At 69.9% G+C, this 57,007-nt stretch carries 52 protein-coding genes and 1 pseudogene (1 of these 53 cut by a window edge); 35 read left to right on the top strand and 18 right to left on the bottom strand.

All coding sequences use genetic code 11. The features are described from left to right. Positions 1-193: 193 nt before the first annotated feature. The 4 genes from ACWD2L_RS21250 to ACWD2L_RS21265 are packed head-to-tail and all read right to left on the bottom strand — an operon-like array spanning position 194 to position 4,087. Positions 194-961: a succinate dehydrogenase/fumarate reductase iron-sulfur subunit gene (locus ACWD2L_RS21250; protein WP_351333357.1), complete on the bottom strand. Its 768-nt coding sequence runs from the start codon at positions 959-961 to the stop codon at positions 194-196. Further along, positions 958-2,892 carry a fumarate reductase/succinate dehydrogenase flavoprotein subunit gene (locus tag ACWD2L_RS21255; protein ID WP_351333358.1) on the bottom strand — a complete coding sequence of 645 codons (1,935 nt, stop codon included), beginning with the start codon at positions 2,890-2,892 and terminating at the stop codon, positions 958-960. The genes ACWD2L_RS21250 and ACWD2L_RS21255 overlap by 4 nt, the downstream gene beginning before the upstream one ends. Further along, a complete protein-coding gene (locus ACWD2L_RS21260; RefSeq protein WP_351333362.1) occupies positions 2,892-3,734 on the bottom strand; it encodes a hypothetical protein in 843 nt (280 codons plus the stop codon). Before ACWD2L_RS21260 ends, ACWD2L_RS21255 begins: the two co-directional genes overlap by 1 nt. 56 nt (positions 3,735-3,790) lie before the next feature. Further along, positions 3,791-4,087: a hypothetical protein gene (locus ACWD2L_RS21265; protein WP_351333365.1), complete on the bottom strand. Its 297-nt coding sequence runs from the start codon at positions 4,085-4,087 to the stop codon at positions 3,791-3,793. Positions 4,088-4,370: 283 nt separating this feature from the next. Between ACWD2L_RS21265 and ACWD2L_RS21270 the strand changes: the two genes are divergently transcribed. The 12 genes from ACWD2L_RS21270 to ACWD2L_RS21325 all read left to right on the top strand — a co-directional run bounded on the left by ACWD2L_RS21270 (position 4,371) and on the right by ACWD2L_RS21325 (position 21,427). Next, positions 4,371-6,680 (top strand): ABC transporter substrate-binding protein, encoded by a 2,310-nt coding sequence (locus ACWD2L_RS21270; RefSeq protein ID WP_351333367.1) that lies wholly within the window; start codon positions 4,371-4,373, stop codon positions 6,678-6,680. Positions 6,681-6,855: 175 nt separating this feature from the next. Continuing rightward, positions 6,856-8,763 (top strand): translational GTPase TypA, encoded by a 1,908-nt coding sequence (typA, locus tag ACWD2L_RS21275; RefSeq protein WP_351333369.1) that lies wholly within the window; start codon positions 6,856-6,858, stop codon positions 8,761-8,763. A 621-nt stretch (positions 8,764-9,384) separates the two neighbouring features. Further along, positions 9,385-10,416, top strand: a complete 1,032-nt coding sequence (locus ACWD2L_RS21280; protein ID WP_351333372.1) for an ABC transporter permease — start codon at positions 9,385-9,387, stop codon at positions 10,414-10,416. A gap of 106 nt (positions 10,417-10,522) precedes the next feature. After that, on the top strand, positions 10,523-12,319 hold the full coding sequence (locus ACWD2L_RS21285) for an ABC transporter substrate-binding protein (RefSeq protein WP_351333375.1): 1,797 nt from the start codon (positions 10,523-10,525) through the stop codon (positions 12,317-12,319). A gap of 112 nt (positions 12,320-12,431) precedes the next feature. Then, on the top strand, positions 12,432-13,409 hold the full coding sequence (locus tag ACWD2L_RS21290; RefSeq protein ID WP_351333378.1) for an ABC transporter permease: 978 nt from the start codon (positions 12,432-12,434) through the stop codon (positions 13,407-13,409). Positions 13,410-13,419: 10 nt separating this feature from the next. After that, positions 13,420-14,481, top strand: coding sequence for an ABC transporter ATP-binding protein (locus ACWD2L_RS21295; protein WP_351333381.1), 1,062 nt, complete (start codon positions 13,420-13,422; stop codon positions 14,479-14,481). Positions 14,482-14,508: 27 nt separating this feature from the next. Further along, entirely contained in the window at positions 14,509-15,636 is a 1,128-nt protein-coding gene (locus tag ACWD2L_RS21300; RefSeq protein WP_351333384.1) for an ABC transporter ATP-binding protein, read from the top strand. Positions 15,637-15,800: 164 nt separating this feature from the next. Beyond that, entirely contained in the window at positions 15,801-17,417 is a 1,617-nt protein-coding gene (locus tag ACWD2L_RS21305; protein WP_351333387.1) for a peptide ABC transporter substrate-binding protein, read from the top strand. Between the two features lie 36 nt (positions 17,418-17,453). Then, entirely contained in the window at positions 17,454-18,377 is a 924-nt protein-coding gene (locus ACWD2L_RS21310; protein WP_351333390.1) for an ABC transporter permease, read from the top strand. Then, complete coding sequence (locus ACWD2L_RS21315; protein WP_351333393.1) at positions 18,370-19,293, top strand: ABC transporter permease; 924 nt, start codon at positions 18,370-18,372, stop codon at positions 19,291-19,293. Before ACWD2L_RS21310 ends, ACWD2L_RS21315 begins: the two co-directional genes overlap by 8 nt. Before the next feature lie 6 nt (positions 19,294-19,299). Further along, on the top strand, positions 19,300-20,295 hold the full coding sequence (locus tag ACWD2L_RS21320; protein ID WP_451190529.1) for an ABC transporter ATP-binding protein: 996 nt from the start codon (positions 19,300-19,302) through the stop codon (positions 20,293-20,295). Then, positions 20,279-21,427, top strand: a complete 1,149-nt coding sequence (locus ACWD2L_RS21325; RefSeq protein WP_351333396.1) for an ABC transporter ATP-binding protein — start codon at positions 20,279-20,281, stop codon at positions 21,425-21,427. Before ACWD2L_RS21320 ends, ACWD2L_RS21325 begins: the two co-directional genes overlap by 17 nt. Positions 21,428-21,593: 166 nt before the next feature. On the opposite strand, the gene ACWD2L_RS21330 is transcribed toward ACWD2L_RS21325, so the two are convergent. Beyond that, complete coding sequence (locus tag ACWD2L_RS21330) at positions 21,594-23,705, bottom strand: S9 family peptidase (RefSeq protein ID WP_351333399.1); 2,112 nt, start codon at positions 23,703-23,705, stop codon at positions 21,594-21,596. Positions 23,706-24,005: 300 nt separating this feature from the next. On the opposite strand from ACWD2L_RS21330, the gene ACWD2L_RS21335 reads away from it, so the two are divergent. The 8 genes from ACWD2L_RS21335 to ACWD2L_RS21370 all read left to right on the top strand — a co-directional run bounded on the left by ACWD2L_RS21335 (position 24,006) and on the right by ACWD2L_RS21370 (position 31,319). Next, positions 24,006-24,200 carry a hypothetical protein gene (locus tag ACWD2L_RS21335; RefSeq protein ID WP_351333402.1) on the top strand — a complete coding sequence of 65 codons (195 nt, stop codon included), beginning with the start codon at positions 24,006-24,008 and terminating at the stop codon, positions 24,198-24,200. 49 nt (positions 24,201-24,249) lie between these two features. Further along, complete coding sequence (mshB, locus tag ACWD2L_RS21340) at positions 24,250-25,152, top strand: N-acetyl-1-D-myo-inositol-2-amino-2-deoxy-alpha-D-glucopyranoside deacetylase (RefSeq protein ID WP_351333405.1); 903 nt, start codon at positions 24,250-24,252, stop codon at positions 25,150-25,152. Next, a complete protein-coding gene (locus ACWD2L_RS21345) occupies positions 25,149-25,619 on the top strand; it encodes a DUF6113 family protein (RefSeq protein ID WP_351333408.1) in 471 nt (156 codons plus the stop codon). The genes mshB and ACWD2L_RS21345 overlap by 4 nt, the downstream gene beginning before the upstream one ends. A 153-nt stretch (positions 25,620-25,772) precedes the next feature. Beyond that, entirely contained in the window at positions 25,773-27,758 is a 1,986-nt protein-coding gene (locus tag ACWD2L_RS21350; protein ID WP_351333411.1) for a hypothetical protein, read from the top strand. A 136-nt stretch (positions 27,759-27,894) separates the two neighbouring features. Next, positions 27,895-28,803 (top strand): ABC transporter ATP-binding protein, encoded by a 909-nt coding sequence (locus ACWD2L_RS21355; RefSeq protein WP_351333414.1) that lies wholly within the window; start codon positions 27,895-27,897, stop codon positions 28,801-28,803. Positions 28,804-28,808: 5 nt separating this feature from the next. Then, positions 28,809-29,549 carry an ABC transporter permease gene (locus tag ACWD2L_RS21360; RefSeq protein ID WP_351333589.1) on the top strand — a complete coding sequence of 247 codons (741 nt, stop codon included), beginning with the start codon at positions 28,809-28,811 and terminating at the stop codon, positions 29,547-29,549. Then, positions 29,546-30,697 carry a sensor histidine kinase gene (locus ACWD2L_RS21365; protein WP_351333417.1) on the top strand — a complete coding sequence of 384 codons (1,152 nt, stop codon included), beginning with the start codon at positions 29,546-29,548 and terminating at the stop codon, positions 30,695-30,697. The genes ACWD2L_RS21360 and ACWD2L_RS21365 overlap by 4 nt, the downstream gene beginning before the upstream one ends. 10 nt (positions 30,698-30,707) lie before the next feature. After that, complete coding sequence (locus ACWD2L_RS21370; protein ID WP_351333420.1) at positions 30,708-31,319, top strand: response regulator transcription factor; 612 nt, start codon at positions 30,708-30,710, stop codon at positions 31,317-31,319. A gap of 19 nt (positions 31,320-31,338) precedes the next feature. On the opposite strand, the gene ACWD2L_RS21375 is transcribed toward ACWD2L_RS21370, so the two are convergent. Together ACWD2L_RS21375 and ACWD2L_RS21380 are read right to left on the bottom strand one after the other, a co-directional pair. Next, the gene (locus tag ACWD2L_RS21375; protein ID WP_351333422.1) at positions 31,339-32,181 is read right to left on the bottom strand and encodes a transglutaminase-like domain-containing protein; all 843 of its coding nucleotides are present in this window, start codon (positions 32,179-32,181) and stop codon (positions 31,339-31,341) included. Between the two features lie 64 nt (positions 32,182-32,245). After that, positions 32,246-33,250, bottom strand: coding sequence for a GNAT family N-acetyltransferase (locus tag ACWD2L_RS21380; protein WP_351333424.1), 1,005 nt, complete (start codon positions 33,248-33,250; stop codon positions 32,246-32,248). A 140-nt stretch (positions 33,251-33,390) separates the two neighbouring features. Between ACWD2L_RS21380 and fdxA the strand changes: the two genes are divergently transcribed. After that, a complete protein-coding gene (gene fdxA, locus ACWD2L_RS21385) occupies positions 33,391-33,711 on the top strand; it encodes a ferredoxin (RefSeq protein ID WP_266713752.1) in 321 nt (106 codons plus the stop codon). Positions 33,712-33,814: 103 nt separating this feature from the next. Further along, positions 33,815-34,918 carry a bifunctional succinyldiaminopimelate transaminase/glutamate-prephenate aminotransferase gene (locus ACWD2L_RS21390; RefSeq protein ID WP_351333426.1) on the top strand — a complete coding sequence of 368 codons (1,104 nt, stop codon included), beginning with the start codon at positions 33,815-33,817 and terminating at the stop codon, positions 34,916-34,918. A gap of 496 nt (positions 34,919-35,414) precedes the next feature. Here ACWD2L_RS21390 and ACWD2L_RS21395 read toward each other — a convergent pair whose 3' ends face one another. Next, entirely contained in the window at positions 35,415-35,843 is a 429-nt protein-coding gene (locus tag ACWD2L_RS21395; RefSeq protein ID WP_351333428.1) for an ATP-binding protein, read from the bottom strand. A 298-nt stretch (positions 35,844-36,141) separates the two neighbouring features. After that, on the bottom strand, positions 36,142-37,089 hold the full coding sequence (locus ACWD2L_RS21400) for a heavy metal transporter (protein ID WP_351333430.1): 948 nt from the start codon (positions 37,087-37,089) through the stop codon (positions 36,142-36,144). A gap of 62 nt (positions 37,090-37,151) precedes the next feature. On the opposite strand from ACWD2L_RS21400, the gene dapE reads away from it, so the two are divergent. Together dapE and ACWD2L_RS21410 are read left to right on the top strand one after the other, a co-directional pair. Then, on the top strand, positions 37,152-38,234 hold the full coding sequence (gene dapE / locus ACWD2L_RS21405; protein WP_351333432.1) for a succinyl-diaminopimelate desuccinylase: 1,083 nt from the start codon (positions 37,152-37,154) through the stop codon (positions 38,232-38,234). 126 nt (positions 38,235-38,360) lie between these two features. Next, positions 38,361-39,110: an LOG family protein gene (locus ACWD2L_RS21410; protein ID WP_351333434.1), complete on the top strand. Its 750-nt coding sequence runs from the start codon at positions 38,361-38,363 to the stop codon at positions 39,108-39,110. 17 nt (positions 39,111-39,127) lie between these two features. Here ACWD2L_RS21410 and folP read toward each other — a convergent pair whose 3' ends face one another. Beyond that, on the bottom strand, positions 39,128-39,988 hold the full coding sequence (gene folP, locus ACWD2L_RS21415) for a dihydropteroate synthase (RefSeq protein WP_351333436.1): 861 nt from the start codon (positions 39,986-39,988) through the stop codon (positions 39,128-39,130). A gap of 129 nt (positions 39,989-40,117) precedes the next feature. Here folP and ACWD2L_RS21420 point away from each other — a divergent pair, with 129 nt between their 5' ends. Continuing rightward, positions 40,118-40,519, top strand: coding sequence for a DivIVA domain-containing protein (locus ACWD2L_RS21420; protein ID WP_351333438.1), 402 nt, complete (start codon positions 40,118-40,120; stop codon positions 40,517-40,519). Continuing rightward, entirely contained in the window at positions 40,516-41,106 is a 591-nt protein-coding gene (locus ACWD2L_RS21425; protein ID WP_351333440.1) for a DNA-3-methyladenine glycosylase I, read from the top strand. The genes ACWD2L_RS21420 and ACWD2L_RS21425 overlap by 4 nt, the downstream gene beginning before the upstream one ends. Before the next feature lie 49 nt (positions 41,107-41,155). Here ACWD2L_RS21425 and chcB read toward each other — a convergent pair whose 3' ends face one another. Then, complete coding sequence (chcB, locus tag ACWD2L_RS21430; RefSeq protein WP_351333442.1) at positions 41,156-41,959, bottom strand: 2-cyclohexenylcarbonyl CoA isomerase; 804 nt, start codon at positions 41,957-41,959, stop codon at positions 41,156-41,158. 320 nt (positions 41,960-42,279) lie between these two features. Between chcB and ACWD2L_RS21435 the strand changes: the two genes are divergently transcribed. Then, on the top strand, positions 42,280-42,447 hold the full coding sequence (locus ACWD2L_RS21435) for a DUF3117 domain-containing protein (RefSeq protein ID WP_266713770.1): 168 nt from the start codon (positions 42,280-42,282) through the stop codon (positions 42,445-42,447). Between the two features lie 177 nt (positions 42,448-42,624). Here ACWD2L_RS21435 and ACWD2L_RS21440 read toward each other — a convergent pair whose 3' ends face one another. Continuing rightward, positions 42,625-43,323, bottom strand: coding sequence for an O-methyltransferase (locus ACWD2L_RS21440; protein ID WP_351333591.1), 699 nt, complete (start codon positions 43,321-43,323; stop codon positions 42,625-42,627). A gap of 156 nt (positions 43,324-43,479) precedes the next feature. On the opposite strand from ACWD2L_RS21440, the gene sigE reads away from it, so the two are divergent. From sigE to ACWD2L_RS21465, 5 genes and pseudogenes are all read left to right on the top strand, one after another. Next, entirely contained in the window at positions 43,480-44,265 is a 786-nt protein-coding gene (gene sigE / locus ACWD2L_RS21445; protein WP_351333445.1) for an RNA polymerase sigma factor SigE, read from the top strand. Next, the gene (locus ACWD2L_RS21450) at positions 44,262-45,263 is read left to right on the top strand and encodes an anti-sigma factor family protein (RefSeq protein ID WP_351333448.1); all 1,002 of its coding nucleotides are present in this window, start codon (positions 44,262-44,264) and stop codon (positions 45,261-45,263) included. The genes sigE and ACWD2L_RS21450 overlap by 4 nt, the downstream gene beginning before the upstream one ends. 362 nt (positions 45,264-45,625) lie before the next feature. After that, positions 45,626-46,735, top strand: a pseudogene (locus tag ACWD2L_RS21455) (S1C family serine protease); the annotation flags it as partial. Between the two features lie 178 nt (positions 46,736-46,913). After that, complete coding sequence (locus ACWD2L_RS21460) at positions 46,914-47,393, top strand: sec-independent translocase (protein WP_351333450.1); 480 nt, start codon at positions 46,914-46,916, stop codon at positions 47,391-47,393. A 163-nt stretch (positions 47,394-47,556) separates the two neighbouring features. After that, complete coding sequence (locus ACWD2L_RS21465; protein WP_351333452.1) at positions 47,557-48,234, top strand: hypothetical protein; 678 nt, start codon at positions 47,557-47,559, stop codon at positions 48,232-48,234. Between the two features lie 74 nt (positions 48,235-48,308). On the opposite strand, the gene ACWD2L_RS21470 is transcribed toward ACWD2L_RS21465, so the two are convergent. From ACWD2L_RS21470 to ACWD2L_RS21480, 3 genes are read right to left on the bottom strand one after another with little or no spacing between them, the layout of a single operon-like run. Next, a complete protein-coding gene (locus ACWD2L_RS21470; RefSeq protein ID WP_351333454.1) occupies positions 48,309-49,442 on the bottom strand; it encodes an Mrp/NBP35 family ATP-binding protein in 1,134 nt (377 codons plus the stop codon). 44 nt (positions 49,443-49,486) lie between these two features. Continuing rightward, the gene (locus ACWD2L_RS21475; protein ID WP_351333457.1) at positions 49,487-50,056 is read right to left on the bottom strand and encodes a DUF1003 domain-containing protein; all 570 of its coding nucleotides are present in this window, start codon (positions 50,054-50,056) and stop codon (positions 49,487-49,489) included. Continuing rightward, positions 50,046-51,368, bottom strand: coding sequence for a magnesium transporter MgtE N-terminal domain-containing protein (locus ACWD2L_RS21480; protein ID WP_351333459.1), 1,323 nt, complete (start codon positions 51,366-51,368; stop codon positions 50,046-50,048). The genes ACWD2L_RS21475 and ACWD2L_RS21480 overlap by 11 nt, the downstream gene beginning before the upstream one ends. Before the next feature lie 248 nt (positions 51,369-51,616). On the opposite strand from ACWD2L_RS21480, the gene ACWD2L_RS21485 reads away from it, so the two are divergent. Next, positions 51,617-52,315, top strand: a complete 699-nt coding sequence (locus ACWD2L_RS21485; protein WP_351333594.1) for a hypothetical protein — start codon at positions 51,617-51,619, stop codon at positions 52,313-52,315. 181 nt (positions 52,316-52,496) lie between these two features. On the opposite strand, the gene ACWD2L_RS21490 is transcribed toward ACWD2L_RS21485, so the two are convergent. Beyond that, positions 52,497-53,006, bottom strand: coding sequence for a hypothetical protein (locus tag ACWD2L_RS21490; protein WP_351333462.1), 510 nt, complete (start codon positions 53,004-53,006; stop codon positions 52,497-52,499). Positions 53,007-53,044: 38 nt separating this feature from the next. Beyond that, entirely contained in the window at positions 53,045-54,175 is a 1,131-nt protein-coding gene (locus tag ACWD2L_RS21495; protein WP_351333465.1) for a magnesium and cobalt transport protein CorA, read from the bottom strand. A 499-nt stretch (positions 54,176-54,674) separates the two neighbouring features. Between ACWD2L_RS21495 and ACWD2L_RS21500 the strand changes: the two genes are divergently transcribed. Continuing rightward, a complete protein-coding gene (locus ACWD2L_RS21500) occupies positions 54,675-55,265 on the top strand; it encodes a suppressor of fused domain protein (protein WP_351333467.1) in 591 nt (196 codons plus the stop codon). An 11-nt stretch (positions 55,266-55,276) separates the two neighbouring features. On the opposite strand, the gene ACWD2L_RS21505 is transcribed toward ACWD2L_RS21500, so the two are convergent. After that, on the bottom strand, positions 55,277-56,542 hold the full coding sequence (locus tag ACWD2L_RS21505; protein ID WP_351333470.1) for an MFS transporter: 1,266 nt from the start codon (positions 56,540-56,542) through the stop codon (positions 55,277-55,279). Positions 56,543-56,705: 163 nt separating this feature from the next. On the opposite strand from ACWD2L_RS21505, the gene ACWD2L_RS21510 reads away from it, so the two are divergent. Further along, positions 56,706-57,007, top strand: the 5' end (the start) of a protein-coding gene (locus tag ACWD2L_RS21510) for a DUF6758 family protein (protein WP_351333473.1). 337 nt of this gene lie beyond the right edge of the window; only the first 302 of its 639 coding nucleotides appear in the window; it begins with the start codon at positions 56,706-56,708; the stop codon falls past the right edge of the window.

Consider the following 57,007-nt stretch of genomic DNA (forward strand, 5'->3'; position numbering starts at 1 on the left):
GTGTGTGTAGTTCCGCGGTGTGCTCTCCGGGGGGGGGGGGGGGGGGCGGGGCCCCCCCCCCGCGACGTGTGCGGACGGCACCGCCATCACACGCCTCGGGGGCTCCGCCCCGGACCCCGCTGCTCAATCGCCGCAGGGGCTTGAAAATGGCGGCGCCGCCCGCCGGCCCCCGCTGCTCAAGACCCGCAGGGGCTCAAGTGCGGCGGCGGATCTTGTTGCCCAGCCAGACCACCGGGTCGTACTTGCGGTCGGCCGCTCGCTCCTTCAGGGGGATGAGCGCGTTGTCCGTGATGTGGATGCCCTCGGGGCAGACCTCGGTGCAGCACTTGGTGATGTTGCAGTAACCGAGGCCGTGTTCGTCCTGGGCCGTGGTCTTGCGGTCCAGGCCGTCCTCCGCCGCCGCATCCAGAGGGTGCATGTCGAGTTCCGCCACGCGCATCAGGAAGCGGGGCCCCGCGAAGGACGACTTGTTGTCCTCGTGGTCGCGGACGACATGGCAGGTGTCCTGGCACAGGAAGCACTCGATGCACTTGCGGAACTCCTGCGAGCGGTCCACGTCCTCCTGCATCATCCGGTACTCGCCGGGACCCACCCCGGCGGGCGGGACGAAGGCCGGGACCTCGCGGGCCTTCGTGTAGTTGAAGCCGACGTCGGTGACGAGGTCGCGGATGACGGGGAAGGCACGCAGCGGCGTCACCGTGATCACCTCGTCGCGGGTGAAGACGGACATGCGGGTCATGCACATCAGCCGCGGCCGGCCGTTGATCTCCGCCGAGCACGAACCGCACTTGCCCGCCTTGCAGTTCCAGCGGACCGCCAGGTCGGGCGCCTGCGTCGCCTGCACGCGGTGGATGATGTCGAGGACCACCTCGCCGTCGTTCACCTCGACCTTGAAGTCCTCCAGGCCGCCCCCGCCGACGTCGCCCCGCCACACCCGGAAGGCCGCCTCGTAGCTGCTCACTCGAAAAGCTCCTCTTCGGCCAGGTACTTCACCAGCTCCTCCTTCTCGAACAGGGCGAGCAGGTCGGGGCGGATCGGTTCGGTGGTCTCGCGGGTGAGCGTGATCTGGCCACGCACCGGGTCCGTGGCCGCCAACCCGCCGGTGGGGTCCCGGAGTTGGCAGAGCAGATTCGCCCGCCGCCACTCCCGGTCCATCGCCGGATGGTCCTCACGGGTGTGCCCGCCCCGCGACTCCGTGCGCTCAAGGGCGGCCCGCGCCACGCACTCGCTGACCAGCAGCATGTTCCGCAGGTCCAGCGCCAGGTGCCAGCCCGGATTGAACTGGCGGTGCCCCTCGACCCCGGCCCGCCGCGCCCGCACCCGCAGATCCGCGAGCCTGCGCAGCGCCTGCTCCATCTCGGGCCCCCGCCGGATGATGCCGACGAGATCGTTCATCGTCTGCTGGAGCTCCTGGTGCAGGGTGTACGGGTTCTCGGGCGTGACGCCCTCCTCCTGGCCCTCCGCGGAGAAGGGCCGCAGCGCCTCGGCCGCCGCCGTGTCGATCTGCTCGTCGTCCACGGTCGGACGCGCCGTGCGGCGCGAGACGGCGCGCGTCGCCGCGTGCAGCCCCGCCCTGCGCCCGAACACCAGCAGGTCGGAGAGCGAGTTGCCGCCGAGCCGATTGGAGCCGTGCATGCCGCCGGCCACCTCACCGGCCGCGTAGAGCCCCGGCACACCGCGCGCCGCCGCCGTGTCCGAGTCGACCGCGATGCCGCCCATCACGTAGTGGCAGGTCGGCCCGACCTCCATCGCCTCGGCCGTGATGTCGACGTCGGCCAGCTCCTTGAACTGGTGGTACATGGAGGGCAGTCGGCGCCGGATCGTCTCGGCGGGCATGCGCGTCGACACGTCGAGGAACACGCCACCGTGCGGCGATCCGCGGCCCGCCTTCACCTCCGCGTTGATGGCCCGCGCCACCTCGTCGCGCGGCAGCAGCTCGGGGGGCCGGCGGTTGTGGTCCGGGTCCTCGTACCAGCGGTCGCCCTCCTCCTCCGACTGCGCGTACTTCTCCTTGAAGACATCGGGGACGTAGTCGAACATGAACCGCTTGCCCTCGGAGTTGCGCAGCACGCCGCCGTCGCCGCGCACCGACTCCGTGACCAGGATCCCCTTCACCGAGGGCGGCCAGACCATGCCTGTCGGGTGGAACTGGACGAACTCCATGTTCAGGAGAGGCGCTCCGGCGAGCAGCGCGAGCGCGTGTCCGTCGCCCGTGTACTCCCACGAGTTCGACGTCACCTTGAAGGACTTGCCGATGCCGCCGGTCGCCAGGACGACGCTCGGCGCCTCGATGACGAAGAAGCGCCCGCTCTCCCGCTCGTAGCAGAAGGTGCCTGACACCTGGCCGTCCTCGTCCTTCAGGACCCGGGTGACCGTGCACTCCTGGAAGACCTTCAGGCCGGACTCGTAGTCGCCGGTCTCCTTGAAGTCCTGCTGCTGGAGTTGGACGATCTTCTGCTGGAGCGTGCGGATCAGTTCGAGGCCCGTACGGTCGCCGACGTGCGCGAGCCGCGGGTACTCGTGCCCACCGAAGTTGCGCTGCGAGATCCGCCCGTCGCCGGTGCGGTCGAACAGGGCGCCCCAGGTCTCCAACTCCCATACGCGGTCGGGCGCTTCGCGTGCGTGCAGCTCCGCCATCCGCCACTGGTTGAGGAATTTGCCGCCGCGCATCGTGTCGCGGAAGTGCACCTGCCAGCTGTCCCGGGAGTTCACATTGCCCATGGAGGCCGCGATGCCGCCCTCGGCCATCACCGTATGGGCCTTGCCGAACAGGGACTTGCAGATCACGGCCGTACGAGCGCCCTGCTCACGCGCCTCGATCGCGGCCCGCAGCCCCGCGCCACCGGCGCCCACCACGACAACATCCCACTGCTGTCGCTCCACTACAGCCATTAGAACAACCTCGGATCATCGAAAGCACCGGACGCGACCAGATACACGTAGAAGTCGGCGAGCGCGACGCTCACCAACGAGGCCCAGGCAAGCAGCATGTGACGGGCATTCAGCTTCCCCACCCATCCCCAGAGCCGATACCGCACCGGGTGTTTCGAGAAGTGCTTCAGGCGCCCGCCGACGATGTGCCGGCACGAGTGGCAGGAGATCGTGTACGCCCAGATCAGCCCGATGTTGAGCAGGAAGACCAGGGTGCCGAGCCCCATGTGGCCCCACTCGTAGTTCTCGTCGCGGAACGACAGCACGGTGTCGTACGTGAGGATGCAGGCGACGAGGACGGCCGCGTAGAAGAAGTAGCGGTGGATGTTCTGCAGGATCAGCGGGAACCGCGTCTCGCCGCTGTACTTCTTGTGCGGCTCGGCCACCGCGCAGGCGGGCGGTGAGGCCCAGAAGCCGCGGTAGTAGGCCTTGCGGTAGTAGTAGCAGGTCAGCCGGAAGCCGAGCGGGAAGATCAGGATGAGCAGCGCGGGGGACAGGCCCCACCAGCCGCCGAAGATCTCCCAGTTGGGGCCGTGCCGCATCGGTTCGCAGTTGTCCGCGAGGCAGGGCGAGTAGAACGGCGAGACGTACGGGGCCGCGTAGTAGTCGGCGCCTCCGAAGGCCCGCCAGGTCGAGTAGACGATGAAGGCGAACAGGCCACCCGCGGTCGCGGCCGGGGCCAGCCACCAGCGGTCGGTGCGCAGATGGGGCGCGGCGATCGCGGCACGGGTCCGGCCTCGGACGCCGGTGCCGCCTTCGATATGGGGGTCTTCGGTACTGGTGGGTTCCGTGCCGGTGGCCAACGAAGCCTCCGCTCGCAGGGACAGGTGGACGGGGATCGGGGGTGGGCGAGGGCAGGTCAGGGGGCGTGCCGGTCCCGCGCGCCGAGCCCCTCGTCGTCCGAGTCGGTCCACAGGGACCTGTCGTACGGGGCGTCGGGGATCGTCACGAGGTCGGGGCGGTGCGGCACGTCAGGGCTCGCGGCCGACTCGCGCAGCAGGGCGACGCTCTCTCGCAGATGCGCGGTGTCGGCACGCACCCGGCGCAGATCCGGACCTCCCGCGACGCCCGCGAGCTGGGGCTGCAGGCGCCCCACGGCGCGCGCGAGCTCGTCGACGCAGGCCTGAACCGCCGTCAAGTCGTCGTGCAGGGACATGACTTGGCCTCACTTCCGCTGGTGCGGCGGAGTTGCTCATGCGCCTGAGAGTGTCGCGCGTCACATTGCTGTTTGTGAAGGGATTCGTGCGGATTGCCGGTGTGCGCCGTGGTGCGCGCCCCTCGGGTTCGGGCTTCTTTGGGCCGCACGGGTGGCTTCCGGGTGCCTTACGGGCGTGTCGGAGGGTGCCGCACCCCGGATCCACTTCAGTTGGCCGATAGATGTGATCAGCTCCATATACCGCCAAACGTGACAAAACCGGCCAGCCCCGGAGGTACCCGTGATGCCCCATGTCCCAAGGCGCCCAGGAGCCGCCGCACGCTCGGCCGCGTTCCTCGTGAGCGGTGCGCTCGCCGTGACCGCGCTCGCCGGGTGCGGCTCCGACGACGACGCGAGCCGCCCCGCGGCGGGCCCCGACGTCGCCTCGGCAGCCCGTACGCACATCAAGGACGGCGGCACGCTGCGGTGGGCCGTCGACGACGTGCCGCAGACCCTCAACTCCTTCCAGGCCGACGCGGACGCGGCCACGAGCCGGGTCACCGGCGCCGTGCTGCCCTCGATGTTCCGGCTCGACGCGCAGGGCCGCCCGCAGGCCGACCCCGACTACCTGGAGAAGGCCGAGGTCATCAAGACCGAGCCCAAGCAGGTCGTGCTGTACAAGCTGAACCAGCAGGCGGTATGGAGCGACGGCCGGGAGATCGGCGCCGCCGACTTCGCCGCGCAGTGGCGCGCCCTGTCGGGGAAGAACAGCGCGTACTGGACCGCCCACAACGCGGGCTACAACCGCATCGAGAACGTCGAGCGCGGCAAGAACGACCTGGAGGTGCGGGTCACGTTCGCCAAGCCGTACGCGGACTGGCGCTCGCTGTTCTCGCCGCTGTACCCCAAGGACGTCATGGGGAGCCCGGACGCCTTCAACGAGGGCGCGCGCAGCAAGCTCAAGGTGACCGCGGGCCCCTTCGCGCCCGGCAAGGTCGACCGGAGCGGCAAGCAGGTCACGCTGGAGCGCAACCCCCGCTGGTGGGGCCGCCCGGCCAAGCTCGAGAAGCTGGAACTCAAGGCCGTGCCGCGCGACAAGCGGACCGCCGCGCTCGCCGCGGACAAGCTGGACCTCGCCGACGTCGACCCCGAGTCCGCCGAGCGCATCGCGTACGCCGCCCGCGAGAAGGGCGCGTCGGGCCCGCTCGCGCACGGACCCGGCGCCGACGTCACCTCCGGTGACGCGCTGCGCTCCTGGGCGCGGGCGCACAACGAGGACTGGGAGGTCGCCGAGGCGGAGCTCGAGGCCCGCGCGAAGACCCGCAAGGCCGTGGCGAAGTACGCGAAGGAGCAGGCGGGGCTGAACGGCTTCGTCGTCCGCAAGTCGCTCGAACCCGCCTACACGCAGCTCGCCCTGAACGGTTCGAGCGGTCCGCTCGCCGACGAGCGGGTGCGCCAGGCCGTGGCCCGCGCCCTCGACCGCGACAAGCTCGCCCAGAGCGTCCTCAAGCCGCTCGGTCTTCCGGCCACGACCGTCGGCAGCCACCTCGCCCTCTCCGGCCAGGCCGCCTACACCGACAACAGCGACGCGCTCGGCAAGCAGGACGCCGACAAGGCGCAGGCGCTGCTCGCGGAGGCGGGCTGGGTGCGCGGCGGGCCGCTCCAGGAGAAGCAGCAGAAGCCCAAGACCGCGGGCGGCAAGGCGGAGGGCGCCGCGGCCGAGTCCGGCGACGGCACGTACATCATGGGCGAGGACGACCAGAAGTCCGCGGACGACGCCAAGCCCGGCGACGCCGCGCCCCCGCTGCTGGGCCCCGGCGCCCTCGCCGCGGCCCAGCACTCCGCGCTGCTGCACCAGGCCGACGCCGCGAAGGTGCGCTCCGCCGAGCGGGAGGGCAAGCACGCGGGCGACGCCAAGCAGGGCGCGGCCCCCGGCGCGTACGCCCCGAAGGGGACCCCGGCTCCGCAGCAGGCCGCCGCCAAGGACTCGGGCGAGGCCGGTGGCAAGCAGGGCGCCAAGGCAGGGGCCGCCCCGGGGCAGCTCGCCAAGGACGGCAAGCCGCTGACCCTGAACTTCGTACTGCCCTCGGGACCCGACGCCGAGCAGCTGAAGTCCGTCGCCGACCGGATCTCGACCATGCTCCAGAAGATCGGCGTCCGCACGGACATCACGAAGGTCGACGACGAGACCTACTTCAAGGACCACATCGCGGCGGGCGAGTACGACCTGGCGCTGTACTCGTGGCCCGGCTCCGCCTACCCGGCCACCGACGCCCGCCCGATCTACGCCAAGCCGGTCCCGGCCGCCGACGGCGAGCTCACGGTCGAGCAGAACTACACCCGGGTCGGCACCGACCACATCGACCAGCTCTTCGACCAGGCCGTCGGGGAGCTCGACCAGGACAAGGAGCGCTCGCTCGTCCGGCAGGCCGACGAGCGCATCTGGGCCGCCGCAGGATCGATTCCGCTCTACCAGCGGCCCGAATTGGTGGCGACGAAGGCGAACCTGGTGAACGCGGGGGCGTTCGGCTTCCAGGAGCCCTCCTATGAGGACATCGGCTTCCTGAAGCCGGGTGCGAAGGCCGTCGGCTCACCCACGGAGGACGCTGGCTGACCTGCGGTTTTCCCGGACGGCCCGGCGCTTCGGCGGCGGTCCGTCCGGCCCGGCTGGGCCGGGGGCCGCGGGGCCACGTACCATGGGGTGAGGCCGTGGCGTGTCCAGCCCGGCAGGGCGCGTGTACCAAAGAAGTACGCGCAGCCGACCCTTCACTCCGGGAGTACGCCGCAATATGGCCACGCGCCACGACATCCGTAACGTCGCCATCGTCGCCCACGTCGACCACGGCAAGACGACCATCGTCGACGCCATGCTCAAGCAGGCCGGCTCCTTCGCCGCGCACGCAGCAGAGTCGCTCGACGACCGCATGATGGACTCGAACGACCTGGAGCGTGAGAAGGGCATCACGATCCTCGCCAAGAACACGGCGGTGAAGTATCACCCCAAGGACGGCGGCGAGGTCATCACGATCAACATCATCGACACCCCCGGCCACGCCGACTTCGGTGGTGAGGTCGAGCGCGGTCTGTCGATGGTGGACGCGGTGGTGCTCCTCGTGGACGCCTCCGAGGGCCCGCTGCCGCAGACGCGCTTCGTGCTCGGCAAGGCGCTCAAGCAGCGGCTGCCCGTCATCCTGTGCATCAACAAGACGGACCGGCCCGACTCGCGCATCGACGAGGTCGTCAACGAGACGTACGACCTCTTCCTCGACCTGGATGCCGATGAGGACCAGATCGAGTTCCCGATCGTCTACGCCTGTGGTCGTGACGGCGTCGCCTCGCTGACCAAGCCGGACGACGGCACGGTCCCGGCCGACTCCACCAACCTGGAGCCGTTCTTCTCCACGATCCTGGAGTCCGTGCCGGCCCCGACGTACGAGGAGGACGCGCCGCTCCAGGCCCACGTCACCAACCTCGACGCCGACAACTTCCTCGGCCGTATCGCGCTGCTCCGCGTCGAGCACGGCGAGCTGCGCAAGGGCCAGACGGTCGCGTGGATGAAGCGCGACGGCACGGTCCAGAACGTCCGCATCAGCGAGCTGATGATGACGGAGGCGCTGACCCGCAAGCCCGCGGAGGTCGCCGGCCCCGGTGACATCTGCGCCGTCGCGGGCATCCCCGACATCATGATCGGCGAGACCCTTGCCGACCCGGAGAACCCGGTCGCGCTGCCGCTGATCACGGTGGACCAGCCGGCGATCTCCATGACCATCGGTACGAACACCTCGCCGCTGGTCGGCCGCGGTGGCACGGGCAAGGGCGCGGACGCCAAGGCGGCCGTCAAGGACCGCAAGGTCACCGCCCGCCAGGTCAAGGACCGCCTGCAGCGCGAGCTGGTCGGTAACGTCTCGCTGCGCGTCCTGGAGACCGAGCGCCCCGACGCCTGGGAGGTGCAGGGCCGCGGTGAGCTGGCGCTGGCGATCCTGGTCGAGCAGATGCGCCGCGAGGGCTTCGAGCTGACGATCGGCAAGCCGCAGGTCGTCACCAAGCAGGTCGACGGCAAGACGCACGAGCCGGTCGAGCGCATGACCGTCGACGTCCCCGAGGAGCACATGGGCGCCGTCACGCAGCTCATGGGCGTCCGTAAGGGCCGCATGGACAACATGTCGAACCACGGCTCCGGCTGGGTCCGCATGGAGTTCGTCGTGCCGTCCCGTGGCCTCATCGGCTTCCGTACGGAGTTCCTGACGAACACCCGCGGTACGGGCATCGCCCACTCGATCCACGAGGGCCACGAGCCGTGGTTCGGCACGCTGACGACCCGTAACAACGGCTCGCTCGTCGCCGACCGTGCCGGTTCGGTCACCCCCTTCGCGATGATGAACCTCCAGGAGCGCGGTGTGCTGTTCACCGAGCCCGGCACCGAGGTGTACGAGGGCATGATCGTCGGTGAGAACTCGCGCGCCGACGACATGGACGTGAACATCACCAAGGAGAAGAAGCTCACCAACATGCGTGCCGCGGCCGCGGACAACACGGAGAACGTGGTCCCGGCCCGGAAGCTCTCCCTGGAGCAGTCCCTGGAGTTCTGCCGCGACGACGAGTGCGTCGAGGTGACCCCGGAGGCCGTCCGCATCCGCAAGGTCGTCCTGGACCACAAGGAGCGCGGCCGCAGCGCCTCGCGCGCCAAGCACAACTGACCTGACGGCAGTTCGGCCCGGTACCCCCGAAGGGGGTGCCGGGCCTTTTGCGTTCCCGCTACTCTTCACGCGGTCTACGCGCAGTGACACACCCGGCCGTGATGTCTCCCAACAAGGGGTCAAAATCCGGTCGAGCGCAAGTGATTAAGTCCACGCCGGAGTCCGGAATGCGGACGCCGATGGTCGATAGGTATGTAACACGTCCGTTTCGTGTCCCTCTATCTAGGATCTGTTTGTCCGGATTTTGGGAGAAGTACGCATCAGGTGTGATCGAACCGAGACCAAAAGAGTGTGGTCGCGGCAGCGGCTGTGGCTAATAGTGGTCCGCGTAGAGCTCGGGTCAAAGGGTCACGCGCTAATGGGGGGCGGCGACTCGCGAGCACGCTGAGGCAGCGTCAACTTCGCCGTCAGGGGTGTCGGCAGGGTGGCGACCTTCTGCCTCCACTTGCAGTGAACGAAGTGGACTCATGAGGAGGGGCCCATGTTTTTGACACTTCCTCAGGGGTGGGCTCACCCCAGCCGTTAGTCCCTCTCGTGCGCTTCGAGTGACGTACGCCGTGCGACGGCTGCCGGGCCGCTTTCACCTCCGACAGCCTCCAACACCTGTGAAATGGACGAATCATGACAAGTCCAATCGAGATTGAGGGCGCCGAGACCTCTTCCGCCTTGGACAAGGAGAGCGCGCCGCAGGGCGACGCGAAGGAGCCCAAGAAGCTCGAGGGGCGCAGCCCCGGCCAGTTGATGTGGCGGCGCTTCAAGCGGGACAGGACGGGCGTCCTGTCCGCCTGGATCGTCCTGGTGTTCTTCGTGATAGCCGCGCTCGCCCCGGTCATCTGCAAGCTGTACGGCAAGGACCCGTACACCTTCTACGGCCAGGACGACCCCACGCTCCTCAACGAGTTCAACCTGCCGGCGGGTCCCAACGGCGGTATGTCGCCCGAGCACTGGTTCGGCATCGACCCGAACTATGGGCGCGACGTCTTCGCGTATCTGCTCTACGGCATGCGTACGTCGCTCTACACCGCTCTGTGCGCGACGATCGGCATGGTGATCCTGGGTGTCGTGATCGGTCTGGCGGCCGGCTACTTCGGCGGCAAGATCGACTACTGGCTCGGCCGGCTCACCGACTTCATGATGGCGCTGCCCAACCAGCTGTTCATGGTCGCGGCCATGCCCGTCATCGTCACGGTCTTCGTCGCCCCGGACGAGGAGACGCCGGTCTACGTCCGGTTCCTCGCCATCACCGGCATCATGTGGCTGCTCACGTGGATGACCCTGGCCCGCCTGGTGCGCGCGGTGACGCTGTCCCTGCGAGAGCGGGAGTTCGTGGAGGCGGCGAAGGTCGCGGGCGCCTCCCCCTGGCGGATCATCCGCAAGGAGCTGCTGCCCAACCTGGTGACGCCGATCATCGTGCAGGGCACGTACCTGCTTCCCAGCACCATCCTCTCGGTCGCCTTCCTCTCCTTCGTCGGCGTCGGATATCAAGACCCCACGCCCGACTGGGGCTTGATGTTCGCGACCGCGGCGAAGATCTACGAGGTGGACCCGACCTACTTGTACTTCCCGGGTGTCGCCATGGTCGTCTTCTTCGTGGCGTTCAACCTCTTCGGTGACTCGGTCCGGGACGCCTTCGATCCCAAGACCGGACGCTGACCAGGCATCACCGAGGGTCGCTGCCACCCGGGCGCCGGACCGACACAGCCGGATGCGTCAGGCAGCACACAAGGATCACTACTCACAGGCAGGTGGATTCAACTCCATGAGCATCCTTCGTTCGCGTACGGCGCAGGCGACGGTCGTCGCCGCCGCTGTCGGCGCCCTCACGCTGACCGGCTGCAGCAGCGGCAGCAACGACAACGACAAGAGCGTGGGCAAGACCCAGAAGGACGCGAAGGCGCAGTCCCGGCCCGTCGTCATGGGTACCGCCCAGGACTCCCAGGGCCCGGCCGAGCCGGTCCCGGGCGCCAAGAAGGGCGGCGTCGCCCAGGTCTACCAGGAGAGCGACTTCTCGCACCTGGACCCGGGCCAGATATACGTCTCCGACGCCGGCCTGCTCTCCAAGCTCCTCTACCGTGGCCTGACCACGTACACCGAGGACGACAAGGGCACCCAGACGGTCGTCGGTGACCTCGCCAAGGACGCGGGCAAGTCCTCGGACGGCGGCAAGACCTGGACCTTCGAGCTGAAGGACGGCGTCAAGGACCAGAACGGCCACGTCATCACCTCGGCCGACATCCGCCACTCCATCGAGCGCATGTACGACCCGTTCATCACGGACGGTCCGGCGTACATCCAGCAGTGGCTGTCCGGCTCCGGCACCTCGTACCGCAAGGCGTACGGCGGCCCGTTCAAGGGCAAGCACCTGCCGGACTCGGTCCTGGACACGCCGGACGCCAAGACCATCACCTTCCACTTCAAGGAAGCCCACACCGACGTCCCGCAGGCCCTGGCCATGGCGGCGTACTCGGTCGTGCCCGAGAAGACGGACACCAAGCAGAAGTACGACCAGAAGCCGGTCGCCACCGGCCCGTACAAGATCTCCGCGTACAAGCCGGGCAAGAGCCTCAAGCTCGTCCGCAACGACAAGTGGGACGAGAAGACGGACCCGATGCGCCACGCCTACGTGGACGGGTTCAACATCGACTACAACGTCTCCAAGGCCGACCAGACCAAGACGATCCTGGCCGACCGCGGCGAGGCCAAGAACTCCCTGATGTTCACCGGCCAGATCGACGCCACCCAGCTGCAGAAGATCACGACCGACAAGGCCGTGATGAAGCGCACCGTCCAGGGCTACGGCCCGTACGTGTGGCAGCTGAACATGAACATGGACCGGATCAAGGACAAGAAGATCCGTGACGCCATCTCCCTGGCGATGCCGGCCACCGCGGCCGCGCACGCCGACGGCGGTGCCTACGGTGGCGACGCCGCCAACTCGCTGACGGCGCCGACGCTTCCGGGCTACAGCAAGTCGGACGACATCTTCAACCGCGGTAAGAAGGCGAACGGCGACATCGCCAAGGCGAAGAAGCTGATCGACGAGGCGGGCGCCAAGGGCAAGAAGCTCGTCTACGCCTACGCCAACGTTCCCGTCCGTGTCACCCAGGCGAACCTGATCATCAACAACCTGGAGAAGATCGGCCTCGACATCCAGAAGAAGGAAGTCGACAACGCCACCTGGTACGAGCAGATGGGCAAGGTCAAGAACGGCTTTGACCTCTACATGACCGGTTGGGGCCAGGACTGGGCCGACGGCAACACCGTCTTCCCGCCGACGTACGACGGCACCAACATCCAGGACGGCGGCTCCAACTACTCGCACGTGAACGACAAGCACGTGAACGAGGAGAGCGCCCGCATCCAGAAGATCGCGGACGCGGCCGAGCGCGCCAAGGAGTACCGCAAGCTCTCCAACTACATCTCGGAGAAGATCAACCCGGCAGCCCCGATCTACTACACCAAGATCTTCCAGATCGCCGGCTCCAACGTGGGCGGCCTGCGCTACTCGTCGGTCACCAACTACACCGACCCGACGCGCATCTACCTCAAGAAGTAGTCCGCACAAGGCAGTTCCCGGGGGCGGGAGAGCGGCGGAGCTCTCGCCCCCGGGCCGCCGCACAACGCCTCCTGGTCTCCCACCGCCGCCGTCCTGAGAGCAGCTTTCTGCCATGCTTCGATTTCTCATACGCCGGACGTCTGGCGCAGCACTCATCCTCCTGCTGATCAGCGCCTTCACGTTCTTCATGTACTTCGCCATCCCACAGGACCCGGCGACGCTCGCGTGCGGCAAGAACTGCACCCCGGACGCGCTGGAGCTCATTCACAAGAACCTCGGGCTCGACTCCCCGGTGCCGGTTCAGTACTGGAACTTCCTGGTCGGGATCTTCGCGGGACGTGACTTCGGGGTGGGCCACTGTGCCGCGCCGTGCTTCGGTGTCTCGTTCAGGAACAACCAGATGGTCTGGGACACGATGATGGACCGTCTCCCGCTGACCGTCTCGCTCATGATCGGCGGCATGGTCGTCTTCCTCATCGCCGGCCTCGGCGCGGGACTGCTCGCCGCCCGCTTCCGCGGCACCTGGATCGACAAGGCCGTCTCCGGCGCCTCGCTGGTGACCAGCTCGTTCCAGATCTACCTGCTCGGCCCGATCGTGCTGGGCATCTTCGTCTACAGCACCGGCTGGCTGAAGGCGCCCAAGTACGTGCCGTTCACGGAGAACCCGGGCTCCTGGTTCATGGGGCTGCTGATCCCCTGGGTCGTGATGGCGACGATCTTCACCGCCAACTACACCCGAATGTCGCGCTCCTCGATGATCGAGCAGCTCCAGGAGGAACACGTCAGAGCCGCCAAGGCCAAGGGGATGAGCAGTCGCTTCGTCTTCTTCCGGTACGCCTGGCGTGGCTCGCTCATCCCGATCATCACGATCCTCGGCATGGACATCGCGGCACTGCTCAGCGGCGGCATGGTCACCGAACTGACCTTCAACCTCGCGGGACTCGGCCGTCTGGCGATCGACTCGGTCACCAACAAGGACCTGCCGGTCCTCATGGGCGTGATGCTGCTCAGCGCCGCCTTCATCATCATCTGCAATGTCGTCGTGGACGCCCTGTACGCCGTGATCGACCCGCGCGTGCGGCTGTCCTAGGAGAACCCCAGTGACCACACTCACCAAGCCCGAGGACGCTCCGGCCCCGACCGGTTCCGACGCGTTCTTGTCGGTACGCGACCTGCGGGTGCAGTTCTCCACCGAGGACGGCGCCGTCAAGGCGGTGGACGGCCTCTCCTTCGACCTGGAGCGCGGCAAGACGCTCGGCATCGTCGGCGAGTCCGGATCCGGCAAGTCGGTCACCAACCTGACCGTGCTCGGCCTGCACTCCAAGACGAACACCACCATCGACGGTGAGATCCTCCTTGACGGCAAGGAACTTCTCACCGCCACGGAGTCCGAGCTGGAGAAGCTCCGCGGCAACAAGATGGCGATGATCTTCCAGGACTCGCTGACCGCCCTGTCGCCGTACTACACGGTGGGGCGGCAGATCGCCGAGCCGTTCCGCAAGCACACCGGCGCCTCCAAGAAGGAGGCCCGGGACCGCGCCATCGAGATGCTCGGGAAGGTCGGCATCCCGCAGCCCAAGCAGCGCGTCGACGACTACCCGCACCAGTTCTCCGGCGGTATGCGCCAGCGCGCCATGATCGCCATGTCGCTCGCCTGCAACCCCGAACTGCTCATCGCCGACGAGCCGACCACGGCCCTCGACGTGACCGTCCAGGCGCAGATCCTCGACCTGCTCAAGGACCTGCAGCAGGAGTTCGGCTCCGCGATCATCATGATCACGCACGACCTGGGTGTCGTCGCGAACATGGCCGACGACCTGCTCGTGATGTACGCGGGCCGGGCCGTCGAGCGCGGAAGCGTGCGCGAGGTGCTCAAGAACCCTCAGCACCCCTACACCTGGGGCCTGTTGGGTTCGATGCCGCGCCTCACCTCGGACATCGACGAGCCGCTGATGCCGATCCCCGGTTCGCCGCCGTCGCTGCTGAATCCGCCCTCGGGCTGCCCGTTCCACCCGCGCTGCGCCTTCACCGACAAGGTGTCGGGCGAACGCTGCTCGGGCGAGCGGCCGCAGCTTCCGCAGGGTCGTGGCTCCGCCTGTCACCTGACGGCGGACCAGAAGCAGCAGGTGTTCATCGAGACGATTCAGCCCCGGCTGGGCTGAGCTGAAACCGGCGACTGGGGCATGACCATGAGCGAGAACAAGAGCAACACCACCACGGCGGTCGCCGACGCGATCCCCGACCAGCGCGACAGCGGTGCCGAACCGCTGCTCCAGGTCCGGGACCTGCAGAAGCACTTCCCGATCAAGGGCGGCTTCCCGATCCGCCGCACCGTCGGCGCGGTCAAGGCCGTCGACGGCGTGGACCTGGAGGTCTATGCGGGCGAGAGCCTGGGCCTGGTCGGCGAGTCCGGCTGCGGCAAGTCGACCACGGGCCGGCTGCTGACCCGCTTGTACGAGCCCACGCAGGGCACGATCACGTACAAGGGCCAGGACATCAGCCACGCGAAGCGCAAGCAGCTGGCGCCGATCAGGTCCGAGATCCAGATGATCTTCCAGGACCCGTACGCGTCCCTGAACCCGCGGCAGACGGTCGGTTCGATCATCGCGGGACCGATGGAGATCAACGGGATCAATCCGCCCGGTGGCCGCGAGAAGCGGGTGCGTGAGCTCCTGGAGATCGTCGGCCTCAACCCGGAGCACTACAACCGGTTCCCGCACGAGTTCTCCGGCGGTCAGCGCCAGCGCATCGGGGTCGCCCGCGCCGTGGCCCTGGAGCCGAAGCTGATCGTCGCCGACGAGCCGGTCTCGGCGCTCGACGTGTCGATCCAGGCGCAGGTGGTGAACCTCCTCCAGAAGGTTCAGCGGGAGATGGGCATCGCGTTCGTCTTCATCGCCCACGACCTGGCCATCGTGCGGCACTTCTCGCAGCGCGTCGCCGTGATGTACCTCGGCAAGATCATGGAGATCGCGGACCGCGACTCGCTCTACAACCGCCCGCGGCACCCGTACACGCACGCGCTGATGTCGGCCGTGCCGGAGGCGGACCTCGACGTCGAGAAGCGGGAGCGGATCCGGCTCGAGGGCGACGTGCCCTCGCCGATCTCCCCGCCGTCGGGCTGCCGCTTCCGTACGCGCTGCTGGAAGGCGCAGGACAAGTGCGCCACGGACGAGCCCCCGCTGGTCCAGCTCTCCGGCAACAAGGCAGGGCACCTCACGGCCTGTCACTTCCCGGAGGACCCGACCGTCGAGGCACGTGGGCAGGACATCGTCCTCGACCCCGCCCTCGCGGCCCTCGAGGGCGACGACAAGTCCTGACCTCCGCCCGATGCCCGGCCCTGGTGTTCTCACCGGGGCCGGGCATCGGCATGTCCGGACGCGGCACGCCCGCCCCCAGATGGGTGACAAAACAGGCGTAGTGGTCGACCCGCGGGTCCAATGGGCCCAAGGCTCGTCCCCGTAACGCCCTCTGGAGGACCCTGATGCGCCTCGGCCTGCGTACCGGTGCCCTGGCCGCCGCCCTGGTGCTGGCCGTGCCCTGGCTCGCGTCCTGCGGCGCCACCGCCACCGAGTCGGGTGTCGTGCGCGCGAAGTGGGGCGACCCGCAGAACCCGCTGGAACCCGCGAACACCAATGAGGTCAACGGCGGCAAGGTCCTCGACATGATCTTCCGGGGTCTCAAGATCTACGACCCCGTCACCGCCGAGCCCGAGTACGCCGTCGCCAAGTCGATCAAGAGCGACGACGCGCAGAACTTCAAGGTCACGCTGAAGGACGGCTGGAAGTTCGCGGACGGCACGAAGGTCACCTCGCAGTCGTTCGTCGACGCCTGGAACTACGCCGCCTACCTGCCGAACGCGCAGATCGGCGCCGACTTCTTCGGCTATATCGACGGCTACGACAAGGTCCACCCCGTGAAGGGGAAGCCCACGGCGAAGAAGCTGTCGGGGCTCAAGGTCGTCGACGACACGCACTTCACGGTCGAGCTCAACCAGAAGTTCTCGCTCTTCCCCGACATGCTCGGCTACGCCGCGTTCTCCCCGCTGCCGAAGAAGTTCTTCACCGACCACGACGAGTGGCTGGAGAAGCCGTTCGGCAACGGCCCCTACGAGGTGACCAACTACGAGCGCGGCGGCCGCATGAAGCTGCGGCTCAACCACGACTACAACGGTGCCAAGCCCCGCAACAAGGGCGTCGACCTGCTCGTCTACACCGACGACAACACCGCGTACACCGATGTCGTGGCCGGCCAGCTCGACGTGACCGACGCCGTGCCGGCCGAGCAGCTCAGCAATCTCCACAAGGACATCGGCAACCGGTACATCAACACTCCCGCCGGCATCATCCAGACGCTGATGTTCCCCATGTACGACAAGGAGTGGGCCACCGCCGACGCCCTCAAGGTCCGCCGCGGCATCTCGCTCGCCATCAACCGCGAGCAGATCACCGACAAGATCTTCCAGAAGACCCGGATCCCGGCCAAGGACTGGACGTCCCCCGTGCTCCGCAAGGAGGGCGGCTACAACCCCGACATCTGCGGCGACCGCTGCGAGTACGACCCCAAGAAGGCCAAGCAGCTGATCGACGAGGGCGGCGGCTTCCCCGGCGGGAAACTCGTCCTCAGCTACAACGCCGACACCGGCAACCACAAGCAGTGGATCGACGCCATCTGCAACAGCGTCAACCGGGTCATGGGCGACTCGAAGGCCTGCGTCGGCAACCCGGTGGGCACCTTCGCCGACTTCCGTACGCAGATCCAGAGCGGCAAGTTCAGCGGCCCGTTCCGCAGCGGCTGGCAGATGGACTACCCGCTGATCCAGAACTTCCTGCAGCCCGTCTACACCACGGGCGCCCCCAGCAACGACGGCAAGTGGAGCGACAAGCGGTTCGACGCGCTGATCAACAAGGCCAACGCGGACCCGGACCCGAAGAACGCGATCAAGGACTTCCAGGACTCCGAGCGGATCCTCGCCGAGCAGCTCCCGGCGATCCCCCTCTGGTACCAGAACGGCACCGCCGTCTACGGCTCCCGCGTGCACGACGTGAAGCTCAACCCCTTCAGCGTGCCGGTCTTCGAGGAGATGACCGTCAATGACTGAGAACCACGACCGCTCGGCTGACGTGAGGGAGGTGCCATGGGGCGTTATGTGATCCGACGGCTGCTGCAGATGATCCCGGTGTTCATCGGCACCACGCTGCTGATCTTCCTCATGGTCAACGTCATGGGCGACCCGACCGCGGCGCTCTGCGGCGACAAGGCCTGCGACCCGGCCACCCAGGCGGCGCTGCGCGAGCAGTTCCACCTCGACAAGCCGCTGGTGCAGCAGTACCTGATCTACCTCGGCAACATCTTCCAGGGCGACTTCGGCACCGCCTTCAACGGGGACTCCGTCGCCGACCTGATGCTGCGCGCCTACCCCGTCACCATCAAGCTGACGTTCGTGGCGATCGTCTTCGAGATCGTCATCGGCATCGGCCTCGGCGTCATCACGGGCCTGCGCCGCGGCAAGCCCATCGACACGGGCGTCCTCGTCCTGACGCTGGTCGTGATCTCCGTGCCGACGTTCGTGACCGGACTCGTCGCCCAGCTCCTGTTCGGCATGGAGTGGGGGATCGTCAAGCCCTCGGTGGCGTATGAGGCGCCGCTGAGCGAGCTGATCCTGCCGGGCCTCGTCCTCGCGTCCGTGTCGTTGGCGTACGTGACCCGGCTGACCCGGACCTCCGTCGCCGACAACGCCCGCTCCGACTACGTCCGCACCGCCGTCGCCAAGGGCCTGCCGCGGCGCCGCATCATCTGGCGGCACCTGCTGCGCAACTCGCTGATCCCGGTGGTCACGTTCATCGGCACCGACATCGGCGCCCTGATGGGCGGCGCCATCGTGACCGAGCGGATCTTCAACATCCGCGGCGTCGGCTACCAGCTCTACCAGGGCATCCTGCACCAGTCCTCGCCGACCGTGGTCGGCTTCGTGACCGTCCTGGTGATCGTCTTCCTGCTCGCCAACCTCATCGTCGACCTGCTCTACGCCGTCCTTGACCCGAGGATTCGCTATGCCTGAGCCCGTCACTCCGGTCACCGTCGAGGCCCAGCTGACGCCTGGGACGCCCGAGGGCGGCGGCGCCGAGGGGCCCGCGCGCTCCCTGTGGTCGGACGCCTGGCGCTCGCTGCGCCGCAACCCGGTCTTCATCATCTCAGCGCTGATCATCCTGTTCCTGGTCGTCGTCGCGATCTGGCCGCAGCTCCTTGCGAGCGGCGACCCCAACGACTGCGACCTCGCGCACGGCCAGGACACATCCACCTCGGGACACCCCTTCGGCTACGACGCGCAGGGCTGCGACCTGTACACGCGCACGGTCTACGGGGCCCGGGCCTCGATCACCGTCGGCGTCTTCGCCACCCTCGGTGTGGCCCTGCTCGGCGGGATCCTCGGGGCGCTCGCCGGGTTCTACGGGCGCTGGGCGGACGCCGTGATCTCCCGCGGCGCCGACATCTTCTTCGGCATCCCCGTCATCCTCGGCGGCCTCGTCCTGCTGTCGGTGGTGACGTCGACGACCGTGTGGCCGGTGGTCGGATTCATCGTGCTGCTCGGCTGGCCGCAGATCTTCCGTATCGCCCGCGGCTCCGTGATCACGGTCAAGGAGAACGACTACGTGCACGCCGCGCGCACCCTCGGCGCCGCCAACTCCCGGATCCTGCTGCGCCACATCCTGCCGAACGCCGTCGCCCCCGTGATCGTCGTCGCGACCATCGCGCTCGGCACGTTCATCGCCCTGGAGGCGACGCTCTCGTTCCTCGGCGTCGGCCTCAAGCCGCCCGCGGTCTCCTGGGGCATCGACATCTCGAACGCCGCCCCGTACATCCGCAACGCCCCGCACATGCTGCTGTATCCGGCGGGAGCGCTGGCCCTCACGGTGCTCGCGTTCATCATGCTCGGCGACGCGGTGCGCGACGCCCTCGACCCCAAGCTGAGGTAGCCGACCGTGGCGAACACGAACCTGTTGGAAGTACGCGACCTGCACGTCGAGTTCCGTACGCGCGACGGAGTCGCCAAGGCGGTCAACGGCGTCAACTACACCGTCGACGAGGGCGAGACGCTCGCCGTGCTCGGCGAGTCGGGAAGCGGGAAGTCCGTCACGGCGCAGGCCGTCATGGGCATCCTCGACATGCCGCCGGGCCGGATCGCCAGTGGCGAGATCCTCTTCAAGGGCAAGGACCTGCTGAACCTCAAGGAGGAGGAGCGGCGGAAGATCCGCGGCGCCGAGATGGCGATGATCTTCCAGGACGCGCTGTCCTCCCTCAACCCCGTGCTCACTGTGGGGGAGCAGCTCGGCGAGATGTTCGTCGTGCACAAGGGGATGTCCAAGAAGGCCGCGCGGGCCAGGGCCGTCGAGCTGATGGACCGGGTGCGCATCCCGGCCGCGAAGGAGCGGGTGAGCCAGTACCCACACCAGTTCTCCGGCGGTATGCGCCAGCGCATCATGATCGCGATGGCGCTCGCCCTGGAGCCCTCGCTGATCATCGCGGACGAACCGACAACGGCCCTCGACGTCACCGTGCAGGCCCAGGTGATGGACCTCCTCGCCGAGTTGCAGCGCGAGCTCAACATGGGGCTCATCCTCATCACCCACGACCTGGGTGTCGTGGCGGACGTCGCCGACAAGATCGCCGTGATGTACGCGGGCCGGATCGTGGAGACGGCGCCGGTGCACGAGATCTACAAGGCGCCCGCACACCCGTACACCAAGGGCCTCCTCGAGTCGATCCCGCGCCTCGACCAGAAGGGGCAGGAGCTCTTCGCCATCAAGGGGCTCCCGCCGAACCTCATGAACATCCCGCCCGGCTGCGCCTTCAACCCGCGCTGCCCGATGGCCCAGGACGTGTGCCGCACGGACGTCCCGCCGCTCGCCCGCGTCTCCGAGAACCGTCGCAGCGCCTGCCACTTCTGGAAGGAGACGCTCGATGCCGCAACACGGTAAGCACGTGAGCAAGGACGACCTGAAGCGCGAGGGCCGGATCGCCGAGCACCTCCTGCGCAAGGCGCACTCCGAGAACGACTACGCGGCGCACGGCTCGGCCTCCGGACACGAACCGCTCCTCCAGGTACGCGGGTTGACCAAGCACTACCCGCTCACCAGGGGCGTCCTCGTCAAGAAGCAGATCGGCTCGGTGAAGGCCGTCGACGGGGTGGACTTCGACCTCGGGCAGGGCGAGACGCTCGGCATCGTCGGCGAGTCCGGCTGCGGCAAGTCCACCGTCGCGAAGATGCTGGTCAACCTCGAACGCCCCACGGCCGGCGTCATCACGTACAAGGGCGAGGACATCACCACACTGTCCGGCCGCGCCCTGAAGGCCGTCCGCCGCAACATCCAGATGGTGTTCCAGGACCCGTACACGTCCCTGAACCCGCGGATGACGGTCGGCGACATCATCGGGGAGCCGTACGAGATCCATCCCGAGGTGGCCCCGAAGGGCGACCGCAGGAAGAAGGTCCAGGACCTGCTGGACGTCGTCGGCCTCAACCCCGAGTACATCAACCGCTACCCGCACCAGTTCTCCGGCGGCCAGCGCCAGCGCATCGGCATCGCGCGCGGGCTCGCGCTGCGCCCCGAGATCATCGTCGCGGACGAGCCGGTGTCCGCGCTCGACGTGTCGGTGCAGGCGCAGGTGGTCAACCTGATGGACCGGCTCCAGAACGAGTTCGACCTGAGCTACGTCTTCATCGCGCACGACCTGTCCATCGTGCGGCACATCTCGGATCGGGTCGGCGTCATGTACCTGGGCCGGATCGTCGAGATCGGCTCGGACGCCGAGATCTACGACCACCCGACGCACCCCTACACGCAGGCGCTGTTGTCGGCGGTGCCGGTGCCCGACCCGGAAGCGCGCGAGGGGCGCGAGCGCATCCTGCTCTCCGGCGACGTGCCCTCGCCCGCCAACCCGCCCTCCGGCTGCCACTTCCGCACCCGCTGCTGGAAGGCGCAGCAGCGCTGCGTGGACGAGGAGCCGCTGCTCGCCGTGCCCGAGGTCTTCCGGGGCGGCGACACCCCGGCCAGTCACCCGTCGGCCTGCCACTTCGCGGAAGAGAAGCAGATTGTGCCGACGGAGTAGGGGCCTGACGGGTCTTTACACGTCTTTACACGCAGGCAATCCGGCCGAAGCGGCGCCGATATGTCACCGCGTCAGAGTGTCTCGCGTACGGCCGTGCGGGTGCCGTGAGCCGGGCCGGAGCGCATGTCGCTCCGGCCCGGTTGCCGTAGGCCCTGGCCGACACGCCCTACAGCCCCAACGACCGCTTCAGGAAGTCGACCTGGAACAGCAGCAGGTTCTCGGCGACCTGCTCCTGGGGCGTCATGTGGGTCACACCGGACAGCGGGAGCACCTCGTGCGGGCGGCCCGCGGCGAGCAGCGCGGAGGACAGCCGCAGGGAGTGCGCCACGACCACGTTGTCGTCGGCGAGACCGTGGATGATCAGCATCGGCCGGTGCGGCTCGGCCGGGTCCGAGAGCCCGTCGTCCGTCACCAGGGAACTCTTCGCGTACGCCTCCGGGTTCGCCGCCGGATCGCCCAGGTACCGCTCGGTGTAGTGGGTGTCGTAGAGCCGCTGGTCGGTCACCGGGGCGCCCGCGACCGCCGCGTGGAACACGTCCGGCCGGCGCAGCACCGCGAGTCCCGCCAGGAAGCCGCCGTAACTCCAGCCGCGGATCGCCACCTTGGACAGGTCGAGCGGGAAGCGGTCCGCCAGCGCGTGCAGCGCGGTGACCTGGTCGTCGAGGGTGACGGTGTGGTCGCCCGCGATGGCCTTCTCACGGGCGGGCGAGATGCCGGGGGTGCCCCGGCCGTCCGCGACGATCACCGCGAAGCCCTGGTCGGCGAACCACTGCGAGGTCAGATGCGGGTTGTGCGCGGCCACGACGCGCTGCCCGTGCGGGCCGCCGTACGGGTCCATGAGGACCGGCAGCGGGCCGTCCCCCTCCTCGTAAGAGGAGGGCAGGAGAACAGCGCACGGGATGCCCTCGGCCTCCGTGAGCGTCAGGCGCGGGGTGAGCAGCGGGCGGTCGGCGTGCGAGACGACAGTGGCGACGTGCTTGCCCTCGCGCTCCACGCGCGCACGCGCGCCGGGTGAGTCGGGTGTCGCCGAGACGAGCACGCTGACGGAGCCGTCGCCGGAGCGCACCGCGGAGTGCACGCCGGGCTCCTCGGAGACGCGCCGCACCCCGAGCTCGTTGACCCGGTACACGTGCACCTCGCCGGTCTCGGGGGACGCGGCGTCGACCCCGGCAGAGGCGGAGACGAGCACGTCGCTCTCGCCCACGTCGAGCACCGCCCGGACGTGCAACTGAGATGTGGTCAGCAGCCGTTCGCCCACTGCGAGGACCCGCGCGCCGCCCTCGTCGGCGATCCGTACGAGCTGCCCGCTCGGCGACCAGCACGGCACACCGGGCAGCAGCTCCAGCCACACGTCGTCCTCGTCGGCGTGCACCATCCGCGTCGAACCGTCGTCCGTGTTCACCGCGAGGTAGAGCGCGCTGCGCTGGTCGCGGGCCTGGACCAGGAGCAGCGGGGCGCCGTCCGCCGACCAGTGCACGCGGGCCAGGTACGGGTACGCCCTGCGGTCCCAGGTCACCTCGTTGCGGTTGCCTTCGAGGTCGTACGCGAAGAGGCGCACCTCGGCGTTGGGCGTACCGGCGCGCGGGTAGGCGACGCGCGCCGGCTCCCGGTCCGGGTGCGCGGGGTCGGCGATCCACCAGCGCCGCACGTCCGCGTCGTCGGCGCGGGCCACGAGCAGCCGGTCCGAATCGGGCGACCACCAATGGCCGCGGAACCGGGACATCTCCTCGGCCGCGACGAACTCAGCGAGCCCGTATGTCACGGTCTCCGACTCCGGCTCCGCGAGCGCCCGGTCGTTCTCGCCCTCCGCGCCGACGACGCGCAGCGCGCCCCGGGTGACGTACGCGATGTGCCGCCCGTCGGGGGAGGGGCGCGGGTCCAACACGGGGCCCGGCACCCGGAGTTCCCGGGCGGTGCCCACCCGCAGCTCGGCCGTGAACAGGCGCCCCGACAGGGCGAAAGCGGCCAACTCGGCGGCGGCGTCCGTCGCGTAGCCCACGATGCCCGCGCCGCCCTCACGGCTGCGCTCGCGCCGGGCCCGCTCCGCGTCCGACAGCTTCTCCGCCGCCCCGCCGAGCAGGGCCACCGGGTCGGCGGCCACCCGCTCCTGACCACCCGCCACGTCAAGCACCCACAGCGCGTTCGCCCGATCGGTACCCGAGGAGGAACGCAAGAAGACGACACGCTCACCGTCCGGCGCCACCGTGAAGGCACGCGGCGCCCCCAACGTGAAGCGCTGGGTACGCGCGTGCTGACGGGGAAAGGTCTCGATGGTCATCCAGGCAGCCTAGGGCCTGCCGTTCGGATCAGGCCTGGCCCGAACGGCAGACTCCAGGGCTGTTCCGGCGGATCGGGCCGGCCACGGTCGACTGTCGTGTTCGGATCCGGCTGGAGGCGGGCCGCCGTGAACATTCGGTGCCGACGAGCGGGCGATGGTGCGTGCGCGCCCCCCGTGCGCTCCCGGTCGCATCGGGTGCTCCCTGATCGCGACTCGTGCGCGGGTACGGATAGTTATGATCGTTAGCGCTGTGTGGGTACGAGTCCGTCGGCGACCGGATCACTTTGGAGGAGGACCGCTGTGGCACTCTCGATCTCGGCCGTGGTGCTGTTCGCGATCATCGTCTTCATCCTGATCAAGAAGTCGGGACTGAAAGCGGGGCACGCGGTCGTGTGTGTGCTCCTGGGTTTCTACCTGGCGAGTTCGTCCGTCGCTCCCACGATCAAGGAGCTGACGACGAACGTGGCGGACATGGTCGGCGGCATCAAGTTCTAGCGACACCGGCCGTCGGCCCGGTGTCAGTGGGGCGTTCTACGCTATGGGCATGACGGAAATGCCAGGTAGGCGCCTGCTCCTCGTGCATGCGCACCCCGACGACGAGTCGATCAACAATGGCGCCACCATGGCCAAGTACGCCGCCGAAGGCGCCCAGGTCACGCTGGTGACCTGCACGCTCGGCGAGGAGGGCGAGGTCATTCCGGGCGAACTGGCTCATCTCGCCCCTGACCGGGAGGATCTCCTCGGCCCGCACCGGATCGGCGAGTTGACCGTTGCCATGAAGGAGCTCGGCGTCACCGACCACCGCTTCCTGGGCGGCCCCGGACGGTTCCGCGACTCCGGAATGATGGGCGCCCCGCAGAACGGGCGGGAGAGTGCCTTCTGGGCCGCCGACCTCGACGAGGCCGCGGCCCACCTCGTCGCCGTGATCCGCGAGACCCGCCCGCAGGTCCTGATCACGTACGACCCCGACGGGGGGTACGGGCACCCCGACCACATCCAGGCCCACCGCGTCGCGACGCGCGCCGTCGAGCTCGCCGCGGACGCCACCTTCCGGAGCGAGCTCGGGGAGCCGCACGCGATCGCCAAGGTCTACTGGAACCGCGTGCCGCGCACGGTCGCCGAGGAGCGGTTCCGGTGGCTCGCGGGCGTGCTCGACGCCACACCCTTCGACGTCGCCGCCGTGGTGGACGACGTGCCGGGCGTCGTCGCCGACGAGCGGATCACCGCGGCGATCGACGGGCGGCCGTACGCGGAGCGGAAGGCGGCCGCGATGCGCGCGCACGCCACCCAGGTCGACGTGCCGGAGGTACGCGGCGTCTTCGCGCTCTCCAACGATCTCGCGCAGCCGCTGTTCGACATCGAGTACTACGAGTTGGTGCGGGGCGAGCCCGGATCGCCTTACGAGAAAGACCTGTTCGAGGGCCTTGAGGGAGTGACCGAGCGATGAGCGGCGACAGGAACGGGCGGGCCGCGGCGGCCGGCGGCAAGGCGGCTCCCGGCGGGTCGGTGGCGCAGGGGGGCGACCTGCCCTTCAGTTTCGGCGGGTTCGGTGCGGGGCGGACGATCGTCCTGCTTGCCCTTTTCGTCCTCGGCGCGGTCCTCGCGGTCGGCGGGGCGCTCGTCCAAGGGGGCTGGTTCCCGGGCGGGTTGCTGCTCGCGCTCGTCGGGGCGGCCGGGCTGTTCCACGGAGGGGCGCGAATCGCGGGCGGTCGCGCGGGGGCGGTCGCGCCCGCGGCGGGCTGGGTGCTCGCGGTGATCCTGCTCACCGCGAGCCGTCCCGAGGGCGACTTTCTGTTCGGCGCGGGAGCCGGCTCGTACCTCTTCCTCCTCGGAGGGATGGCAGTCGCTGTGATGTGCGCCACCTTCTGGCTGCCCGGGCAACCACCCGCGCCCGCCGCCCGACTTGGGAAGTGACGTAGCACTTTGGGTCGTCGTGCGGCGCGTGCGGTTCCGGATTCGTCATCCGTCGCACAGTGACTTCCGGCGGCGGCCAGTATGGTGGTGCGCGCCGCCGAGCAGCCCGCGAGAGGTCGAGACGGGCGGCGGAGCCAACCGGGAGAACCTGCCTTGAGCCGTGAAACTGACAGTTCGTCCTCCGGGCCCCAGGGGCGCGGCGCTGCCGCCTACCCGTCGGGGACGCCTCCGTACGGATCGCCCGCGCAGGGCGCGGCGTCCGATGACGCCGGTCCGACGCCGCCGGGCGACCAGGATGCCCCGGAGTCACCCAAGACCGAGACGACGCTGACGACCCGGATCCGGATCAACATCCCCGGCTCCCGGCCGATCCCGCCGGTCGTCATGCGCACGCCGATGAGCGATGTCGACGGGGCGCCGAAGGGCGGTGCGGATCCGGTCCCCGGGGCTGCGGGTCCGCCCGCCGGTCCTACGTCGCGGGGCTCTGCCCCGGACCCCGCGCCTCAAGCGCCGGCGGGGCTTGAGGAGCCCACCCCCACTCCCGCGCCTCAGCGCGAGGAGCGGACGAGTGAGTGGTTCGCGCCGCGCAAGCCGCGTGGCGGTGCGGGTGGCGCGCCCACGCCGCCCGCTCCGGGATCCAACGGTGGCGGCCCGCCCGGTACTTCGGGTGGTACTTCGGGTGGCTCGTCCGGAGGGTTTGACGTGTCCGGTGCCGTGGCGGCCGGGCCCCTCGGCGCGGGCGGACCACCGGGACCCCGCGACGACCTGCCGTTCTTCTCCGCCAACGCCAACGCCAACGCCAACGCCAACCAGGACCCGGGCGCGCCCGACCGTGGCGAAGGGCCCACCGGCCCCACCACGGGCCCGGCCGCGGGCGACGGCCCGATGGTGCCGCCCGGCGTCCCCAACCCGCTGGTCCCCGGTGCCGGTCAGTCGCCGCCGCGGATGAGCGACGACACCGCGATCCTCACGCCGCAGAAGCCGGCCCCGGAGCCGCCCGCGGGCGGCAACACCAGGGGCAACAACGTCTCGGGTGACACGCTCACCAGCGGCATGCGCGTCGTCCCCTCGGAGGGTGGCGGCCCCAAGTCCCCCGGCGCCTCCGACCCGTTCCAGCAGGGCCCGGACGGCCCCGCGGTGCACACCCCGCCGAAGCTGCCCGACCCGGTGCCGTCCACCCCCGCGCCCAAGAAGAAGGGCCGCAACAAGCTGGTGCTGCTCGGCGTGGGCGTCGTCGTCGTGGCCACCTGCGCGTACGGCGCGGGCCTGTTGATGAACCACGCCGACGTCCCGAAGGGCACCACCGTCGCGGGCGTCGACATCGGTGGCGGCACCCGCGACGAGGCGACCAGCAAGCTCGAGAACGCCCTCGGCAAGCGCACCCAGCAGGCGCTGAAGCTGCAGGTCGGCGGCAAGACCGTGGCGATGCAGCCGGCCCAGGCGGGCCTCTCCTTCGACACCGCGTCGACCGTGGCCGCTGCCGCGGGAAGCGACTACAACCCGGTCTCGGTGATCGGCTCGCTGTTCGGCAACGAGCGGGTCGTGGCCCCGGTCATGCCCGTCGACGAGGAGAAGCTGGCCGCGTCCCTGCAGCGGGCCGCGGGCGGCGCCGCCGCGTCCGGCGACGGCACGATCAAGTTCGCGCCGGGCAAGGCCGTTCCCGTCTACGGCAAGACCGGCAAGGGGCTCGACCTCGCCCAGTCGGCCGCCGCCGTCAAGGACGCGTACAACGCGCAGGTCGAGACCGGCGCCTCCGGAGCGGTCCCGCTGGCGACGTCGACGCAGAAGCCGACGATCCCGGACGCCGAGGTCGACCGGAAGATGCAGCAGTTCGCCGAGCCCGCGATGTCCGGACTGGTCACGGTCAAGGCGGGTGGCGCCTCGATCCAGTTCGGTCCCGACAAGTCGCTGCCGAAGATCCTGAGCGTCCAGCCGGTCAACGGGAAGCTGGTCGAGAAGTACAACCTCCCGGTGCTCAAGCAGCTCTACGGCAACACCTTCGACGGCGTCCTGGTCACCCGCGGCACCGGCAAGAAGACGCCGGTCCAGCCCACGGACGTGGCCGCCGCCATCGGTAAGGCGCTGCTCGGCAAGACCGCGGCGGAGCGCACCGCGGAGATCCAGACGAACGCCGGATAGCTCGGCCCGCACACCCGCACACCCGCGCACCCGCGCACTCGCACCCGGGTCACGAGTCCCGCATGACATCCGTCATGCGGGACTCACGCTTGACGACACTGCCGCGCACCCCCGCCCAGCGGCGACGCTGAATGCCATGACGACACACGCAGCGGTCACCTTCAGCGGGGTGACGAAGACGTACGGCACCGTGCGGGCGGTCGACGACCTGGGCCTCGAACTGCACGCGGGCGAGACCGTCGCCCTGCTCGGCCCGAACGGGGCGGGCAAGTCCACCACCCTCGACCTGCTCCTCGGCCTGCGCCCCGCCGACACCGGCGAGGTCCGTGTCTTCGGCACGAGCCCGCGCGAGGCGATCACGGCAGGACGGGTCGGCGCCATGCTCCAGAGCGGCGGCCTGATGGACGAGGTGACCGTGCGCGAACTCGTCCGGCTCGGCTGCGCCCTGCACCCGAAGCCGTACCCGGCCGACGAGGTGCTGGCCCGCGCCGGACTCACGCAGATCGCCGACCGCAAGGTCAACAAGCTCTCCGGCGGCCAGGAACAGCGCGTCCGCTTCGCCCTCGCCACGGCGGGCGACAGCGACCTCATCGTCCTCGACGAGCCGACGACCGGCATGGACGTGAGCGCCCGGCAGGCGTTCTGGGCGACCATGCGCGAGCAGGCGGACCAGGGCCGCACCGTGCTGTTCGCCACGCACTACCTGGAGGAGGCGGACGCGATCGCCGACCGTGTCCTCGTGCTGCACCGCGGCCGCCTCCTCGCCGACGGCACGGCCGCCGAGATCAAGGCGAAGGCGGGAGCGCGGCGGGTCTCCTTCGACCTGGAGGGCGCGATCGACGAACCCGCCATCAAGGGCCTCCCGTTCCTGACCGGCGTATCCGTCAGCGGGCAGACCGTCCGCATCCAGTCCACCGACGCCGACGCGACCGTGCACGCGCTCTACGGACTCGGCGTCTACCCGCGCAATCTCGAAGTCGCCGGACTCGGCCTGGAACAGGCCTTCGTGGCGATCACCGAGGCCGAGGAGGCCAAGACCCGATGAACGGCATGAACAGCCTGATCAAGCTCGAACTCACCCGCGCCCTGCGCAACCGGAAGTTCCTGTTCTTTTCCGTGATCTACCCGTCCGTCCTCTTCCTGCTGATCGCGGGCAAGGCGGACAGCACCAGTATGGTCGACGGAACGGGCCTGAACGTGCCCGCGTTCATGATGGTCTCGATGGCCTCCTTCGGGGCGCTCACCGCCGTCCTCATGGGCAACAGCGAGCGCATCGCGAAGGAGCGGGAGAACGGCTGGGTGCGGCAGTTGCGGCTCACCCCGCTGCCCGGACGCGGCTACGTCCTCGCGAAGACCGCGAGCGCCGCCGTCGTCTCGCTCCCGTCCATCGTGGTCGTCTTCGTCGTGGCCGCGGCCTTCAAGGACGTACGGTTCGACGCCTGGCAGTGGCTCGCGCTCACCGGTTCGATCTGGGTCGGCAGCCTCGTCTTCGCCGCGCTCGGCGTGGCCATCGGCTATCTCGCCTCCGGCGACGCCGTCCGGCCGATCACGATGATCACGTACTTCGGGCTCTCGATCCTGGGCGGCCTGTGGATGCCGACGACCGGATTCCCGCAGTGGCTCCAGAACATCGCGGAATGGCTGCCCACTCACGCGTACGCTGCCCTCGGCCAGGCCATCGAGCTGGGTGGCGCCCCCGAGGCCAAGGACGTCGCACTGCTCGTCGCGTACTTCCTGCTCTTCGCGGGAGGCGCGGCCTGGCTGTACCGGAAGGACACGTTGAAGGCGTGAGCGAGCCAGGGGAGTGGGCGGAGGCCGGCCGAGCGCCGTCGAACCGACGCGAGTTGTTCGTGAAAGCGCTGTGGATCGGCGTGTGGCTGGTCTTCCTCGGCGACCCGGTCGGCGACCTGGCGGCGGGCCACCACAGCACGGTGGGCACCGTGTTCGGCTGGGCGGGGCTCGGCGCGTTCACGCTCACGTACCTGGTGCTGGTGTTCCGGCACACGAACCGCCCGTTCGCCCGCGCCGTCGTGGTCTCGGTGCTCGGCCTCCTGCCCGTGCTCGCCTGCGTGCTCTGCCTGACGCTCGGCGAGTCCTGGCTGGTGCTCTTCGTGTACGTCGCCGTCGGCTGCGGGGCCGTGCTGCCCATGCGGCAAGCACAGATCATGATCCTCGTGGTGACCGGCGTGATGGTGGCGCTCGCCCTGCACCTCGGGGCGGGACCCGACATCGGTCTGGTCGTCTCCGCGCTGCTGGGCGGCTTCTCCATGACGGGCGTACGCCGACTGGTGCGCACGACACGGGAGTTGCGCCAGGCGCGCGCCCGGGTCGCCCAGCTCGCCGCCAACGAGGAGCGCCTGCGCCTCGCCCGCGACCTGCACGATCTGCTCGGCCATTCGCTGTCGCTGATCACGCTCAAGAGCGAGCTCGCGGGGCGGATGCTGCCCGACCACCCCGACAAGGCGGCCGACCAGGTAGCCGACATCGAGAAGGTCAGCCGGCAGGCCCTGGTCGACGTGCGCGAGGCCGTCAGCGGCTACCGGCGCGCCCGGCTCGCCACCGAACTCGCGGGCGCCCAGGCCGCGCTGACCGCGGCGGGCGTCGCCGCGGACGTGCCGTCCGAGACCCCGGAGCTGCCCGAGACACCCGAGTCGGCGCTCGCCTGGACGCTGCGCGAGGCCGTCACCAACGTCGTACGGCACAGTGGCGCACGGCGCTGCGTCATCGAGGTCACCCGGCGTCAGACCCTCGAAGGACCCCAGGTCGAACTGACCGTGGAGGACGACGGCTCCGGCCCGTCCGGGACGCCGCCGGGCAACGGCCTCACCGGCCTCACCGAACGACTCACCGCGGTCGGCGGCACCCTGGAGACGGGCGCGGCACGCGGGGGAGGCTTCCGTCTGGTGGCCCGGGTCCCGGCCGCCTCCGCGGACGTCTAGGATCCGCCGCATGAGCGTGATCAAGGTGCTGTTGGCCGAGGACCAGTCCATGGTGCGCGAGGCGCTCGCCGCGCTGCTCGGACTCGAGGCGGACATCGAGGTCGTCGCGCAGGTGGCGCGCGGCGACGAGGTCCTGGCCGCGGCCCGCGCGCACGCCGTGGACGTGGCGCTCCTCGACATCGAGATGCCGGGCTGCACGGGCATCGAGGCGGCCGCCCAACTGCGTGCGGCGCTCCCGGGGTTGAAGGTCGTCGTACTCACCACCTTCGGTCGGCCCGGCTATCTGCGCAGCGCCATGGAGGCGGGCGCGGCCGCGTTCCTGGTCAAGGACGCCCCGGCCGCGCAACTCGCCGACGCCGTACGGAAGGTGCTCGCGGGCGAACGTGTCATCGACCCCACGCTCGCCGCGGCGGCCCTCGCGGAGGGCGCGAACCCGCTCACCGACCGCGAGCGCGAGGTGCTGCGCGCGGCGGCGGACGGCCGCACCAACGCGGAGCTGGCGACCGCGCTGCACCTGTCGCAGGGCACGGTCCGCAACTACCTGTCGATGGCGATCCAGAAGCTGGCGGTCCGCAACAGGGCGGAGGCGGTGGCCGCGGCGCGGGACAAGGGCTGGCTGTGACTCCCGGCGGCCCGGCGGCTCAGTTCAGCATCGCGCGGGCCGCCCGCGCCTGCTCCCGCACCGACTCCGCCGCCGTCTCGTCGACGGCCCCGACCACGTCCGCGTACGCCTCCAGCTCCACCGCCCCGGTCACGAAGTCCGCGCGGCGTACGAGGAGCTGGGCCCGCTCGTAGCGCAGTCGCGCCGGGTGGGCGGGCAGCAGCAGCGACAGTTCCACGGCCCACAGCGACACGTCGGAGCGCTCGGGCCGCGTCGCCGCCCAGGCCCGGATGTTGTTGAGGATCCGCAGCACCACGTCCAGCGGATCGGCGGGCCGCAGCATCGACGGATCCAGCGGGCCGCCTGTCGCCCCCGCCACGAGCGTCTGCGCGTCGGACCCCGTAAGGACCCGCCCGCCGTCGAACGGATCGGCCAGCACCTGCTCGTCGGTGGGGCCGAAGCCGACCACGAAGTGCCCCGGCAGGGCCACCCCGCACACCGGCGCGCCCGCCCGCCGGGCCACCTCCAGCCACACCACCGACAAGAGGATCGGCAGCCCTCTGCGGCGCCGTACGACCTCGTGCAGGAGGGACGACTCGAGCCGCTGGTAGTCGTTCGGCGTGCCGTGGAAGCCGGCGCGTGCGCCGAGCAGCTCCGCGCACGCGGTGGCCCAGCCGTGCGGCGACCCCGGCCGGTACGGCAGCCGACCGGCGAGCTCGTCCAGCTCGATCTGCACGGCGTCCATGCCGGCCTCGTCGAGCGAGGCGTCGCCCTGCGCGGCGAGCAGCAGACACAGCTGCGCCAGATCGGGCCGCTCGGCCCGCGCCTCTTCGGCGAACCGCCGCCGCAGTTCCGTGGAACGGGGGGAAAGGTGGGGGGACATACGTGCCTCGTGCCCTTTCAGGCCGATCGCTACATCGATCAGTACGGCATTCGTCGCTACGGCATCAACCGTCACGCCGTTCCGGAGCACGGTAGTGGTGGTACGCGTGATGCGTGGCGAAACCCATGCGGTCGTAGAGGGCGTGTGCACCCGCGTTGTCCGCCTCGACCTGGAGCCAGGCCGCCGACGCGCCCTCGTCGAGCGCCTGCCGGGCGAGCACCGTCATCACGTCCGTGGCGAGTCCCCTGCGGCGGTACGCAGGGTCGACCTCGACGGCGGCGAACCCGGCCCACCGCCCGTCGACCACGCACCGCCCGATCGCGGCGGGCACGCCACCGTCGCCCGGCACGGTCGCGAACCACACCGAGGGGCCGGCGCACAGCACCTTCAGCGCGACCTCGCTCGCCCCCTTGCGCTGGTACCGCGCGAGCCACGCCTCGTCCGGCTCGCGGCTCAGCGACACGTGCGGCGCGTCCGGCGCGTCCCCGATGGGCGCGAGCGCCGCGATCCGCAGCTCTGCGCTCACCTCGCGCGCCCACCCGCGCTCCTCAAGCCCCGCGCACAGCACCTCCTGCGCCCCCTCGGCCCCGGTCGCCGTCTGCGCGTACGCCGGTAGGCCACGGGCCGCGTACCACTCCTGTACGCGGCTCAGCGCGTCGTCGAGCGGACGGCCGGGATCCCCCAAGGGGAGTACGGAGTTCGCCCGCCGGGTGAAACCTTCGGAGGCGCGCAGCTCCCACTCGCCGAGCCGCTCGCTCTCGATCGGCTGCCACGCGCGCGAGGCGACGCGAGCGAGCTCCGGGTACGTGGCCGAGGGGCCGCGGCGACGCGCGGGCGCGGCCGGCACGACCTTCCCCGCGACCAGCGTGGACTCCTCGATCCGCACACCTTCACCGTTTCTCCGTGTGACGAGGAGCACACCATCGTTCCACGATGTGAGAACTCCGACGGTGTCGGTGAACTTTCGACCCGCGGAACCGTCCCCGCTCACCCGTCGCACAGAGACGCGTTTCCCCACGTCATCACCTGAAATGCGAACTTCCAGGCGTCCGCCCGCAGTGAATTCCACAGCTCGCCCCACCCCTCCTGTTCGGATCATGGCCAGGAACGGAGATACTAGAGGCGGGCATCGACGACGCCGCGCTCCCGCGCGCCAGGCGGCGGAGCCTGCGGAGGCCCGCCAGCGCCCTATCGAGGAGGAACGACAGCGTGACCTACGTCATCGCGCAGCCTTGTGTCGACGTCAAGGACAAGGCGTGCATCGAGGAGTGCCCGGTCGACTGCATCTACGAGGGCAAGCGGTCCTTGTACATCCACCCGGATGAATGCGTCGACTGTGGCGCCTGTGAGCCGGTCTGCCCGGTCGAGGCGATCTTCTACGAGGACGACACTCCTGAGGAGTGGAAGGACTACTACAAGGCGAACGTCGAGTTCTTCGACGATCTCGGTTCGCCCGGTGGTGCCTCGAAGATGGGCCTGATCGACAAGGACTATCCCTTCATCGCCGCGCTGCCGCCGCAGAACCAGTAACCGTCAGCGGTACGCACAGGCGCTGCCCCGGTCCCGTACGGCTCTGACTGCCGTACGGGACCGAGGTATTTGTTCCACCACCCCGTATGAGAGCGAGCTGACCGTGTCCACCGTCCCGGCCCCCATCGACCGCCTCCCCGCCTTCCCCTGGGACAAGCTGGAGCCGTACAAGAAGACGGCCGCGGCGCACCCGGACGGCATCGTCGACCTCTCCGTCGGCACGCCCGTCGACCCGGTGCCCGAACTGATCCAGAAGGCGCTGGTCGACGCCGCGAACTCGCCGGGCTACCCGACGGTCTGGGGCACCCCCGAGCTGCGTGACGCGCTCGTCGGCTGGTGCGAACGCCGCCTCGGCGCCCGTGGCTTCGACCACACGAACGTCCTGCCGGTCGTCGGTTCCAAGGAACTGGTCGCCTGGCTCCCCACCCAGCTGGGCCTCGGCCCGGGTGACAAGGTCGCGTACCCGCGCCTCGCGTACCCGACGTACGAGGTGGGCGCCCGGCTGGCCCGCGCGGACCACGTCGTCTACGACGACCCGACCGAGCTCGACCCGGCCGGCCTGAAGCTCCTGTGGCTCAACTCCCCGTCGAACCCCACGGGTCGGGTCCTTGGCAAGGACGAGCTGAAGCGCATCGTGGACTGGGCGCGGTCGCACGGCATCCTGATCTTCTCCGACGAGTGCTACCTGGAGCTGGGCTGGGAGGCCGACCCGGTCTCGGTCCTGCACCCGGACGTCAACGGGGGCTCGCACGAGGGTCTGGTCGCGGTCCACTCGCTCTCGAAGCGCTCGAACCTGGCGGGTTACCGTGCGGCGTTCATCGCTGGCGACGCCTCGGTGCTCGGCCCGCTCCTCCAGATCCGCAAGCACGGCGGCATGATGACCTCCGCGCCGACGCAGGCGGCGGTCGTCGCGGCGCTCGGCGACGACGAGCACGTGCGGGTGCAGCGCGAGCGTTACGCGGCTCGCCGCGAGGCGCTGCGCTCGGCTCTGCTGGCCCACGGCTTCCGCATCGAACACAGCGAGGCGAGCCTGTACCTCTGGGCCACCCGCGACGAGTCCTGCTGGGACACGGTGTCCGCCCTGGCCGACCTCGGCATCCTGGTGGCCCCCGGCGACTTCTACGGCGAGGCGGGCACCACCTTCGTCCGCGTAGCCCTGACAGCCTCGGACGACCGAGTGGCGGCGGCGGTGGCCCGGCTGGCCTGAGGGGTGGTGGGGGCCTGCCGGCTCCCACCACCGGGCACCTGTGGGCTCCGCCCGTGGGCGGAGCCTCACGAGCCGGGGCCTCACGAGCCGGGGGCTCCGCCCGGGGGCGTCGGCTCTCGCTCAAGAGCGGGGTTTGATCCACCCACCGCCACGGTGCAGTGGACCGCCACCAGGCTGCCCGCCCATCTCCCACCCACCCGCCCCCTCCGGGAGCGTCGGCCCGACGGGGCACCGCCACCGCCTGGGTAACCCGCCACTCAGGCGTACGGGTGGCCGCCACCCCCGCCTTGGGCAATCTGCCGCCACCCGCCTCCCTACCGGTTGCGGTCGACCACCCCCGCCTTGGGCAATCTGCCGCCTTGGGCGGCAGGGTGGGCAAGGCGGCACCCCGGTGCCGCGCACCCATACGACAGGCCCCGGCCACGGCACGGCCCGGCAGCAAAACGGGGCACCAGGAGCAGAACGCTCCCGGCACCCCGTTCAACCAAACCGGCGGTCAGCCGATCGGCAGGTTGCCCAGCGCCCCGGTCGGCAGGCCACCACCACCCACCGGCAGCCCACCATCCGTCGCGGTCTTGGTCGTCTCACCGAGCACGTCACCCGCGCTACCGGCCGCCCCACCCGCGGCCTCCTGTGCCGCCGGCGTGGCGGTCTTCGCGCCGGAGCCCACGACCTTGCCCGCCGCCGGCACGGCCTTCTGGACGGCCTTGCCGCCGGTGGCACCGGCAGCACCGGTGGCATGCCGCGCCGCGCCGTCGACGGTGCCGCCCACGTTCGCACCGTCCAGGGCGGTCACACCGCCCAGATCGGTCGTGGCCGGAAGGGCGACGGCGCTGGCGGAGCCGGCCGCACCGACCACGGGCGCCGCTCCTGCCGCAACGAGCAGCGCGGCGCGGGCGATCCGACGGGTCAGGGGGAGGGACATGATGCTCCTTAGACGGGAGAGAACGTTTGGCGCCCGGTTGCCGTGCGGCGATCGGACGCCGTGACAACAGCCCCAGCCCCCAGGAAGGTTGCGGGTCGGAAACGTAAAGGGTTCGTAATGCGTCGCATTATCAGTTGTGGGCAGAAACGGGCAAAGTGCACGCATCGCCGCCCTCTGCAGAACCCTTACGCCGCCCTGCTCACAAGGGTCTTGGGGGCAGCGCCCCACCTCACCCGAAGGTGCCCTCTCGACGTCCACCCAGCATGATCCGCGTTACCCGTTCGAGTGAGCGCCCGGACTACTGCCCAGTGACGATCCGGACCTCACCGACGGTCATCGAGGCCGCGGGACCGGACCGGCCACCCCGCTTCGCGGAGGACACCTTGCGCCAGGTGTCCCCGGACCCACCGGCGGCCCACTCGCGGCCCGCGTAGGAGACCCGCTCGATGCGCAGCGTCGAGGAGTTGGCCACCGCCCACTGCGCCAGCTCCCAGCCGCGCTGCCGCTCCCCGCCCTCGGCCGAGTCGACGGCGGCAGGCACGGGGACGCGGACGGACCTCTCGCCCGACCCTTTCGCGGACGCCACGTCCCGCCCGAAGTCACGGGCGAGCGCGGCCCGCACGCGCGCGGGGTCGCCGGACCGCACACCCTCGCCACCGAGCGCCCGCCCGTCGCAGGTGAGCGACGCGGCGGCGCGACCGGTCAGCGAGGCGGCCAGCAACGTCGCGTCCGGCTCGTGCTTCGCGTACGCCTGCGGAAAGCCGCTGCGCTGCACGCGCTGCGCGGCCGCGGTCAGCGGGAGCCGCGAGTAGCCGGGGATCTGCGCCAGGTGCGAGTAGAAGCGCTCGGAGGCGTACGCCGGATCCATGATCTGGTCCGCGGTGCCCCAGCCCTTCGTGGGCCGCTGCTGGAACAGGCCCAGCGAGTCCCGGTCGCCGTAGTCGATATTGCGCAGCCCCGACTCCTGCAGCGCCGTCGCGAGGGCGATCGTGACGGCGCGCTCGGGCATGCCGTGCGAGGTGCCGACGGCCGCGATCGTCGCCGCGTTCACCGCCTGCTCGGAGGTGAACTCGTACGTCGCCCCGTCCCCCTCCCCGTCCGCCGAGATGACCGTGCATCTCGGCTTGGAGCGGCCCCCGGTCGCGTACTGCACCGCCATGTACGTGGCCACAGCGAGCAGCACGACGACGGCCGCGCCGATCCGCAGGAGGCGGCCGCGCCGGACGAGAGTGGGGGGCTCAGGCACGCGTCCAAGGTACTGGAGTCCACTGACAGGCCCCTCGTCCCACGGGTATTAGGCTCGACGCCATGGACCGCACCCCCCTTGACCTCACCCAGGACGCCGCGCGCCTCACGGCGCAGCTGGTCGACTTCGCCTCGCCGAGTGGCAGCGAGAAGGAGCTCGCCGACGCGATCGAGGAGGCCCTGCGGGAGCTGCCGCACCTCACGGTGGACCGGTACGGCAACAACATCGTGGCCCGGACGAACCTGGGGCACGACGAGCGGATCATCCTCGCGGGACACATCGACACGGTCCCGATCGCCGACAACGTGCCCTCGCGGCTCGACGAGGACGGCGTCCTGTGGGGCTGCGGCACCAGCGACATGAAGGCGGGCGTCGCGGTCCAGCTGCGGATCGCGCGGACGGTCCGCGAGCCCAACCGCGACCTCACCTTCGTCTTCTACGACAACGAAGAGGTCGCCGCACACCTCAACGGGCTCGGGCATGTGGCCGACGCCCACCCCGACTGGCTGGAGGGCGACTTCGCGATCCTCCTGGAGGGGACGAACGGCGACGTGGAGGGCGGCTGCCAGGGCACCCTGCGCGTCATCCTGAAGACCAAGGGCGAGCGGGCCCACTCCGCGCGCGCGTGGATGGGACACAACGCCATCCACGCTGCGTCCCCCATCCTGGAGCGCCTCGCCGCCTACGAGCCCCGCAAGCCGGTCGTCGACGGCCTGGAGTTCCACGAGGGCCTCAACGCGGTCCGTATCGAGGGCGGCGTCGCCACCAACGTCATCCCGGACGAGTGCGCCGTCACCGTCAACTTCCGCTACGCGCCCGACCGGTCGATGGCGGAGGCCGAGCAGTTCGTCCGCGACTTCTTCGCCGGCTGCCCCATCGAGGAGATCGTCGTCGACGACCACACGGGCGGCGCCCGGCCCGGCCTGAACCATCCCGCTGCCGCCGCCTTCGTGGCCGCCGTGGGCGGCGAAGTACGCCCGAAGTTCGGCTGGACCGACGTCTCCCGCTTCAGCGCACTCGGCGTTCCGGCGGTCAATTACGGCCCCGGCAACCCGATCTTCGCGCACAAGATCGACGAGCGGGTCGATACCTCGCTCATCCTGGAGGGCGAGAAGCGCCTGGCCGCCTGGCTCACCGCTTCCTGATACGTCCAGGTCCCTCGTATGTAACCCGCGTAGACCTACCCTTGCTCTACGTAAGTGCGTGCTGTGTCTCCCCGGTGGGTAACCCCCGGACCCCAGCACGAAATGCACGCAGGAAGGGAGCAGACGATGAGCAACCCGGAGGGCAAGCGACGTCCCGTGGAGCAGCGGACGGGGCCGGTGGTCCGGCGCCGTGACCAGATGCAGCCAGGGACGAGCGACCAGCGTCTGCTCGACACCGAAGGCCCCTCGGGGTGGGTGCACACCGACCCGTGGCGGGTCCTGCGCATCCAGTCGGAGTTCATCGAGGGCTTCGGCACGCTCGCCGAACTGCCGCCCGCGATCAGCGTGTTCGGCTCGGCGCGCACCCCGGAGGACTCCCCGGAGTACGCGGCGGGCGTCGCCATCGGCAAGGCGCTGGTGGAGGCCGGGTTCGCGGTGATCACCGGTGGCGGCCCCGGCGCCATGCAGGCGGCCAACCAGGGCGCCGTGGAGGCCAAGGGCACCTCGGTCGGCCTCGGCATCGAGCTGCCCTTCGAGCAGGGCCTCAACCCGTACGTCGACCTGGGCCTGAACTTCCGCTACTTCTTCGTACGGAAGACGATGTTCGTGAAGTACGCCCAGGGCTTCGTGGTGCTCCCCGGCGGCCTCGGCACCCTGGACGAGCTCTTCGAGGCGCTCACCCTCGTGCAGACCACGAAGGTGACGCGCTTCCCGATCGTCCTCTTCGGCTCGCAGTACTGGAGCGGTCTGGTCGACTGGCTGAAGAACACGGTGATCGCCCAGGGCAAGGCCTCAGAGGTGGATCTGATGCTGTTCCACATCACGGACGACGTGGAGGAGGCGATCACGCTGGTCACCAAGGAGACGGGCAAGTAGGCCCCTTCAGCGGGCCGTTACGCGAGTCCCCGGCGGGCGACCGCCGGGGGCCGGTGTCCCGCGATGGACGCCACCATGTCCAGCACCTGCCGCGTCTCGGCGACTTCGTGCACCCGGTAGACCTGCGCCCCGAGCCAGGCCGACACCGCGGTCGTGGCCAGCGTCCCGATGACGCGCTCCTTGACCGACTTGTCGAGGGTCTCGCCCACGAAGTCCTTGTTGGACAGCGAGACGAGCACCGGCCACCCCGTGTCGACCATCTCCGGAAGCCGCCGCGTCGCCTCCAGGGAGTGCCGCGTGTTCTTACCGAAGTCGTGGCCGGGATCGATCAGCACGGACTCGCGCGGCACCCCGAGGGCGACGGCCCGCTCCGCGTATCCGACCGTCACATCCAGAATGTCCGCCATCACGTCCTCGTACGTCACCCGGTGCGGGCGCGTGCGGGGCTCGGCGCCGCCCGCGTGCGTGCACACGAGGCCCACCTGGTGGCGCGCCGCGACCTCCGCGAGCTTCGGGTCGACGCCGCCCCACGCGTCGTTGAGCAGATCCGCGCCCACCTCGCACACGGCGTCGCCGACCTCGTGCCGCCAGGTGTCGACGCTGATGATCACGTCGGGGAAGCGGCGCCGCACCTCGGCGACGAAGCCGACGGTCCGCCGCGCCTCCTCCTCGGCGGTGACCTCCTCGCCGGGTCCTGCCTTCACGCCACCGATGTCCACGATCATGGCGCCCTCGGCCACCGCCTGCTCGACGCGGGCGAGCGCGGGCTCGTCCCGGAACGTGGCGCCCTGGTCGTAGAACGAGTCCGGGGTCCGGTTCACGATCGCCATGATCACCGGCTCGTGCGCACCGAATTCGTGCTGGCCCAGCCTGAGCATCCCCTGTGACTCTCCTTCTCGTTCCTGGTTGAGCGTCGTCTGCGACCTTAACTGTCAGTGCGGCATGGCACGATCGAAGCCTGACGGTTGAGGGCCGCACGGCCCGTTCGGACCCAGGGGACGGCAGACATGGTCATGTTCTTGTTTCTGGTCGCCGCGCTGGTCGTGGTGATCGCGGCCGTGACGTTCGCGGTCATCGGCGGCGGCGACAGCGGGGCGCTGCGCGACGAGCCGTCCCAGTTCTACGCGGACCCGCTGCCGCCCGACCGCCCCCTGGCCCCGGCCGACCTGGAGGCGCTCCGGCTGCCCACGGCGGTGCGTGGCTACCGGATGGCGGAGGTGGACGAGGCGCTGGACCGTCTCGGCGCCGAACTGGCCGAGCGGGACGCGCGCATCACGGAGCTGGAGGCCGCCCTCACCTCGGCCCACACCCGGGCCGGCCCGCAGCCGAAGGAGCGGGGCCCCGACACGGGCTACGCGCCACCTGGTGAGTACGGGTTCGGATACGAGACGGGGGAGGGGTTCCGGTGAGCGAGCCGACAGGGGGAGCCGTCCCGGGCCCCGACGGAAAGCCGCGCTGCCCCTGGGGTCTCTCGACCGAGGACTACGTCGCGTACCACGACGAGGAGTGGGGCCGCCCGGTCCACGGCGACGACGCGCTGTTCGAGCGGCTCTGTCTGGAGGCTTTCCAGTCGGGCCTGTCCTGGATCACGATCCTCAGGCGCCGCGAGGGCTTCCGCGCCGCGTTCTCCGGCTTCAAGATCGCGGACGTGGCGGCCTTCACGGACGCCGACCGCGAGCGCCTGCTCGCCGACGTCGGCATCATCCGCAACCGCGCCAAGATCGACGCGACGCTTGCCAACGCGCGCGTGCTCGTGGACTGGTCGCCCGGCGACCTGGACAAGCTCATCTGGTCGTACGCGCCGGACGCCGTCACCCGCCCGGCCCCGAAAGAGCTCGGCGACGTGGCGGCGATCACCGACGAGTCGAAGGCGCTCTCCAAGGAACTCAAGAAGCGCGGTCTGCGTTTCGTCGGCCCGACGACGGCCTACGCGCTGATGCAGGCCTGCGGCCTGGTCAACGACCACCTGGCGGACTGTGCGTACCGCGCCCCATAGGGGCGCGGGGCCGCACGAGCGCACGGCACCGGCGACGCCAGGGGACCGCTCACCGTCCCAGGTACACCGGCTGCTCCTTCGCCAAGAAGGCCCGCACCGCGATGGTGTGGTCCTCGGAGGCGCCGGCCCGCGCCTGCAGCTCGTCCTCCTTGTCGAGCGCCTCGTCGAGGGAGTGGTCCCCGGCGAAGGCGACGGACTCCTTCAGCGCGGCGTAGGCGACGGTCGGGCCCTCGGCGAGGGTGCGCGCCGTCTTCCTGGCCTCTTCGGCGAGCTCGGCGGCAGGCACGAGCCGGCTCGCGATCCCCAGCTCGTACGCCTCCTGGGCCTTCAAGGAGCGCGGGAAGAGCAGTAGGTCGGCCGCGCGGCCGGGGCCGATCAGGCGCGGCAGCGTCCAAGAGACCCCGGAGTCGGCGGTGAGCGCCACGCCCGCGAACGAGGTGTTGAACGACGCGCTGTCCGCCACGATCCGGTAGTCGGCACAGAGCGCGAACCCGAACCCGGCACCGGCCGCCACGCCGTTCACCGCGGCCACCACGGGCTTCGGCATCTGGGTCAGGGCTCGCACGATCGGGTTGTAGTGCTCGCGCACCGTGCTCATGGTGCGGCCCTCGCCGGACTCCTGGTCCGCGAGCAGCGAGCCGACGTGCTCCTTGAGGTCCTGACCCACGCAAAACGCCCGGTCGCCGGACGCAGTCAGAAGCACCGCCCGTACCGTCTCGTCGGCGGCGGCCGCCTGCACCGCGTCGCGGAGTGCGACCTTGGCCTCGGTGTTCATCGCGTTCATCGCCTCGGGGCGGTTCAGCGTGATCGTCGCGAGCCCGTCGCTCACCTCGTAGAGCACGGTGTCGGCCATGGGACTCCTCCTATGCGGTCGCTCAGTCGTCCGTGCTCAGCATGACGTAGATCACGACCCATGGAACGCTCTCGGCATGTGACCTGCGTCTAACGAATTGGCCTCAGCCGGGGTCCGAAGATGGCGCAGTATCGCAGTCGGATCCCCGAATTGAGGGGTTTTGGTCGAGCGCGTTGTGCAAGCGATGCCGACCGATGTTGGTCATCGGGTCCCGCGATGCGGGATAATGACCTGGAAGCAATGTGTTCGATGCCGGTGACGTGTGCCCACTCTGAGGGCCGTCGGCTGACGATGAGCTGGTTTCAGGAAGGGGAACGAGCATGGCGGCCATGAAGCCGCGGACGGGTGACGGCCCGCTCGAGGTGACCAAGGAGGGGCGGGGCATCGTCATGCGCGTTCCGCTCGAAGGCGGCGGTCGGCTCGTGGTCGAGCTGACGCCGGACGAGGCGAGCGCCCTCGGCGACGAACTGAAGAAGGTAGTGGGCTGACACCTTCTGCATCCGCGTCCATGCCCCGCCGAGGCGGGGTTGGGCCGGTCGTCGGCTGACGCGCGAGCGACCATACCTTTTCGACTGCCCCGGCACCCATGTGGTGCCGGGGCAGTCGTGCGTGCGGGCGGTCGTGTGGGCAGAGGGCAGAGGGTCCGGGGTGTCGCCGCGCCCGGGTCAGCGCTTCACGGCACAGAGCAGCCCGTCGCCGACCGGCAGTACCGAGGCCATCAGCTCGGGGCTCTCCCGTACGGCCCGCAGGAGCTCGCGCTGGCGCACCACTTCCACCGGCTGCGGCCCCGCGTCGACGGTCCGCCCTTCGGCGAGGACCCCCTGGAAGACGACCAGGCCACCGGTCCGGAGCAGGCGCAACGATTCAGCGAGGTAGTCGAGGCACTCCATCCGGTCGCCGTCGCAGAAGACCAGGTCGTACCCGCTGTCGGCGAGCCGCGGCAGCACATCGAGGGCGCGGCCCGGGATGAACCGGGCCCGGTTGGTGGCGAAGCCGGCCGCGCGGAACGTCTGGCGCGCGAACTGCTGCCGCTCCGGCTCGGGATCGACCGTGGTGAGCACGCCGTCGGGCCGCATCCCGTGCAGCAGGTGGAGCCCGGACACGCCCGTGCCCGTACCGATCTCGGCGACGGCCTTCGCCCCTACCGTGGCAGCGAGCATCCCCAACGTCGCGCCCGCGCCGGGGGACACCGGGCACAGCCCTGCCTCGCGGGCCCGGTCGCGGGCCCAGCGAGTCGCGTCGTCCTCGGCGACAAAGGCGTCGGCGAACGCCCAACTCGTCTGCCGGTTGCCGGTAATGGCCCTCTCCCGTCCCCGTGGATGCCTGCGCGTGACTTTATCCGTTGGTGGCGGGAACTCGCAGATGGGACCGCGCGTTTGAACAGGCAGGGGGAAAGAGCAGGCTGGACAAGGGGAACACCGGGGAAGAACGCGATGGCGGCAGCCGTGCGGGCGGCGGTCGAGAACCGACCGGCAAATCTGAGTAAAAACGCTTATCCGGAGCTAACGGACGGAGTGGTTATGGTAGGTGCTCCACTGGACACCACCAGAGCCGATAGGGGAGGTGCGGCTGCGCCTGTGGATCGGAGAGGAAGGCTTCGGCGTCTTCTCAGGTCGGCGGGTGAGCCGAAATCCGTGACCAACACCGCTGACCGAATCCGCACCGTTGACTCCGCACAGACCGCGACCTTTGCCGCCGATGCGGACTCGCAGGCGTGGACTCCCCCCTCGTGGGAGGAGATCGTCAGCACGCACAGTGGCCGCGTCTACCGTCTCGCGTACCGCCTGACGGGGAACCAGCACGATGCGGAGGACCTCACACAAGAGGTCTTCGTCCGTGTCTTCCGTTCGCTCTCGACGTACACGCCCGGCACCTTCGAGGGCTGGCTGCACCGCATCACCACGAACCTGTTCCTCGACATGGTCCGTCGCAAGCAGCGCATCCGTTTCGACGCGCTGGGTGACGACGCCGCGGAGCGGCTGCCCAGCAGAGAGCCGTCACCGCAGCAGGTGTTCAACGACGCGCACTTCGACGCCGACGTCCAGCAGGCGCTGGACACCCTCGCGCCCGAGTTCCGCGCCGCCGTCGTTCTGTGCGACATCGAGGGCCTCTCCTACGAGGAGATCGCCGCGACCCTCGGTGTGAAGTTGGGCACGGTCCGCAGCCGTATCCACCGAGGCCGTTCGCAGCTGCGCAAGGCGCTGCAGCACCGCTCGCCCGAAGCCCGCAAGGAGCGCCGCACGCTCGCGGGCGCCGGTCGGACGGGGGCCTTCCCTGTCCTCGGAGGAGGGGGCGCGACCGCGTGAGTGGATCACGTCTCAATCCTGCCGAACGCCAACAGACCGCGGCCGACGAACACCTGGGGGACAGGCTGGCCGCCCTGGTCGACGGCGAGTTGGACCACGACGCCCGTGAGCGCGTCCTCGCGCACCTGGCGACCTGTGCCAAATGCAAGGCCGAGGCCGACGCCCAGCGCCGCCTCAAGAGCGTCTTCGCGCAGGCAGCCCCGCCGCCGCCCTCCGACAGCTTTCTCGCCCGCCTCCAGGGACTGCCCGCAGGAGGTGACAAGGGCGGTGGCACCCCACCGTTCGGGGGAGGCGGATTCGGCAGTGGCCGACCCCTCGGCGGAATCCGGGGCTTCGGCCAGGGAGTCTTCGACGTAGACCCGGAGCCCTTCGGCTACGCGCCCTCCGGCGCGCACGCCGCCGTCCTCCCCAGCGACCAGCACGGCTTCCGCATCCACGAAGTGGCCCGCGCCGACCGGCACGAGAGCGACCGGGGCTCGCGCTCCCGCCGCTTCGCTTTCGCCGCGGCCGGTGCGGTGTCGCTCGCCGCGATCGCGCTCGGCGGGGTGACGACCGCGGCTCCGGTCGACAGCTCCGACGCGCGCGGTGGTGGATCCGGCAGCAATGTCACGCCGCTGCGCAGTCAGTCGTCGGGTGCCGCCGCGGCTTCGGACACGCAGCGCCGCAGGTCGGGTTCCTCGCTGCTCGGTCAGCGCGGGGGCGCCCTCGCGGCGCCGGTCTCGCCGACCGGGGCGGGAGCGCCGCTGCTGCCGGGCGGGGGCCATGCGGAGAGTGCGGGCTATCCGTTCTCGACGCCGTTGTTGGCCGGTGCGGCCCGTATGTCGCCTCTCATACGTCCCACCGCCGCCCCCGCTGTCGCGGTCTCGGTCGCGCCACGGCCCACCGGATCGCCCTCGGCCTCGTCCGACGGCATCGCCTTCGGGGCGACAGGGCCCGGCCTTACCGCTGCCTCGGCTTCGTCGCCGACCGCGTCGTCCCGTCCTTCGTCGCTGCGCTGACACTCTCTGCGCCCGCGCCGTCGAACCTGGTTGAATCCAGGTGAGGCGGTGCGGTGCCGGTGCCGTGGGCCGTGGGCCAGGTGTGGGGAGAGCGGCGGGTTATGGACGAGGCCGAAGGCGGGTCGGTGGGCTGCGGCGCGGCCGGAGCTGTCCCTACGCCACGGGGCTCCGCCCCGGACCCCGCTGCTCAATCGCCGCAGGGGCTTGAGAATACCGACCGGCCGCACGGGCTTGAAGAGCCTGCTCAATCGCCGCAGGGGCTTGAAAATACCGACCGGCGGCACGGGCTTGAAGATACCGACCGGTCTCAGGGGCTCGAAAAGCCTGCTCAATCGCCGCAGGGGCTTGAGCAGGTTCGGTCTCGGTGTAAGCGTCGGCTCGTGCTCGGGGCCGTTGTCGTCGCCCTCGTCGCCGGAGGCGTTGGTGGGGGGATCGGGGAGTATATGGAGCGGGTCGGGGTCGGGGCGAGCATTCAACTGCCGCAGGCCGGCGTCGAGTCCACGCACCGGGATCCCGGCAGCGTGGCAGGTATCGCGGCGCGCACCCTGCCGGGCGTCGTCACCATCCACACCTCGGGTTCTTCGGAGCAGGGCACCGGCACCGGCTTCGTGCTCGACGGCCAGGGACACATCCTCACGAACAATCACGTCGTCTCGCCGGCCGACTCCGACGGTGAGATATCGGTCACGTTCTCCAGCGGTGAGAGCGCCCGCGCGGATCCGGTCGGGCACGACAACGGCTACGACCTCGCCGTGATCAAGGTGTCCGGGGTGCACGGGCTCAAGCCGCTGCCGCTCGGCAACTCGGAGAACGTGCAGGTGGGCGACCCGGTCGTAGCCGTCGGCGCCCCCTTCGACCTGGCGAACACGGTCACCTCCGGCATCATCAGTGCCAAGGGCCGGCCCGTCACGGCGGGCGGCGGGAAGGGCGACGGAAGCGACGTCAGCTACGTGGACGCGCTACAGACCGACGCACCCATCAACCCGGGCAACTCGGGCGGCCCGCTGGTCGACGGGAAGGCCCGCGTGATCGGCATCAACAGCGCGATCCGGTCGGCCGACACCGGCGGTTCGGAGCTGCCGGAGGGGCAGTCGGGCTCCATCGGCCTCGGCTTCGCGATCCCGGTCAACCAGGCGAAACGCGTGGCGGAGGAGCTGATCAACGCCGGGCGGGCGACACATCCGGTGATCGGGGTCACCCTCGACATGGACTTCTCGGGCGACGGCGCCCGCGTCGGCTCGAAGGGCAACAGCGGCGGCTCGGCCGTCAACCCGGGCGGCCCCGGCGCCAAGGCGGGCATCGAGCCGGGCGATGTGATCACCGAGGTCGACGGCGTCCGCGTGCACACCGGCCAGGAGTTGATCGTCAAGATCCGTACGCACCGCCCCAAGGACAAACTGGTTGTCACGGTCGAACGGGACGGAAAAGAGCGGGAAATGTCGCTCGTTCTCGGTTCCGCCGACGACGGCTGACCGACATCTGACCGGTTCTTGACCGGTCATGGCGTGGGATGCGAGATCCTGGAGGTGGTCCGGTGGCTACCGAATGGACAGGTGGGCCGGGTACCGTGGACCGGGTCCGCTGCCGGACCCTGCCGAAGACCTGCTGCTGATGTTCGACCGCGGGCCGAGGACACGCTAGGAGTGCAAGGTGTTCAACGATATTGGCCCGCTGGAGGTCGTGGCGATCGTCGTGCTGGCCGTTCTCGTATTCGGCCCCGACAAGCTCCCGAAGGTCATTCAGGACGTTTCACGCACCATCCGTAAGATCCGGGATTTCTCGGACAGTGCGAAGCAGGACATTCGCGACGAACTCGGCCCGGAATTCAAGGATTTCGAGTTCGAGGACCTGAACCCCAAGACGTTCATCCGCAAGCAGCTGGACAGTGACGAGCTGGGGCTCAAGGAGATTCGCAACGGCTTCGACCTGAAGAAGGAAATGGCCGACGTCTCCGACGCGGCGCGCACCGTCGGCGAGCTGGAGGACTCCGGATCGTCGAGTCCGTCCGGCGGCGGTGGCCGCGTGGACATGCAGAAGCGCCCCGAGGCGGTCGACATGAGCAAGGCTCCCGAGAAGTCCGGGAAGCCGGCCGCCATCGACCCGCCGCCCTTCGACGCGGACGCGACCTGAACCACCCCGAACCACCCCGAACGCGGCTGAACCACGCCTGACGAAACCGGGCCCCGCGGACCCGGTGTGGCATCCTGCCTTCTTGTTGCGCGGAGCGGACGTGAGGACGCCCGAGGGGGGCGGGCCGCGCCGGTCCGTAACTGACGAGGAGGCGGCCGGGTACATGGAGACGACGAGTCGGGTAGGCGCGCAGGCGCCGGCCACCGAGGGGGCCGGCGAGGCCCTCGCGGCCCGGCGCACGGTCGACGGCTACCTGCTGGCGCCCTTCCCGTGGTACGGCCTCGACGAGGCCTTCACGGGACCGCGTTGGCTGATGCAGGTCGGCACCACGGCGGACGGTTCCGTCGAGCACGGTTCGATCGGGCACGGTGACGAGCCCTCCGTACGCAGCGAGCTCACCGAGGACAGCGAGCGGTTCGCGGCCGTGGTGACCGTCGCCGCCAATCCGGTACGGCGCACCGCCGACGGTACCGGCGTCCTGGAGGCCACGTCCGTCTCCTCGGCGGCCTGGCTCGCCGGCGTCGGGCTGCTCTCCTACACCTGGCCGGTGCAGATGGACCACACACTGCGCGACGACTGGCTGGAGCAGCAGACCGAGACGGCGTGGGTGCTCGCGGACGATCTCGCGTCCGACGACTGGGCGACGCTGACGCTGCCGGTGGACGGGGTGCCGACCCCGTTCCACTACCGGGAGTCCGAGTACGGCTGGGTGCTCGCAGGATCCACGCAGGCCGGGGTGCACCTCGGCGCGTACGGGCGCGGCATGAGTGCGTACGGGCTCGGGTTCTCCGTCGTGAAGGACATCGCGGCGCTGGAACCGGAACCGGAACCGGACGCGTAACGAAGAACGGCGGGCCGCCCGGGATGGGCGGCCCGCCGTTCTGTTCGTGTCTCAGAGACACGATGGGCGTCTCGTCAGAACTTGTTGCGCGGCGTGATCCCGAGCGACATGCCCGAGAGGCCGCGCTGGCGCCCGCTGAGCTTGTCCGCGATCTCGCGCAGCGCCGAGCCCGCCGGGGACTCCGGGTTGGTGAGCACGATCGGCCTGCCCTCGTCGCCGCCCTCGCGCAGGCGTACGTCGATGGGGATGGAGCCGAGCACCGGCACCTCGGCGCCCGTGGTCCTGGTCAGGCCCTCGGCGACCAGCTTCCCGCCGCCCGTGCCGAACACGTCGACCATCTCGCCGCAGTGCGGGCAGGGCAGCCCCGACATGTTCTCGACGACGCCGACGATCTTCTGGTGGGTCTGCACGGCGATCGAGCCGGCCCGCTCGGCGACCTCGGCGGCGGCCTGCTGCGGCGTGGTGACGACCAGGATCTCGGCGTTCGGGACCAACTGGGCGATGGAGATGGCGATGTCGCCGGTGCCGGGCGGCAGGTCGAGCAGGAGCACGTCCAGGTCGCCCCAGAACACGTCCGCGAGGAACTGCTGGAGCGCGCGGTGCAGCATCGGTCCGCGCCACACGACCGGCGCGTTGCCCGGCGTGAACATGCCGATCGAGATGACCTTCACGCCGTTCGCCGACGGCGGCATGATCATGTCCTCGACCTGGGTGGGCTTGCCGTCGGCGCCCAGCATGCGCGGGATGCTGTGTCCGTAGATGTCCGCGTCGACGACGCCGACCTTCAGGCCGTCGGCGGCGAGCGCCGCCGCCAGGTTCACGGTCACCGAGGACTTGCCGACGCCGCCCTTGCCGGAGGCCACCGCGTACACGCGCGTCAGCGAGCCCGGCTTGGCGAACGGGACCTCCCGCTCGGCGGTGCCGCCGCGCAGCGCGGTCGCCAGCTCCTTGCGCTGCTCGTCGCTCATCACGTCGAGGGTGACGTCGACCCGGGTCACGCCCTCGACGGCCGCGACGGCGTCCCGCACGTTGTTCTCGATCGTCGAGCGCATCGGACAGCCCGAGACGGTCAGATACACGGTGACCGCGACACTGCCGTCCGCACCGATGTCCACCGATTTGACCATCCCCAACTCGGTGATGGGCCGGTTGATCTCGGGGTCGTTCACTGTCGCGAGTGCCTCGCGCACCGCGTCTTCCGTAGCCATGCACCCGAGTCTACGGCGGGGTAACCCGCACCCGGAAAGCCCTGTCACCGGTCGTCTACGTCACGTCCCCGCGTCCGCTCGGCGGGGAATACGCCGGGCCCCCGACCGGACTGCCGCTGTTCCTCCATCTCCTTGATGAGGTCCTGCAGCTCGGAGCGGATCCAGTCGCGCGTCGCGACCTCGCCGAGGCCGATCCGCAGGGCCGCCATCTCGCGGCTCAGATACTCGGTGTCGGCGATGGAGCGCTCGTTCTGTTTGCGGTCCTGTTCGAGGTTGACCTTGTCGCGGTCGTCCTGCCGGTTCTGCGCGAGCAGGATCAGCGGGGCGGCGTACGAGGCCTGCAGCGACAGCATCAGCGTCAGGAAGATGAACGGGTACTGGTCGAAGCGCAGATCGGGGGGCGCGACGATGTTCCACACCACCCACACGACGATGAGCACCGTCATCCAGACGATGAACCGGCCCGTCCCCAAGAAGCGTGCGATGCGCTCCGAGAGCCTGCCGAAGGCCTCGGGATCGTAATCGGGGATCAGCTTCCGCTTCGGCGCGAGCGGCTGGTCGAGCCGGATGCGCGGCCTGCGCGGGGCGTCGCGTTCGCGTTCCTCAGTCGGCATGGTTCACCTCCCCGGTGAAGGGGGTCCCACCTGCTGGAACGAAGCCGAAGGCCCGGGGGTGGAACTCCTGCTCGCGCCAGTCCTCGGGCAGCATGTGGTCCAGTACGTCGTCCACGGTCACGGCGCCGAGCAGCGAGCCGCTGTCGTCGACGACGGGCGCGGCCACCATGTCGTACGTCGCGAAGAACCCGGCGATCTCCGGAAGCTGCGCCTGGGGGGTCAGTGCCTGCAGATCTTCGTCGAGGATCGAACTGACCATCGTGTACGGCGGGTCGCGGAGCAGCCGCTGGAAGTGGATCGTGCCCAGGTACTTGCCGGTCGGCGTCTCGTCCGGGGGCCGGCACACGTACACCTGCGCGGCGAGCGCGGGGGACAGGTCGGGATTGCGGATGCGGGCGAGGGCCTCCGCGACCGTCGAGTCGGGGCGCAGCACGATCGGCTCGGTCGTCATCAGGCCGCCCGCGGTCCGGTCCTCGTACGCCATCAGGCGCCGCACGTCCGCCGCCTCGCTGGGCTTCATCAGGTCGAGGAGGCGTTCCTTGTCGTCCTCGGGGAGTTCGCCGAGGAGGTCGGCGGCGTCGTCCGGGTCCATCTCCTCCAGGACGTCGGCGGCGCGCTCCTCCTTCAGCTTGCCGAGCACCTCGATCTGGTCGTCCTCGGGAAGCTCCTCCAGGACATCGGCCAGGCGTTCGTTGCTGAGCGCCGCGGCGACCTCCGCGCGGCGCTTGGGGGAGAGGTGGTGCAGGACGTTGGCGAGGTCGGCGGGGCGCAACTGCTCGAACGTGGCGAGCAGGCTCTCCGCGCCCTGTCCGTGCTCCTCCAGGTTGAAGCCGTCGACGCCCGACCAGTCGACGGTGATCGTCTCTCCCTTGGCGCGCCGGAACGCGCCGCGCTTCGGGGAGTTCTTCCGTACGAAGACCCGGTCGATCTCCCAGTCGCGGCGCGCGGGCAACTGCTGGATGGAGACGTCGAGGACGGTGACCTCCTCGTCGCTCTCCACGAGCCGTACGCGCCGGTCGAGCATCTCGCCGAGGACCAGACGCTCGGTGGGCCGCTGTTCGAAGCGGCGGACGTTGAGCACGCCGGTGGTGATGACCTGGCCCGATTCGATCCCGGTGACACGGGTCATCGGCAGGAAGATCCGCCGCCGGGTCGACAGTTCGACGACGAGGCCGAGCAGCCGCGGCGGTCTGCGGCTCACGCGCAATATCGCCACCAGGTCGCGTACGCGACCCACCTGATCACCGTTCGGGTCGAAGACGGCGATGCCGGAGAGGTGCGACACGAAGATCCGGGGAACGCCTCCAGCCATACCGTCGCGCGCCTCCTTCCGTTCCTCATTCCCATTCATCCGGATATACGGGCAATTTCCCGCCCAGGCTAGCCGTTCCCCGTTCCCCGCGCCTTTGCGCGTCGGCCACCTGCCCCGGCGGGTAACCGAAGATCGCGGGGGTACGCTGCCGTACCTGCCCGCACCCCAGCTGCCGTACGAGAGGTAGTCCGCCCGTGACCCTGCGCCCCCTCACCCGACGTAGCCGCAGGACACTCGTGGTGGGCGTGATGTGCACGGGGCTCGCGGTGGGCCTCGCGGCGTGCAGCGAGGAGGACCCGGACGCGGGGACGAACGGGGTCGGCAAGCTGACCGCGGCCAAGATCCAGTCCCGTACGGTCAAGGCGGCCCGCGGCGCCGACGCGGTGCACGTCGCCGGGACGGTGGTCGTCAACAAGAAGACGTACAAGCTGGACATGCGGCTGAAGGACGACGGCGGCACGGGGTCGGTGAGCAGCGGCGGCGGCACGTTCCGGCTGCTGCGGGTCGGCGATCACCTGTACCTCAAGGCGGGCGCCGGTTTCTGGACGCACTCCGAGGACGGCAAGGAGGCGCACGGGGCGGGCAATGCCGCGCAGAAGCTCGACGGCAAGTACGTGAAGGTGCCGAAGGGGGACCCGGCCTACCAGCGGCTGAGCACGTTTACCGACAAGGGCGTGCTGCTCGACGGCCTGCTCGCGCTGCACGGCAAGCTGGCGAAGGGGGAGCGCGGCTCGGCGGGGGGCGTCCGTACGGTCGAGCTGACCGGTGACAAGGGGGCGGGCGGCACGCTCGACGTGTCCCTGGAGGGTGGTGCGTACCCGATGCGTCTGGAGCGGGCCGGTGGGGCCGGCACGATCCAACTCAGCGACTGGGGCACCGGCTTCACCCTCCGTGAACCGTCCTCCACCGAAACGGTCGACTACGGCCAGGCCCTGCCGGGCTCGTAACCGGCACCGGCGTTGACGCCTCGGGGCTCCGCCCCGGACCCCGCGCCTCAATCGCCGGCGGGGCTGAAAAGATCGCCTCAATCGCCGGAGGGGCTTGATAATGCAAGCCCCTGCGGTCGGGTGAGCAAATCAAGCCCCTGCGGCGATTGAGCAGCGGGGTCCGGGGCGGAGCCCCGAGGCGTCAACGCCGGCGCCGCAGGAGTTTCGGGAGGCCTGCCGGTACGGGATTCCGCGTGGTCGCGGGGGACCCCACGGGAACGGCGGCCAGGGACCCGGAGGGCACCGGCTCCGTAGGACCGCCCACCGGCTCAAGCCGAAGCACTCGGCACTCCCGCCCCCACCGCTCCGGCATGGCCTCCGAATCGGGCGCGTTGAGCCGCTTGCCCTTCAGCTCACCCACCACGGCGTCGTACGGCTCCGTACCCACCGCCAGCTCGACCACCTTCGCCCGCCACCCGACAAGCCGCCCGCCCTTGTCCTTGCTGCGCACGGTGACAAGGGCCGAGCCGCCGTCGACGAGATCCGGCAGCGGCTGCTCGCCGGGCCCGTCGCCGACGAGGCACGCCGCGCCCTCGTGCCACACGTGCCACAGGGCCCGCTCCACGCCCCGCTCCCCGCGCACCCAGATCAGCCCGGACTTCTTCGTGGCCTCCTCGACGAGGGCGGCGTCGAGCAGTTCAGCAGTCGTCATACGGAAAGCGTAGCCAGCGCCACTGACAGCACCAGGCCCTACAGCCACCCGTTGCGCTTCAGCGTCCGGTGGATCGCGAAACACACGCCGCCGATGAGGACGAGCACCATCGGGTACCCGTACCGCCAGTGCAGCTCCGGCATGTGCTTGAAGTTCATGCCGTACACACCGCAGACCATGGTCGGTACGGCGATGATCGCGGCCCACGAGGTGATCTTGCGCATGTCCTCGTTCTGGGCGACGGAGGCCTGCGCCAGATTGGCCTGGAGGATCGAGTTCAGCAGCTCGTCGAAGCCGATGACCTGCTCCTGCACCCGCTCCAAGTGGTCGGCGACGTCCCGGAAGTACTTCTGGATGTCCGGGTCGATCAGCCGCATCGGCCGCTCGCTGAGCAGTTGCAGCGGGCGCCGCAGCGGGGCGACAGCCCGCTTGAACTCCAGTACCTCGCGCTTGAGTTGGTAGATCCGGCCCGCGTCCGAACCGCGCGGGGAGCCCTTGCCGGGCTGCGAGAAGACCTCGGTCTCGACCTCGTCGATATCGTCCTGCATCGCGTCCGCCACGGCCAGATATCCGTCGACGACGTGGTCGGCGACCGTGTGCAGTACGGCGCTCGGGCCCTTGGCGAGCAGCTCGGGGTCGTCCTGGAGTCGGTGCCGCAGCGCGCGCAGCGAGCCCTGGCCGCCGTGCCGGACGGTGATGAAGAAGTCCCGTCCGGTGAAGCACATCACCTCGCCGGTCTCCACGACCTCGCTGGTGGCGGTGAGTTCGGCGTGCTCGACGTAGTGGATGGTCTTGAAGACGGCGAACAGGGTGTCGTCGTAACGCTCCAGCTTGGGCCGCTGATGGGCGTGGACGGCGTCCTCGACGGCGAGCGGGTGCAGCCCGAACTCGGCGGCGATACCGGCGAATTCCTCCTCGGTCGGCTCGTGCAGACCGATCCAGGCGAAGCCGCCGTCGCGCCGCACCTGGCGCTTCGCCGCGCCGGGCGTGAGGCAGTCGGAGGACGGGAGGCGGACCCCGTCGCGGTACACGGCGCAGTCCACGACGGCCGAGCAGGCCGCCGCGTCCCGCGTGAAGTCATAAGAGGAGCGCGCCTCGTTGGCGTACGGGGCGACGCTCTTGCGCAGCGAGGGACGGACGGCGGCTCGCAGGTCGCGCATCATCGACATGGGCAGGCTCCTTCGCGGGCGGGAGTCGCCGCGCGTCGGGTGGAACCACCCGGAATGAGGACGTCCTGGTCAACCGGGAACCGGGACATGCTGCACGTCCACAAAGCGGGAAGCACCGCACCGACGCTGGGCGGCTTCGCTGACTGATTCAGATCGCGACGTCCGAGGCGGACATCGATGAGATCAGGGGAACGAAGTGCTCTTCCGGCAGGTGCGGCCAGCATGGTGTGCGGCTGACTGCGGGTGAGATGAGGCCCTGGGCCCTACAGGCCGGAAGAACGGGTAGTACTGCACGGTCGACTTCGATCCATGACAGCCCCACCTCCTCCGGCCGGTCCCCCGTGGGGGACGTGAAACGGGTCGGTTTCCCGACGGGCCCGCGTAAGGCCCTCGGCGGACACGCACTGCGTGTTGTCCCGACCAGCGGCCAAGACTATCAGCCGACTGACGAAAGAGGGCCCAGTCCTTACCCGTTGGGTCCGAGATCTATGCTCGCGGGATGGCAGAAGTTCTTGCGCTGGTGGATGCGCGACTCCGGACAACCCTGGGTGAACCGGACGCGCGCGCGGCCGTCACCTTCCTCGGCACCGACCGGATCGAGGTGTTGCGCTTCACAGATGCCTCCCAGAACGTGGTGCGCTACGCCACCCTCGGCATGGCCGCGTCTCCGATGGCCGACCCCACGGCGGCCCTCGCCGACCCTGTCAAGGGCCCTCGCGCGGAGCTGGTGCTCACCGTCCGCGCGGGCCTCGCCGACACCGACAAGGTGCTGCGCCCGCTCGCGGTCCTCGCGGCCTCGCCCCAGGTCGAGGGCATCGTCGTCGCGCCGGGCGCCTCGCTCGACGTGGGCGAACCGCTGTGGCCGGGCGCCCCGTTCACCTCGGCCCTGGTCGCGGAGCCGGGGGGGCTGGTCGAGGACCTGGATCTGGACGAGCCCCTGGACCCCGTACGTTTCCTGCCGCTGCTGCCCATGACGCCGAACGAGGCGGCGTGGAAGCGGGTGCACGGCGCCGCCGCGCTCCAGGAGAAGTGGCTGAACGCCGGTACGGACCTGCGCGACCCACTGCGCAAGTCCGTACCTCTGGACTGACTGACTGCCGGTCAGCTCGCGTACACCGAGACGCTGTCCTCGGTGGCGTGCTTCGGCTCCAGCTCCTCGGCGTCGTGGGTGAGCGCCTTCCTGCGCACCCAGACCACGACCGCGCCGAGCACCGCCGTGCCCGCGGCGACCACGAACGGGATGTGGATGTTGCTCCACTCCTCGATCTTCGGCGCGAAGAACGGGGCGGCCGCGGCGGCGAACCAGCGCACGAAGTTGTAGCCGGCGCTCGCCACCGGGCGCGGCGCGTCCGAGACGCCGAGCGCGAGCTCGGTGTAGACGGTGTTGTTCACGCCGATGAAGGCGCCGGACAGGATCGTGCAGACGATGGCCGCCGTGTGGTTGCCGTACCCAAGGACGAGCACGTCGATGGCGAGCAGCACGAGTGAGCCGCCGAGCACCTTCAGCGAGCCGAACCTGGCCTGCATGCGCGGCGCCACGATCACCGAGCACAGTGCGAGCAGCAGACCCCAGGCGAAGAAGACGGCGCCCGATTTGTACGGCGTCATGTTCAGCACGAACGGCGTGAAGGCCAGCACCGTGAAGAACGTGTAGTTGTAGAAGAAGGCCGAGATCGCCGTGGAGGCGAGGCCGCCGTGGCCGAGCGCCTTGAGCGGGTCGAGGATCGAGGTCTTCTTCGCGGGCTTCGGCTGTTCCTTCAGGAACGCGGTGATGCAGAGGAAGCCGATGGCCATCAGTGCGGCAGTGCCGAAGAACGGGTAGCGCCAGCTGGCGTTGCCGAGCAGCGCGCCGACGAGTGGCCCGCAGGCCATGCCGAGCCCGAGCGCGGACTCGTAGAGGAGGATCGCGGCGGCGCTGCCACCGGCGGCGGCGCCGACGATGACCGCCAGCGCGGTCGACACGAAGAGCGCGTTGCCGAGGCCCCAGCCCGCGCGGAAGCCGACCAGCTCCCCGACGGACCCGGACGTGCCCGCGAGCGCCGCGAAGATCACCACGAGGGCGAGGCCGGCGAGGAGGGTCTTCTTGCCGCCGATGCGGCTGGAAACGAACCCGGTCACCAGCATGGCGACGGCGGTGATCAGGAAGTACGAGGTGAAGAGCAGGGATACCTGGCTCGGTGTCGCTTCGAGGCCCTTGGCGATCGACGGCAGGATCGGGTCGACGAGGCCGATGCCCATGAAGGCGACGACGGATGCCCCGGCGGTCGCCCAGACCGCCTTCGGCTGACGCAGGATGCTGGTCGTGCTGGTCGCCCCTGCGTCGAACGTGTCCCCTTCGGGAGGACCCCCTGTACTGCTGTGGCTCATGCCTGCTCCTTCGGCCAGATCGTTGGCGTATACACATAATAAGTTAGAGCAGCTAATTAATGCAAACTACATCTACCTCTCCTGGTGGGGGCGCCACGGTGGTGCCCTCCGGACGGGTGATCGTCCTTGACGCGGCGCGGGGCGGGGAGGACCGTGGGGCTCTATGAGGGGCGAACCCAGTTGCCCGAAGTGTGGTGGCCGGGTCAGGGCTCCCGGACTCTTTGCCGACTCCTGGCAGTGCGATGTGCACGGGACCGTGCATCCGATGCAGCCCGTGATCCCGCCCAGCGTCGAGGCGCTCAGCGTCGTGGTGCGGCGCGCGCAGGTGCCGGTCTGGATGCCCTGGCCGCTGCCCGTCGGCTGGCTGTTCACCGGCGTGGCCAACGCGGGGGACGAACGCCACGGCGGCCGCGCCACCGCCGTCGCCTGCTCGGGCCCCGGACCGCTCGGCGGCGCCGGTGAACT

It is taken from the genome of Streptomyces sp. NPDC002754 (assembly GCF_053592315.1).

What these genes read in the sequence shown, in the direction of transcription:
- ACWD2L_RS21255 (WP_351333358.1), bottom strand. Translation starts at nt 2,892, where the DNA reads ATGGCTGTAGTGGAGCGACAGCAGTGGGATGTTGTCGTGGTGGGCGCC.
- ACWD2L_RS21265 (WP_351333365.1), bottom strand. Translation starts at nt 4,087, where the DNA reads ATGTCCCTGCACGACGACTTGACGGCGGTTCAGGCCTGCGTCGACGAG.
- ACWD2L_RS21270 (WP_351333367.1), top strand. Translation starts at nt 4,371, where the DNA reads ATGCCCCATGTCCCAAGGCGCCCAGGAGCCGCCGCACGCTCGGCCGCG.
- typA (WP_351333369.1), top strand. Translation starts at nt 6,856, where the DNA reads ATGGCCACGCGCCACGACATCCGTAACGTCGCCATCGTCGCCCACGTC.
- ACWD2L_RS21280 (WP_351333372.1), top strand. Translation starts at nt 9,385, where the DNA reads ATGACAAGTCCAATCGAGATTGAGGGCGCCGAGACCTCTTCCGCCTTG.
- ACWD2L_RS21285 (WP_351333375.1), top strand. Translation starts at nt 10,523, where the DNA reads ATGAGCATCCTTCGTTCGCGTACGGCGCAGGCGACGGTCGTCGCCGCC.
- ACWD2L_RS21290 (WP_351333378.1), top strand. Translation starts at nt 12,432, where the DNA reads ATGCTTCGATTTCTCATACGCCGGACGTCTGGCGCAGCACTCATCCTC.
- ACWD2L_RS21300 (WP_351333384.1), top strand. Translation starts at nt 14,509, where the DNA reads ATGAGCGAGAACAAGAGCAACACCACCACGGCGGTCGCCGACGCGATC.
- ACWD2L_RS21305 (WP_351333387.1), top strand. Translation starts at nt 15,801, where the DNA reads ATGCGCCTCGGCCTGCGTACCGGTGCCCTGGCCGCCGCCCTGGTGCTG.
- ACWD2L_RS21310 (WP_351333390.1), top strand. Translation starts at nt 17,454, where the DNA reads ATGGGGCGTTATGTGATCCGACGGCTGCTGCAGATGATCCCGGTGTTC.
- ACWD2L_RS21315 (WP_351333393.1), top strand. Translation starts at nt 18,370, where the DNA reads ATGCCTGAGCCCGTCACTCCGGTCACCGTCGAGGCCCAGCTGACGCCT.
- ACWD2L_RS21325 (WP_351333396.1), top strand. Translation starts at nt 20,279, where the DNA reads ATGCCGCAACACGGTAAGCACGTGAGCAAGGACGACCTGAAGCGCGAG.
- ACWD2L_RS21330 (WP_351333399.1), bottom strand. Translation starts at nt 23,705, where the DNA reads ATGACCATCGAGACCTTTCCCCGTCAGCACGCGCGTACCCAGCGCTTC.
- mshB (WP_351333405.1), top strand. Translation starts at nt 24,250, where the DNA reads ATGACGGAAATGCCAGGTAGGCGCCTGCTCCTCGTGCATGCGCACCCC.
- ACWD2L_RS21345 (WP_351333408.1), top strand. Translation starts at nt 25,149, where the DNA reads ATGAGCGGCGACAGGAACGGGCGGGCCGCGGCGGCCGGCGGCAAGGCG.
- ACWD2L_RS21355 (WP_351333414.1), top strand. Translation starts at nt 27,895, where the DNA reads ATGACGACACACGCAGCGGTCACCTTCAGCGGGGTGACGAAGACGTAC.
- ACWD2L_RS21360 (WP_351333589.1), top strand. Translation starts at nt 28,809, where the DNA reads ATGAACAGCCTGATCAAGCTCGAACTCACCCGCGCCCTGCGCAACCGG.
- ACWD2L_RS21370 (WP_351333420.1), top strand. Translation starts at nt 30,708, where the DNA reads ATGAGCGTGATCAAGGTGCTGTTGGCCGAGGACCAGTCCATGGTGCGC.
- ACWD2L_RS21375 (WP_351333422.1), bottom strand. Translation starts at nt 32,181, where the DNA reads ATGTCCCCCCACCTTTCCCCCCGTTCCACGGAACTGCGGCGGCGGTTC.
- ACWD2L_RS21395 (WP_351333428.1), bottom strand. Translation starts at nt 35,843, where the DNA reads ATGTCCCTCCCCCTGACCCGTCGGATCGCCCGCGCCGCGCTGCTCGTT.
- dapE (WP_351333432.1), top strand. Translation starts at nt 37,152, where the DNA reads ATGGACCGCACCCCCCTTGACCTCACCCAGGACGCCGCGCGCCTCACG.
- ACWD2L_RS21410 (WP_351333434.1), top strand. Translation starts at nt 38,361, where the DNA reads ATGAGCAACCCGGAGGGCAAGCGACGTCCCGTGGAGCAGCGGACGGGG.
- folP (WP_351333436.1), bottom strand. Translation starts at nt 39,988, where the DNA reads ATGCTCAGGCTGGGCCAGCACGAATTCGGTGCGCACGAGCCGGTGATC.
- ACWD2L_RS21420 (WP_351333438.1), top strand. Translation starts at nt 40,118, where the DNA reads ATGGTCATGTTCTTGTTTCTGGTCGCCGCGCTGGTCGTGGTGATCGCG.
- chcB (WP_351333442.1), bottom strand. Translation starts at nt 41,959, where the DNA reads ATGGCCGACACCGTGCTCTACGAGGTGAGCGACGGGCTCGCGACGATC.
- ACWD2L_RS21435 (WP_266713770.1), top strand. Translation starts at nt 42,280, where the DNA reads ATGGCGGCCATGAAGCCGCGGACGGGTGACGGCCCGCTCGAGGTGACC.
- sigE (WP_351333445.1), top strand. Translation starts at nt 43,480, where the DNA reads ATGGTAGGTGCTCCACTGGACACCACCAGAGCCGATAGGGGAGGTGCG.
- ACWD2L_RS21465 (WP_351333452.1), top strand. Translation starts at nt 47,557, where the DNA reads ATGGAGACGACGAGTCGGGTAGGCGCGCAGGCGCCGGCCACCGAGGGG.
- ACWD2L_RS21470 (WP_351333454.1), bottom strand. Translation starts at nt 49,442, where the DNA reads ATGGCTACGGAAGACGCGGTGCGCGAGGCACTCGCGACAGTGAACGAC.
- ACWD2L_RS21475 (WP_351333457.1), bottom strand. Translation starts at nt 50,056, where the DNA reads ATGCCGACTGAGGAACGCGAACGCGACGCCCCGCGCAGGCCGCGCATC.
- ACWD2L_RS21480 (WP_351333459.1), bottom strand. Translation starts at nt 51,368, where the DNA reads ATGGCTGGAGGCGTTCCCCGGATCTTCGTGTCGCACCTCTCCGGCATC.
- ACWD2L_RS21485 (WP_351333594.1), top strand. Translation starts at nt 51,617, where the DNA reads ATGTGCACGGGGCTCGCGGTGGGCCTCGCGGCGTGCAGCGAGGAGGAC.
- ACWD2L_RS21490 (WP_351333462.1), bottom strand. Translation starts at nt 53,006, where the DNA reads ATGACGACTGCTGAACTGCTCGACGCCGCCCTCGTCGAGGAGGCCACG.
- ACWD2L_RS21495 (WP_351333465.1), bottom strand. Translation starts at nt 54,175, where the DNA reads ATGTCGATGATGCGCGACCTGCGAGCCGCCGTCCGTCCCTCGCTGCGC.
- ACWD2L_RS21500 (WP_351333467.1), top strand. Translation starts at nt 54,675, where the DNA reads ATGGCAGAAGTTCTTGCGCTGGTGGATGCGCGACTCCGGACAACCCTG.
- ACWD2L_RS21505 (WP_351333470.1), bottom strand. Translation starts at nt 56,542, where the DNA reads ATGAGCCACAGCAGTACAGGGGGTCCTCCCGAAGGGGACACGTTCGAC.